Annotated in this window: 43 protein-coding genes and 2 rRNA genes (2 of these 45 only partly in view); 21 read left to right on the forward strand and 24 right to left on the reverse strand. The window is 32.6% G+C overall.

All coding sequences use genetic code 11. From position 1 onward, the window contains the following. The 6 genes from V9L04_RS08840 to V9L04_RS08865 form a co-directional block, all read left to right on the forward strand. Positions 1-1,532: ribosomal RNA gene (locus V9L04_RS08840) — 23S ribosomal RNA — on the forward strand; it begins 1,356 nt to the left of the window's first position. A gap of 146 nt (positions 1,533-1,678) precedes the next feature. Continuing rightward, positions 1,679-1,789 (forward strand): 5S ribosomal RNA (gene rrf / locus V9L04_RS08845). Positions 1,790-2,044: 255 nt separating this feature from the next. Further along, entirely contained in the window at positions 2,045-2,791 is a 747-nt protein-coding gene (locus V9L04_RS08850; RefSeq protein WP_338793730.1) for a porin family protein, read from the forward strand. Between the two features lie 62 nt (positions 2,792-2,853). Continuing rightward, positions 2,854-3,333 carry a nuclear transport factor 2 family protein gene (locus V9L04_RS08855; RefSeq protein ID WP_338793731.1) on the forward strand — a complete coding sequence of 160 codons (480 nt, stop codon included), beginning with the start codon at positions 2,854-2,856 and terminating at the stop codon, positions 3,331-3,333. Positions 3,334-3,359: 26 nt separating this feature from the next. Beyond that, complete coding sequence (locus tag V9L04_RS08860; protein ID WP_338793732.1) at positions 3,360-4,121, forward strand: MbnP family protein; 762 nt, start codon at positions 3,360-3,362, stop codon at positions 4,119-4,121. A 225-nt stretch (positions 4,122-4,346) separates the two neighbouring features. Then, entirely contained in the window at positions 4,347-5,294 is a 948-nt protein-coding gene (locus V9L04_RS08865; protein ID WP_338793733.1) for an NAD-dependent epimerase/dehydratase family protein, read from the forward strand. A 50-nt stretch (positions 5,295-5,344) separates the two neighbouring features. Here the strand turns inward: V9L04_RS08865 and V9L04_RS08870 are convergent, their stop codons facing one another. Then, the gene (locus V9L04_RS08870) at positions 5,345-5,779 is read right to left on the reverse strand and encodes a MaoC family dehydratase (protein WP_338793734.1); all 435 of its coding nucleotides are present in this window, start codon (positions 5,777-5,779) and stop codon (positions 5,345-5,347) included. Between the two features lie 55 nt (positions 5,780-5,834). Next, the gene (locus V9L04_RS08875) at positions 5,835-6,467 is read right to left on the reverse strand and encodes a flavin reductase (protein ID WP_338793735.1); all 633 of its coding nucleotides are present in this window, start codon (positions 6,465-6,467) and stop codon (positions 5,835-5,837) included. 533 nt (positions 6,468-7,000) lie between these two features. Here V9L04_RS08875 and V9L04_RS08880 point away from each other — a divergent pair. Then, positions 7,001-8,725, forward strand: a complete 1,725-nt coding sequence (locus V9L04_RS08880; RefSeq protein WP_338793736.1) for a hypothetical protein — start codon at positions 7,001-7,003, stop codon at positions 8,723-8,725. Between the two features lie 225 nt (positions 8,726-8,950). Here the strand turns inward: V9L04_RS08880 and htpG are convergent, their stop codons facing one another. Further along, positions 8,951-10,783 (reverse strand): molecular chaperone HtpG, encoded by a 1,833-nt coding sequence (htpG, locus tag V9L04_RS08885; protein WP_338793737.1) that lies wholly within the window; start codon positions 10,781-10,783, stop codon positions 8,951-8,953. A 235-nt stretch (positions 10,784-11,018) separates the two neighbouring features. On the opposite strand from htpG, the gene V9L04_RS08890 reads away from it, so the two are divergent. Then, positions 11,019-11,453, forward strand: a complete 435-nt coding sequence (locus V9L04_RS08890) for a lipocalin family protein (protein ID WP_338793738.1) — start codon at positions 11,019-11,021, stop codon at positions 11,451-11,453. A 342-nt stretch (positions 11,454-11,795) separates the two neighbouring features. Here V9L04_RS08890 and V9L04_RS08895 read toward each other — a convergent pair whose 3' ends face one another. From V9L04_RS08895 to V9L04_RS08905, 3 genes are all read right to left on the reverse strand, one after another. After that, a complete protein-coding gene (locus V9L04_RS08895; RefSeq protein WP_338793739.1) occupies positions 11,796-14,099 on the reverse strand; it encodes an NADP-dependent malic enzyme in 2,304 nt (767 codons plus the stop codon). Between the two features lie 206 nt (positions 14,100-14,305). Continuing rightward, positions 14,306-14,929 (reverse strand): LON peptidase substrate-binding domain-containing protein, encoded by a 624-nt coding sequence (locus V9L04_RS08900; protein WP_338793740.1) that lies wholly within the window; start codon positions 14,927-14,929, stop codon positions 14,306-14,308. A gap of 272 nt (positions 14,930-15,201) precedes the next feature. Beyond that, positions 15,202-16,347, reverse strand: a complete 1,146-nt coding sequence (locus V9L04_RS08905; RefSeq protein WP_338793741.1) for a PDZ domain-containing protein — start codon at positions 16,345-16,347, stop codon at positions 15,202-15,204. A gap of 201 nt (positions 16,348-16,548) precedes the next feature. Here V9L04_RS08905 and accD point away from each other — a divergent pair, with 201 nt between their 5' ends. From accD to V9L04_RS08920, 3 genes are all read left to right on the forward strand, one after another. Next, a complete protein-coding gene (gene accD / locus V9L04_RS08910) occupies positions 16,549-17,445 on the forward strand; it encodes an acetyl-CoA carboxylase, carboxyltransferase subunit beta (protein WP_338793742.1) in 897 nt (298 codons plus the stop codon). A 141-nt stretch (positions 17,446-17,586) separates the two neighbouring features. Continuing rightward, positions 17,587-19,401 carry a dTDP-glucose 4,6-dehydratase gene (rfbB, locus tag V9L04_RS08915; protein ID WP_338793743.1) on the forward strand — a complete coding sequence of 605 codons (1,815 nt, stop codon included), beginning with the start codon at positions 17,587-17,589 and terminating at the stop codon, positions 19,399-19,401. A 177-nt stretch (positions 19,402-19,578) separates the two neighbouring features. Continuing rightward, positions 19,579-20,679: a hypothetical protein gene (locus V9L04_RS08920; protein WP_338793744.1), complete on the forward strand. Its 1,101-nt coding sequence runs from the start codon at positions 19,579-19,581 to the stop codon at positions 20,677-20,679. A gap of 181 nt (positions 20,680-20,860) precedes the next feature. On the opposite strand, the gene V9L04_RS08925 is transcribed toward V9L04_RS08920, so the two are convergent. Then, positions 20,861-21,409, reverse strand: coding sequence for a hypothetical protein (locus tag V9L04_RS08925; RefSeq protein ID WP_338793745.1), 549 nt, complete (start codon positions 21,407-21,409; stop codon positions 20,861-20,863). 326 nt (positions 21,410-21,735) lie between these two features. Here V9L04_RS08925 and gltB point away from each other — a divergent pair, with 326 nt between their 5' ends. The 3 genes from gltB to V9L04_RS08940 all read left to right on the forward strand — a co-directional run bounded on the left by gltB (position 21,736) and on the right by V9L04_RS08940 (position 28,439). After that, complete coding sequence (gene gltB / locus V9L04_RS08930; RefSeq protein WP_338793746.1) at positions 21,736-26,325, forward strand: glutamate synthase large subunit; 4,590 nt, start codon at positions 21,736-21,738, stop codon at positions 26,323-26,325. Positions 26,326-26,510: 185 nt separating this feature from the next. Beyond that, positions 26,511-28,016 carry a glutamate synthase subunit beta gene (locus V9L04_RS08935; protein WP_338793747.1) on the forward strand — a complete coding sequence of 502 codons (1,506 nt, stop codon included), beginning with the start codon at positions 26,511-26,513 and terminating at the stop codon, positions 28,014-28,016. Positions 28,017-28,247: 231 nt separating this feature from the next. Further along, entirely contained in the window at positions 28,248-28,439 is a 192-nt protein-coding gene (locus V9L04_RS08940) for a hypothetical protein (protein ID WP_338793748.1), read from the forward strand. 66 nt (positions 28,440-28,505) lie between these two features. On the opposite strand, the gene tsf is transcribed toward V9L04_RS08940, so the two are convergent. From tsf to V9L04_RS08980, 8 genes are all read right to left on the reverse strand, one after another. Next, on the reverse strand, positions 28,506-29,339 hold the full coding sequence (gene tsf, locus V9L04_RS08945; protein ID WP_338793749.1) for a translation elongation factor Ts: 834 nt from the start codon (positions 29,337-29,339) through the stop codon (positions 28,506-28,508). Between the two features lie 210 nt (positions 29,340-29,549). After that, positions 29,550-29,774 carry a hypothetical protein gene (locus V9L04_RS08950; RefSeq protein WP_338793750.1) on the reverse strand — a complete coding sequence of 75 codons (225 nt, stop codon included), beginning with the start codon at positions 29,772-29,774 and terminating at the stop codon, positions 29,550-29,552. Positions 29,775-30,045: 271 nt separating this feature from the next. After that, positions 30,046-30,849 carry a 30S ribosomal protein S2 gene (rpsB, locus tag V9L04_RS08955; protein WP_338793751.1) on the reverse strand — a complete coding sequence of 268 codons (804 nt, stop codon included), beginning with the start codon at positions 30,847-30,849 and terminating at the stop codon, positions 30,046-30,048. A 274-nt stretch (positions 30,850-31,123) separates the two neighbouring features. Continuing rightward, positions 31,124-31,513, reverse strand: coding sequence for a 30S ribosomal protein S9 (gene rpsI / locus V9L04_RS08960; RefSeq protein WP_338793752.1), 390 nt, complete (start codon positions 31,511-31,513; stop codon positions 31,124-31,126). Between the two features lie 28 nt (positions 31,514-31,541). Further along, positions 31,542-31,991, reverse strand: coding sequence for a 50S ribosomal protein L13 (gene rplM, locus V9L04_RS08965; RefSeq protein ID WP_338793753.1), 450 nt, complete (start codon positions 31,989-31,991; stop codon positions 31,542-31,544). Positions 31,992-32,291: 300 nt separating this feature from the next. Further along, positions 32,292-32,798 carry a GNAT family N-acetyltransferase gene (locus V9L04_RS08970; RefSeq protein WP_338793754.1) on the reverse strand — a complete coding sequence of 169 codons (507 nt, stop codon included), beginning with the start codon at positions 32,796-32,798 and terminating at the stop codon, positions 32,292-32,294. 67 nt (positions 32,799-32,865) lie between these two features. After that, positions 32,866-33,963 (reverse strand): glycosyltransferase, encoded by a 1,098-nt coding sequence (locus V9L04_RS08975; RefSeq protein WP_338793755.1) that lies wholly within the window; start codon positions 33,961-33,963, stop codon positions 32,866-32,868. Between the two features lie 162 nt (positions 33,964-34,125). Continuing rightward, entirely contained in the window at positions 34,126-34,629 is a 504-nt protein-coding gene (locus tag V9L04_RS08980) for a histidine phosphatase family protein (RefSeq protein ID WP_338793756.1), read from the reverse strand. A 302-nt stretch (positions 34,630-34,931) separates the two neighbouring features. Between V9L04_RS08980 and V9L04_RS08985 the strand changes: the two genes are divergently transcribed. From V9L04_RS08985 to V9L04_RS08995, 3 genes are all read left to right on the forward strand, one after another. Next, on the forward strand, positions 34,932-35,534 hold the full coding sequence (locus tag V9L04_RS08985) for a sigma-70 family RNA polymerase sigma factor (protein WP_338793757.1): 603 nt from the start codon (positions 34,932-34,934) through the stop codon (positions 35,532-35,534). A 109-nt stretch (positions 35,535-35,643) separates the two neighbouring features. Next, entirely contained in the window at positions 35,644-36,633 is a 990-nt protein-coding gene (locus tag V9L04_RS08990; protein ID WP_338793758.1) for a hypothetical protein, read from the forward strand. Further along, on the forward strand, positions 36,617-37,729 hold the full coding sequence (locus V9L04_RS08995) for a DUF4097 family beta strand repeat-containing protein (protein WP_338793759.1): 1,113 nt from the start codon (positions 36,617-36,619) through the stop codon (positions 37,727-37,729). Before V9L04_RS08990 ends, V9L04_RS08995 begins: the two co-directional genes overlap by 17 nt. A 106-nt stretch (positions 37,730-37,835) precedes the next feature. On the opposite strand, the gene V9L04_RS09000 is transcribed toward V9L04_RS08995, so the two are convergent. The 3 genes from V9L04_RS09000 to V9L04_RS09010 are packed head-to-tail and all read right to left on the reverse strand — an operon-like array spanning position 37,836 to position 43,226. Beyond that, positions 37,836-38,909, reverse strand: coding sequence for a hypothetical protein (locus V9L04_RS09000; protein ID WP_338793760.1), 1,074 nt, complete (start codon positions 38,907-38,909; stop codon positions 37,836-37,838). Between the two features lie 4 nt (positions 38,910-38,913). Beyond that, positions 38,914-40,692, reverse strand: a complete 1,779-nt coding sequence (locus V9L04_RS09005; protein ID WP_338793761.1) for an HSP90 family protein — start codon at positions 40,690-40,692, stop codon at positions 38,914-38,916. A 14-nt stretch (positions 40,693-40,706) separates the two neighbouring features. Then, complete coding sequence (locus V9L04_RS09010) at positions 40,707-43,226, reverse strand: hypothetical protein (RefSeq protein ID WP_338793762.1); 2,520 nt, start codon at positions 43,224-43,226, stop codon at positions 40,707-40,709. A gap of 392 nt (positions 43,227-43,618) precedes the next feature. Here V9L04_RS09010 and dnaE point away from each other — a divergent pair, with 392 nt between their 5' ends. Together dnaE and V9L04_RS09020 are read left to right on the forward strand one after the other, a co-directional pair. Continuing rightward, on the forward strand, positions 43,619-49,048 hold the full coding sequence (gene dnaE / locus V9L04_RS09015) for a DNA polymerase III subunit alpha (protein WP_338793763.1): 5,430 nt from the start codon (positions 43,619-43,621) through the stop codon (positions 49,046-49,048). Positions 49,049-49,075: 27 nt separating this feature from the next. Further along, positions 49,076-49,759 carry a hypothetical protein gene (locus tag V9L04_RS09020; protein WP_338793764.1) on the forward strand — a complete coding sequence of 228 codons (684 nt, stop codon included), beginning with the start codon at positions 49,076-49,078 and terminating at the stop codon, positions 49,757-49,759. Between the two features lie 102 nt (positions 49,760-49,861). Here the strand turns inward: V9L04_RS09020 and V9L04_RS09025 are convergent, their stop codons facing one another. The 6 genes from V9L04_RS09025 to V9L04_RS09050 all read right to left on the reverse strand — a co-directional run bounded on the left by V9L04_RS09025 (position 49,862) and on the right by V9L04_RS09050 (position 55,625). Continuing rightward, a complete protein-coding gene (locus tag V9L04_RS09025; RefSeq protein ID WP_338793765.1) occupies positions 49,862-52,153 on the reverse strand; it encodes a putative porin in 2,292 nt (763 codons plus the stop codon). A 140-nt stretch (positions 52,154-52,293) separates the two neighbouring features. Then, positions 52,294-53,598 carry a hemolysin family protein gene (locus V9L04_RS09030; RefSeq protein WP_338793766.1) on the reverse strand — a complete coding sequence of 435 codons (1,305 nt, stop codon included), beginning with the start codon at positions 53,596-53,598 and terminating at the stop codon, positions 52,294-52,296. Between the two features lie 97 nt (positions 53,599-53,695). Next, positions 53,696-53,983, reverse strand: coding sequence for a hypothetical protein (locus V9L04_RS09035; RefSeq protein ID WP_338793767.1), 288 nt, complete (start codon positions 53,981-53,983; stop codon positions 53,696-53,698). Positions 53,984-54,058: 75 nt separating this feature from the next. Then, on the reverse strand, positions 54,059-54,703 hold the full coding sequence (gene lptC / locus V9L04_RS09040) for an LPS export ABC transporter periplasmic protein LptC (protein ID WP_338793768.1): 645 nt from the start codon (positions 54,701-54,703) through the stop codon (positions 54,059-54,061). A 123-nt stretch (positions 54,704-54,826) separates the two neighbouring features. Beyond that, on the reverse strand, positions 54,827-55,108 hold the full coding sequence (locus V9L04_RS09045; RefSeq protein ID WP_338793769.1) for a hypothetical protein: 282 nt from the start codon (positions 55,106-55,108) through the stop codon (positions 54,827-54,829). A 121-nt stretch (positions 55,109-55,229) separates the two neighbouring features. Then, positions 55,230-55,625 (reverse strand): hypothetical protein, encoded by a 396-nt coding sequence (locus V9L04_RS09050; protein ID WP_338793770.1) that lies wholly within the window; start codon positions 55,623-55,625, stop codon positions 55,230-55,232. 239 nt (positions 55,626-55,864) lie between these two features. Here V9L04_RS09050 and dtd point away from each other — a divergent pair, with 239 nt between their 5' ends. Next, the gene (gene dtd / locus V9L04_RS09055; protein ID WP_338793771.1) at positions 55,865-56,320 is read left to right on the forward strand and encodes a D-aminoacyl-tRNA deacylase; all 456 of its coding nucleotides are present in this window, start codon (positions 55,865-55,867) and stop codon (positions 56,318-56,320) included. Between the two features lie 241 nt (positions 56,321-56,561). Beyond that, on the forward strand, positions 56,562-57,671 hold the 5' portion of the coding sequence (locus tag V9L04_RS09060) for a HAMP domain-containing protein (protein ID WP_338793772.1). 363 nt of this gene lie beyond the right edge of the window; 1,110 of the gene's 1,473 nt are visible here — the first part of the coding sequence; it begins with the start codon at positions 56,562-56,564; its stop codon lies off the right edge, out of view.

Here is a 57,671-nt window from a genome sequence, read left to right on the forward strand (position 1 = left end):
TCAGGTTTAGTCGGGACCTAAGGATAAGCTGAAGAGCGATTCCGATGGGAAACAGATTAATATTTCTGTACCTCGTTTAAATTGTTAGGGGAGACGGAGTAAATAGTGTAGTGCGTTCTGACAGAAATGGACGTTAAAGCCGAAACGCAAAGGTTTTTAGTAGGTAAATCCGCTAGAGATTGGATTAGGCAATAGTACGACAAACCTTCGGGGGCGTTGATAATCTACATAATAGCTTCCAAGAAAATCCTCGTTAACGTTAATTTAAATAGCCCGTACCGCAAACCGACACAGGTAGTCAAGGAGAGAATCCTGAGGCGCTCGGAAGATTCATGGTTAAGGAACTAGGCAAATTTACCCTGTAACTTCGGGAGAAGGGGTGCCGTCTTATAGCGATATAAGCGGCTGCAATAAAAAGGTCCAAGCGACTGTTTAACAAAAACACAGGGCATTGCGAAATCGTAAGATGAAGTATAATGCCTGACACCTGCCCGGTGCTTGAAGGTTAAGAGGGGAGCTTAGGAGTAATCCGAAGGTTTGAATCGAAGCCCAAGTAAACGGCGGCCGTAACTATAACGGTCCTAAGGTAGCGAAATTCCTTGTCGGGTAAGTTCCGACCTGCACGAATGGTGTAACGACTTGGACACTGTCTCAACCATGATTCCGGTGAAATTGAAGTATCGGTGAAGATGCCGATTACCCGCAACGGGACGAAAAGACCCCGTGAACCTTTACTATAGCTTCGCATAGTTGTTGAATACAGAATGTGTAGGATAGGTGGGAGACTTTGAAGCAGCGTCGCTAGGCGTTGTGGAGTCATTGTTGAAATACCACCCTTTCTGTATTTGTCATCTAACCTCGTGAGAGGGACGGTGCGTGGTGGGTAGTTTGACTGGGGTGGTCGCCTCCGAAAGTGTAACGGAGGCTTCCCAAGGTTTCCTCAATACGGTTGGTAATCGTATGTAGCGTGTAATGGCATAAGGAAGCTTGACTGCAAGACAAACAGGTCGAGCAGGTACGAAAGTAGGGCATAGTGATCCGGCGGTTCTGTGTGGAAAGGCCGTCGCTCAAAGGATAAAAGGTACTCCGGGGATAACAGGCTGATCTCCCCCAAGAGCTCATATCGACGGGGAGGTTTGGCACCTCGATGTCGGCTCGTCACATCCTGGGGCTGGAGAAGGTCCCAAGGGTTGGGCTGTTCGCCCATTAAAGTGGCACGCGAGCTGGGTTCAGAACGTCGTGAGACAGTTCGGTCTCTATCTGTTGTGGGCGTAGGAAATTTGCGAAGATCTGACTTTAGTACGAGAGGACCGAGTTGGACAAACCTCTGGTGTATCAGTTGTGGTGCTAACTGCATTGCTGAGTAGCCACGTTTGGAACAGATAAGCACTGAAAGCATCTAAGTGCGAAACTGACTTCAAGATGAGATTTCCCTTAAGAGACGTTAGAGATGATGACGTAGATAGGCAGCAGGTGGAAGTTTAGAAATAAATGGAGCTGAGCTGTACTAATTTCTCAGTAGTCTTTTGTTAGTGTAGGTTTTCCGATATGCAAACGGGAGATCATAATTTTTAAATATACTATACACCTTACTTTGTTAAAGTAACACTTGTTAAAGAACTTTTTAAGAACTTGTGTAAGTTGCATTGGTACTAGCCAGACAATTTACCTAAAGATAAAGGGTGATCATAGCATAGGGGTACACGTCTTTCCATTCCGAACAGAGCCGTTAAGCCCTATTGCGCCGATGGTACTGCGCTATTCGTGGGAGAGTAGGTCATCGCCCGTCTTTATAAGGACAGATACATAAATGTATTTGTGAACGGACAAAGAATTAAGCCTTTTTAATCATAATTGATTAGAAAGGCTTTTTTTGTGGAAAACAGTTTTTATATCATCCTAGTGAAAAAGTTGATGCAATACAAACAAAGAATAAAGACAACTCAAAACTATCCTTCTTACTTTGAGTTATTGGATTAAGTAATAATTATTTTTTACCTTGTATTCTATTTACAATTTATTTTATTTCTTCAATTTTTTTAAAATGAACAAATTTTTTGCTCACCCTATTTTTTTTGTTTTTCTAGTAGTTTTTACATTTTGTAGTTCTGCTACTTTTGCACAAAATATGCGTATTGATAAGGACAAAAATATTATTAATACTCGTGATGAAATTATTCCTGGATATTTTATTCTTGATTTTGGCGTGAGTTCTTTACTTAATGCACCTGACCCTATGGATTTGAAAATTTGGGGTTCATGGTCTGTCAATTTATCTTATATGGGAAATATAAACTTAGGTACGAATGTAAAGTTTTTACCTGGAGTTTCTTTGGCTGTAGATAATTATATGTTTAAAGATGATGTAAGCCTTTTTAGAGGAAATAATGTATTGGGAGAAGAAAAGATACAATTTTATGAGCTTAAGCAAGATGAAATCAAAAAGAGTAAATTTTCAGTGACTTATATAGATATTCCTTTGGAGTTTCATTATATTCCAAATCCTACCAAAAAAGGAGTGCGTTTTGCTTTGGGAGGAAAATTTGGAATTCCTGTTTCGGCAGCTACAAAAGTGAGATATAAAGATGATGGGTCTAATTTTATAGATAAAACTAAAAATAATTTTCTGGTTTCTAAGGTACGTTATGGTGCTTTGGCTCGTATAGGTTATGGCAGTTTTTATTTATTTGGTTATTATGGACTTAATTCATTATTCCAAGAAAATAAGTTAGATTGCGACTGTAATGGAGGAAGCCCAATAACTATTGGTATTACTTTATTTGCATTTTAATACAATTAAACAAATATACATTCGAGTTACCCGAATTTGTATCGTAAATGTTATTACCACCTATGAATTCTAGAGAAGAAAAAGAACAAATTATTACTGATTTTTATACTGCTTTTATGAATAAAGATGCAGAAAAAATGGTAAGTTATTATGATGATGATATAGTTTTTAATGACCCTGTTTTTAAGAATCTGAAAGGAGAAGAAGCTAAAGATATGTGGCGCATGTTACTGGGAAGTGCAACCGATTTAAAGGTTTCCTTTTCAAATGTTGAAGCGAATGGAATTAAAGGTTCTGCTAATTGGGAAGCAATTTATCTGTTTAGTAAAACTGGAAATACAGTTCATAATAAAATAAAAGCTGTTTTTGAGTTTGAAAATGGCAAAATTATCCGTCATACAGACGATTTTGATTTATGGAAATGGTCTGGAATGGCTTTGGGAGTATCTGGAAAGCTGTTGGGGTGGAGTTCTTTTATGCAAGGCAAAATTAAAAATACAGCTCAAAAAGCATTAGATAAATACAGAGCAAGTAAAAAATAATTTATTGACTTAATATCTAAACTACTATGAAAAAACTAAATTATTATCCAATATTCTTTTTATTCTTAGTTTTATTTTCTGCTTGTTCTGAAAATGAATCTAAAAAAGATGATGAAACAGAAAAAATAACTTTAGAATTAGAGTTTTTTGTAAAAGATAAACCTTTGAAGTTATTACAAGAATATCAAAATGACTTAAATCAAAAATACTTATTAGAAAATTTCAAATTCTATTTAAGTAATTTTGAATTTGAATCAGCTTCTACAAGTGAAACTTTCAAAGTAGAAGATTCTTATTTGTTGTTTTCAGCAGATAGAGAAGCAACTACTTTTGAAAGAGAAATTTTGGTAAAAAAAGGAGACTTTAGTAAAATGAATTTTTCTATTGGTGTAGATTCTATCAAAAATACTTCTTTGGATAATACTGGTGATTTGGATATTAGCAATAGTATGGCATGGGACTGGAATACAGGCTATAAGTTTGTTGTTATGGAAGGAAAATATTTGAATGATGTTTCTAATTCAAATGCTTCTATTCCGTTGGTTTTTCATATTGGACTTAATTCAAATTATAAAAAAGTTAGTTTGAGTTTTGATTCTGTCAATGACAAAGGAATTTTCAGTACAGAAAATAAAAAAATTGTTTTGAGAGTAGATTTGAATGATTTTTTCTCTTCTCCTAATCAAATTGATTTTAATGAAGTCAATAACATAATGGGAGGTGGAAAATCAGCTTTACTTTCTCAAAATTATGAAAATGGTTTTGTTACTCTTAAAGAAATTCAATAATACTTCTTTCAAAAAAACTTAAAAAGGCTTTCATATTTATTGTGAAAGCCTTTTTGTTTTGTGATTCACTTTTTTTAGCCTAATTTGTATCAAAATAAACCATACAACATAATTGAATAGCAATTAAAAATTACGAATTAAAAATTATGAATAATCTATTGATAATTTAAAGTTTTTATTTTTATAATTTTTATTCTTTAACCAATAAAAATAAACGAATACACAATGGAAAAAATACTTATTATAGGTGCAAATGGACAACTAGGAACAGAACTTTCGGCTGCTCTACAAGAGAAATACGGACAAGATGCGGTTATTAATTCAGATATAAGAAGTCCACAAGAAGAAAATGGTATTTTTGAAATGCTAAATGTTTTGGATATAGATGCACTTTCTTCGATTGTGAAAAAATATAAGATTACACAGATTTATCATTTGGCAGCTATTCTTTCAGCAAAAGGAGAAGAAAATCCGATTCAGACGTGGAATATAAATATGAATGGTCTTCTGAATGTCTTGGAAATTGCTCGTCATGAGAAATTAAATAAAGTCTATTATCCAAGCTCTATTGCTGTTTTTGGAACTACTACACCTTCGCCTGCACCTCAATATACTTCCATGAATCCTTCAACTATTTATGGAATTAGTAAACGAGCAGGAGAGCAATGGTGTGAATATTATTTCAATAAATATGGAGTAGATGTTCGTTCGTTGCGTTATCCTGGTTTGATTAGCTACAAAACGCCTCCAGGTGGTGGAACTACAGATTATGCTGTTGATATTTTTTATAAAGCCGTAGAAGGAAATGAATTTAGTTGTTTCTTGGACTCAACTACTCGTCTTCCTATGATGTATATGCCTGATGCTGTTCGTGCTACATTAGAGCTTATGGATGCTCCTAAAGAAAGTTTATCTACTCATGAGGGTTATAATCTAAATGCGTTTGATTGTACGCCAAAAGAGCTATATGATGAAATTAAAAAACATACTCCAAATTTAGAGATTAGCTATAAAATAGATGAGTTAAGACAATCTATTGCAGATTCGTGGTCAGATTCTGTAAATGATGATGTTGCTCGTAAAGATTGGAATTGGAAGCATGAATATGACATGGAAAGTACAACAAAAGAAATGCTAATCAATCTAAAAAAGAAATTAGCAGTAGAAAAGTAGAAATAGATTTACACCTATAAGGTTTTCAAAACCTTATAGGTGTGAATATTTTACAATCTATTCGGATTAATAACTGTTGCTTCTCCACTAATGGTAACTTTTCCTGTAGATTTGTCTATAACCTGTGTCTGAACTTTTGCACGATTTTTTTCTCTATTTATTTCTGTGATTGTCATGACAGCTTCATATTCTGTATCGACAAACATGGGGCGCATAAAATTCATAGTCTGATTCATATAAATTGTTCCTTCCCCTGGGAATAGTGTTCCAAAAATTTTAGAAAAAACACTTCCTCCCAAAAATCCATGCATAATCGGACGTTTAAACATAGTTGTTGCTGCGTATTCTTCGTCAAGATGTAAAGGATTGTTATCGCCTGTTACTTCTGCAAAACGATTGACTTGCTCTTGAGAATAGGAAAATGTTAAGCGATATTCGTCTTGTTCGTTGAGTTTTTCTGTGCTTGTTGTTGTGTCAGTGTTCATAAATAAGGTGTTTTTTTGTTTGTGTAAAATTAGTTGAGAATAATAATGTAAATCATTATGGCTTTGCATAAGGAAGTCTTTCTAATCGTTTTGTAGTATGGTAGCTATCCAAACAAGAAGATGTAACTGTTCCTGCTTTTTCAATATCAATATAACCATCTTTTTCAATAATTTCTTCATTCAAAATGACTTCTTGTACGCTGGCTATCAGAAAAATAGTATTGTTGATGACTAAATTGTGTTTTTCTTCTAGTTTTAGTCCGATTCTGAAATGCGATTCTTTTACATAAGGAGCAATAAAATTACTTTCAAAATGAGGAGTTAGCCCTGTCGCTTCAAACTCTGAAGTTTCTTTTGGGTAACGTGCAGCCGTTTGATGTGCTTGTTTGTAAAACTCTTGACTAATATGATTGAAGGTAAAATATTTTGTTTCTTCAATATTTTCTAAGGTATGACGAGGAGAGGCATCAGGACGAATAATAAAACCCATAAGAGCTGGATTTGCTCCCAAATGAAAAACCTGACTAAAAATAGCTAAATTTGTTTGATTATCTTTCGAAATTGTTCCGATAAGTCCGACACTCTTAAAACCTGAAATAGAATTGATAAAATTGGCACGAAAACGAGTTTCCATGTCAATAATTTCATCTTTTGTGATACGTTTGAGAGTGGAATTTTGATGAGACATAATTTTTAGATAAAATATAGAAGAGATTAGAAAATAATTTTTTGTAAGAAAAACAAACTAAATAGCTCTCAGTTAATTATTTTATAAAAAAAATGTTTGAAATACAATAAAAAATTCGTATTCTTCATGATAATTGAATGTTAAATCCGAAATTTTAACGAACTTTGCAAAAATTTTGAAATAGTAATGAGTTGATATTTAATTAAATAAAAGAAAATAAATACTATTTCTGGGTTTTGACAACATTAAATCAATACATATTTAGTAGAATTATAGACTAAGGTAGAAAATTTTGGAAGTAGAATATTGAAAAGTAAACTTTTTATACTAAAACTTCAAGCACAAAATTTTAAAAAGAGAATTGTAATAAAGAATTTTATATCAGAATTCATTAAAAAGTAAATAGAATCTATTCCACAATTATTTTCATGTTTCTATTCTTATTTCTCTATTATTTTCTAAGTACATTTTTAAAACTATTACAACAAAGGAAAGTCAAATTATACTTTCTGATTAAAAAATAACACGTAATTATGATGAATTGGCTACGCAAACTCGTTGGTTTGGGTGGAACAGCGAAAAATCTGACTTCACTAAATGAAGAGGAATGCAAAGAAGAAATAAAATCATTTGCAGAAAAAACAAACCTCAATCTTTTCCAAGGACACGTTCAAAACTTATATAGTACACAACGCATCAAAGAAACATCTGTTTGTCCTAGATGTGAAGCTGCAACAGAGAAAAAAGCAGCTACTTTTGTATGTGCTACCAATACGCTTCCTCAAATTATTATCTCAACAGAAAATCACTTCTGTACAAACTGTAGTTCTGTACTTATAGATGACAAAATTTTACAGAAAACCTGTGAAAAAGGAAAAGTCTATCGTGGAATTATTGGTCTTTATATCAGAGAAAATATCCAAACCTATCAATCACTTAATGAATATATCATTCGTTACCACTATGACCAAAATAGTAAACCAAGTGGTATAAAGATTACAGGGGAAAAAATAGCTGATTATGACCCTAAGATACATGGTTCTAAAGGAACAAAAAGTCAGCATAAAATACCTTCTTCTCCTGTTACTTTGATGGACAGAGTAGAGCGTAGAGATAAAAGAGAAAGTCTTACTGATTCTAAATATAGAAAAAATAGAAGCAATCAGAATGATAATTCTGAAGAAATGACACAAGAGCAGAAAAATAAAGCTGCTCGCTCTGAAAGAGCAAGGTTAGCGATGGAAAATGCTAAGAAAAAAGTGCGTTCGAAACATAAAGCTAAAGAGGATTTTGCAGATTCTGTAAATGAAACTAAACAAGATTTTAAGGATAAAGTAGAGCGTAAAAGTAGCTTTAATCCAAAGAAAAGACAGAAACCTGTTGTAGAAAATCCAAATGAAAAACAAGACGCAAAATTAGAAAAAACAAATAAGCAACAAGAAGCAAAGCAAGAGGAAACTAAAAGTTTGCCTACCAATAAAAAGCAAGCTCCACCTGCTAGAGCTTCTCAACGTAAAAAGCAAACTTCGCCTTCTGATAAAAAAGAAGAAGAAAATATAGCTACTCAGCAAACTGATAAAAATCAGAATGTAGCAGAAGCAAAACAAAGTTCGAAAGTTGAAGCTAATGAAACTACTGAAGAGAATAATACTGCCAAGAAAAATCGTAGATATAAGCAAAGAAGGTCGACTAGAAAAACAAGAAGTAACAAAAGACCTATTCGCAATACAGTAGAAGCAGAGCCAACGACATCTCAAAATGAAGTGAAAAATGATGGAAAAGCTGAACAGAAGGTTGAGCAAAAAATCCAACAAAAAACGGAGCAAAAGAATAAACAACAAGGTGAACAAACCAAAAAACAACAACCTAAGAGGCAGAATGCTCAAAAGCCAAAGGAAGTAGCTCAACAAGGTCAAGAAAAAGCTCAAAACCCAAATCAAGCTCAAAATAAAGAAACTGATAAAGCTGATACCAAAGATAATAAGCAAAATCAGAATCAAGAGCAGCCTAAAAAAGATAATGTAATCGAAAAATTACATCAAAATCTACAAGAGAGTAGCAAAGCATCTGTTGTTCCAAAAGAGGAAAAGCAGAAAGAACAACAAAAAGAAAGTTCTCGTTTGGCTCGTTTGAAAGATGATACAAAAGAGGAAAAAGTTTCTAGACGAAGACCACGTACAAATGTTCGTCCTCCAATAGATTTGGATTTAAAAAATGTAAATCCTCGTCGTCGTTATAATAACACGAAGAAGAAGTAAATTTTCTTAAAAAATAAACCTTATCACGGTTTGTATTAAGGTAGTTCAGACTTCCAGTCTGAACATCAAAAACAGTATTTTATCAAATTCAACAGTCTGGAAGACTGTTATACAAAAATAACCGTGATAACCTTTAATGAAAAAAGCCTTTTCAAAATTAATTGAAAAGGCTTTTTTGATAAACTACTATGTTAAATGTCGATATTTGAAATAGGAATTCTATATTTATTTCATAAAATTCAAACTACGTTCCACAAAATTAGAAAGAGCTTTTCCTTCTAACAAATTTTGAGAAAGAAGAGATAAATCATACGCTTGTTGAGCAATTTGTTTTTGTGCTTCTTCGTCTTTTGTATCTAAGATTTTTTGTACTAACGAATGATTTGCATTTACAATAACATTGTACTGGTCTGGCAGATTCATTCCATACATTCCTCCTCCTCCAGACATCGCCATTTCTTTCATACGGCGCATAAACTCTGAAAGTGTAAGTGTTACAGGCATTTCATCTGTTGGCATTGCTTGTACTTGAACAGTATGATTTTCAGTAACGATTTTCTCAAAAATCTCTTTTACTTTTGTTTGGTCTGCTTCTGATAAAACAGCTTCTAAAACTTCGTCTTTTGCAATAATTTTGTCTGCTGTATCAGAATCAATTCTACGAATAGAAATATTTTCTAATTTGCCTTCTAAACGCTGAATCAAATGCGAATCGATAATCGAATCCATTACCAAAACATCATAACCACGCTTTTGAGCAGAAGAAATAAATGTATGTTGTTTTTGTACATCAGCAGCGTATAACCAAACTTTTTTACCGTCTTTGTCGGTTTGATTGGTTGCAATTTTTTCGTTGTATTCGTCAAATGTAAATGTTTTTCCATCTACATTTTTTACTAATGCAAATTTCTCAGCTTTTTCTAAGAATTTTTCATCTGTTATCATTCCAAATTTTACGAAAAGACCTATATCGTCCCACTTGTTTGCGTAGCCTTCACGGTCATTTTTGAAAAGTTCTTGTAGTTTGTCAGCTACTTTTTTAGTGATGTAACTACTAATACGTTTTACATTTCCATCTGCTTGTAAATAGCTTCTAGAAACGTTCAAAGGAATATCTGGAGAATCAATTACACCATGTAAAAGTGTCAAAAATTCAGGTACAATTTCTTTTACTTCATCTGTAATAAATACTTGACGGCTATAAAGCTGAATCTTATCTTTTGAAGCTGTAAGTTCTTGTTTTACTTTAGGGAAATACAAAATTCCTGTAAGCTCAAAAGGATAATCTACATTCAAATGAATCCAAAATAGTGGGTCTTCACCCATTGGATACAATTTTTTATAGAAAGCTAAATAATCTTCGTCTTTAAGCTCAGAAGGAGATTTTGTCCAAAGTGGATTTGTATCATTGATTTGCTCACCTTCAAATTCGATTGGAATTGGTAAGAACTTAGCATATTTATCCAAAATTCCTTTCAAACGGAAGTTATCTAAAAACTCTTCAGAATCTTCTGCAATGTGAAGAATAATATCTGTTCCTCGTTCTGCTTTAGTAGTTTGTTCTAACTCAAATGAAGTTGAACCTTCACATTCCCAATGCGCTGCTTCGTCTTCTTTAGCTGAAAAAGCACGAGAAATAATTTCTACTTTTGTAGAAACCATAAAAGCAGAATAAAAACCTAAGCCAAAATGTCCGATTATTTGCTTATTGTTTGGAGCATCTTTATATTTTTCTACAAACTCTGCTGCACCTGAAAAAGCAATCTGATTGATATATTTTTTGATATCTTCGGCTGTCATACCGATTCCGTTATCACTTACTGTAATCGTTTTGGCTTCTTTATCAAAAGAAACTTTAACTTTCAAGTCGCCTACTGGGCTAGTTGCTTCTTTATCAAAATCAGCAGAAGAAGACAAGTGTTTTAGCTTTTGAGTAGCATCTACAGCATTGGCTACGAGTTCTCTTAAAAATATTTCGTGGTCAGAATAGAGAAACTTCTTAATGATTGGGAAAATATTTTCCGTATTTACTGATAAATTACCTTGTTCTACGCTCATAATTCTATTAAATTTTATTGTTTGTTCTCTTATTGTTTTGCAAGCACATGCTTACCAAATAGAAAGCACAAGATAGAATCTTGCGCTAGTATTATTTTATATACTAAGAAGTTAGCTAGTTTTATTCCAATCGAATTTTTGAGTTTCTAAATAGATAAAATCGGAAATTTTGTCAGTTTTTTAATCAATAAATGATATTATTAGTACATTAGAGTTTCCTCAAAACCTATTTATTATGCATCACATTATTAAGTTACTTTTCTTTCTAGCTTTTAATATCTTATTTTTTGCTTGTTCTTCTCCCTCTAAAGTTGAGAAAAAAGAACTGACTTTAGAAGAGTTATTAATAAAAAATTGGAAGCTACATCAAGTAGTAGGGACAAATTCAAAAGATGGAACAGACTCTCATATTTTTTATGATGACAAATACATAGAGTTCAGAAAAGACCAAACTTACACTACAAATGCACCAAAATATTTCAAAAAAGAGAAAGGAGTTTGGAGTATTAATGAAACAAGAGATAGCATTTATTTGAATAAAAACACAAACAAACAAATTGTACTTTCTATTTTTCACATTTATGAAAGAGGAATGTCTTTATTGTCTTATGAAGTAGAAAATGAAAAAGATATTCAAGGACAGCTTTATTCATTACAGTTTAGAAGATAGATAATAAAAAAAGTGTATTCAATTCTTAAAAACTGAATACACTTTTTATTTTTTCTCAAAATTCTATTTTTGTACAATCCATTATTCAAACGCTGTTTCTGAAATTCTTTAATTCCATTTTTCAAAAATGCTTGAAACTCTTGTGTGCTTACCCTTCCAACAGGTTTTACTAAAGGCTGATGTATATAAGGATTGATCAAGAAATAATTTTTATTTAAAGAGCCTCATATCAATTAAAAAGGTTGCATAATCAAAAGTTAACATACAAAAAAATGCCTATTTCTGTTTAGAAGTAGGCATTTTTTATTACTGTTATTGATGTTTCACTAAAATATAAATCAGTTACATAAACTTCTCTTTCGCATCTTGCATAGCATATTTGCGTTTAAGTTGTGCATCTACGACAGCAATCGTAACCATATTTACAATTTCACGAACTGAACTTCCAAGCTGTAAAATATGAACTGATTTTTTCATTCCTGTCAGAATAGGTCCAATAGCTTCTGCACCACTAATTTCTTGAATCAGTTTATAAGCAATATTTGCAGAGGCAAGATTTGGGAAAATCAAAATATTAGGTTCTCCTTTAGCAAGGTCAGAGAATGGATAGTTTTCTTTCAAAATATCATTATTGAAAGCAATATTTGCCTGAATTTCTCCGTCAGCAATAATATGAGGATATTGTTCTTTCATCATATCCACAGCCTTTCTTACTTTTCTTGGCTCTTCATCATCAGACGAACCAAAGTTAGAATACGACAAAAATGCTACTCGTGGTTCTAATCCAAATTCTTTTACCGTGTTGGCTGTCATGGCTGCAATTCCTACCAAATCTTCTGCTGTTGGATTTGGAATCATGGTTGTATCAGCAAAGAAAATTGGTCCTTTACGAGTAATCATCAAATAAATTCCTGCTACTTTTCTATGACTTTTATATGTTCCTACAACCTCCAAAGCTGGACGGATAGTATCTGAATATTTCCTAGAAAGTCCTGAAATAAGTGCATCTGCATCACCTTCTTCTAACATCATTGCTCCAAAATAATTGCGTTCACGCATTGCTTTTTGAGCTTCATAATTATTGAAACCTCTACGTTTACGTTTCTCAAAGAATGTATTTGCATACGTTTCTATAAGCTCATTGGATTCATCACTTCTTGGGTCAATGATAGTAACATCATCTAACTCTAAATTATTTTCTTGTATCAATTTTTGTATTCTTCGCTTATCACCCAAAAGAATAGGTTCTGCAATGCCATCATCTTTAACAATCTGGGCAGCCATTAAAATTTTGGCATTATCAGCTTCTGCAAAAACAACACGTTGAGGGTCTTGTTTTGCCATGCTTACCAAACGACGAATGATACTTTGATCTCTTCCCATTCTTTCTATTAGTTCGGCTTCGTACCTTTCCCAATCAGTAATCGGATTTTTAGCCACTCCACTTTCCATAGCTGCACGAGCTACAGCAGGCGCAACTGTTGTGAGAAGACGAGGATCTAATGGTTTAGGAATGATGTAGTCTTTGCTAAAAGAAATAGTTTGCTGATTATAAGCAATCTTTACAATATCTGGAACAGGTTCTTTAGCTAATTGAGCAAGAGCTTTTACGGCTGCAAGTTTCATTTGTTCGTTGATTTCTGTAGCACGAACATCTAAAGCACCTCTAAAGATAAATGGAAAACCAAGTACATTATTTACTTGATTATTGTAGTCTGAACGTCCTGTTGCCATAATAATATCTTGACGAGTTTTCATGGCAAGCTCATAATTAATCTCTGGATCTGGATTGGCAAGCGCAAAAACAATTGCATTTTCAGCCATTGATAAGAGCATTTCTGGACTCATTACATTTGCCATCGAAAGTCCCATAAAAACATCAGCACCTTTCAAAGCATCTTCTAATGTATGTGCATCAGTATCTGTTGCAAATATTTCTTTACTTTTAGTTAGATTTTCTCTGTCTTTACGAATAACCCCTTTGCTATCACAAACAATGATATTTTCACGAGTTACACCCAAATCAACAAAAATATTCATACACGAAGTAGCCGAAGCACCTGCACCCGAAACTACAATTTTTACTTTATCAATATCTTTTTCGACAAGTTCCAACGAGTTTAACAGGGCAGCTCCTGTAATAATTGCTGTTCCATGTTGGTCATCGTGCATAATCGGAATGTTAAGTTCTTCCTTCAAACGCTGTTCAATTTCAAAACATTCAGGAGCTTTTATGTCTTCCAAGTTTATTCCTCCAAAAGTAGGCTCTAATGCTTTCACGACAGCAATAAATTCTTCTACCGTTTTTGTATTCAATTCTAAATCAAAAACATCTATTCCTGCAAATATTTTGAATAAAACGCCTTTTCCTTCCATTACAGGTTTGGAAGCTTCAGGACCTAAATTTCCTAATCCTAAAACGGCTGTTCCATCTGAAATAACGGCTACTAAATTTCCTTTTGCTGTATATTTATAGACATTTTCAACGTCTTCTGCAATTTCTTTACACGGTTCTGCAACCCCTGGAGAATAGGCTAAAGCCAAATCTCGTTGTGTCTTGGTAGCAGTTGTCGGAATGACTTCTATTTTTCCAGGTTTGCCTTCCGAATGGTATCGCAGAGCTTCTTCTCTTCTTATTTTACTCATAAAAAATGTATTTGTGTGTGAATGTTTATCAATTTTGGTTTTATGGCTGAAAGTTAATCAATTTATATCAATGTACTAAAAATGGATTAGAAATTAGAATAGAAGCCTAGTATTTTTCATAAAAAAAATCCTAAATGACAAAAATGTAATTTAGGATTTTGAGAAAATGAAACTTTCATTTTTTATTAAAAAACTTTATAGTTAAGCTAAAAATTCAGTTCATCAAAGTTTTTAAAGTGTCCATTCATTTTGATTCTTTCTTTTGTCCTTTCTACCTCTCTGATTATTGGAATGATATGGTCTAAATGTGTCGTAATGAGTTCTAAACGTTCTGTTTCATCACTCATAGCTAACAAATCATATTCTTGTTCTAAAGAAAGTCCGATTTTGTGAGCTATTTTGAAAGATAGAAAATCTGTTTCTGTTGGCAAATCTGTATTTGCTTTTACAAGTTGCCAAAGTTCTGTAATCTGATTTATAACTTTTTCTTTATCTAAAAAAGTAGAATTGTCTGTATGAACAATTCGTTCAATTTCCCCTGCTGCATAGAGTTTATTGGGAGCAGGATTAGAATACGAAACAACTTTAAAAGCACCTACACATTTTGTTTTGATGTCCATTCTTCCATCTGGATGTCGGCGTGCAATTTCTATCAATTCGACTTCTGCTCCATAATCTTGTAGTTTTTCATTCAAAAAGGGAGGAATTCCAAAGGTTTGTTTATTTTCTATACAATCCAAAACGAGCTGTCTGTAACGAGGTTCGAAGACATGCAAATTAAGAGGTTCGTTTGGAAATACAATTAAATTAAGAGGAAAAAGAGGTAACATTATTTTTTCTATCTAGTGAATATAAAACTTTTACTGCATTAGTATTGATACGTAATTTTTGTTCAATCATTTTTATTAAATCAACAATGAGGTTCATATATATATGCACCAATTCAAAAAAATAATCATTATTAACTAAGCTGTTTTTACGGTTTTTTGTTTAGAAAAAAAGTAAATTCTCAATCAATAGTTTTTTTGTTTACCTAAGTTAATAACTTAAATAAAAGTTGTCTTTTTCTTTTGTTTTGTTGTATAGTTTAGTTTTTTTGTGTCTATTGCATTTCTTTTTTTAGCCTTGAGATTACTCTCAGAATATCATCTTGAGATTCTATCCAAAATATTTTTTCATTATCCATTATTAAATTATACTCATTCAAATTCAGAATGGCTTTCTGAGGATAAGTTGTATCAAAAAAAGCAAGTTGTGGAAAGTATAACAATAAGCTATCTGTATTCTGATTTTTGGTTTTCTGCAACTGTGCAGGTAATTTTTCTATAAAGACCTTTTGAAAATTAGCTTTTAAATTTGTTACTGAATCTGATTTATTTTGAATGAAATTTTCCAAAGCTACAAAAGAAGAAGAACCTAAAGCAATTAAATAAATTTTTTGTTGATTAATAGAACCTTGTTTTTTTATTTTCTCAAAAGCTGCATCAATACTCTTTTGTTCGTCTTCAAATGTCCATTCATTTAGCTTTCCATTGCTATCTCCTACTCCTTTTTTTTCTATTCTCAGAGTAGCAAATCCATTTTTTGTGAGATTTTCTATCCAATCATAAAATTGATATTCACTTTTTGAGTTTTTATTCTTTGTGTATAACTCTCGTTCAACTGATTCATTGGAAGCCGAATTTAATATAATTACTAATGGAAATTGAGTAATTTCTTGATTAGTTTCGTTTTCTGTTTTTCTAGGAAAAGTAAAAATGGTTCGAAGGCTTGTTGGATTATTATTTTGACTTGAGTCATTGACTTCTAGTTGGTCATACATCGTTTCGAAATAAAAATTACTCTCTCTAGGCAAAAAATGCAAAACTAAATATGTGTTACGAATGGTATCATTTCTAACAAAAAAAAGATTGAGAGTGTCATTTCCATTTTTGGTTTTTACAAAATCTTGAAGCTCTTTTAGACTATTTAGATGCGTAGAATCAACAGCAACAATTACATCTTTTTCTATTAGTCCTGCTTTATCTGCTGCCGAATTAGGAAAAACTTTATAAATAATAATTCCTTTTTCTGCTTTCATTTTGTATGCCACACGAACAGGATTTGTAAGTGTACCAAGTTCTGCTCCTATAAAAGGACTTCTATTTAGCGTTTGGATTTGAGAGGTACTAACGTTGGTCTGAGCTAAGCAAGAAAAAGAAAATAGAGAAAAGACTATAAAAAACAGAAAGTAAATTTGAAAACGCATATCTATAAAGTAAAATTTTTGATTAAAACTATTCTTATTATTTATTAAACTACCTATCAATAACTAGGACAAAAGTAAAAAGGAGACCAAAAGCAAAAGTAAATTTAATATATATTTTGGAAGGATTCATTTTTGAAATAGAATTGCTTAACTTTGCCCTTCGATTCCTTGTAATCTTCAACTAAAAAAATACTCCCTATTATGTCTTGGTTTCATCGAAAAGATAAAAATATTACCACGCCTACAAATGAAAAGCGTGATTCTCCAAATATGTGGTTCAAAACTCCAAGTGGTACAATTATTCTCAAAAAAGAATTGAGAGACAATAATTGGGTATGTCCAGATGATAATCATCACCTTACCATCACACCACAACAATATTTTGAGATTTTGTTTGATGAAGGAAAGTACACAGAGATAAATGCAAATCTTACTCCTCTTAATCCTTTAAATTTTAAGGATACAAAAACGTATGAACAGCGTATAAATGAAGCCAATGCAAAATCTGGTGTCAATGAAGCTGCTCAAAGTGCTTACGGAAAAATGAATGGAATAGACTTTATGGTCACTGCCATGAATTTTAAATACATTGGTGGTTCGATGGGTGCAGTTGTGGGAGAAAAAATTTCTCGTGCTGCTGACTATTGTCTTGAAAATAACATTCCTTTGATGGTTATTTCGCAATCAGGTGGCGCACGTATGATGGAAGCAGGTTTTTCACTTATGCAAATGGCAAAAACTTCAGCTAAGTTAGCTCTACTTTCAGAAGCCAAAATTCCTTATATTTCCCTTTTGACAAACCCAACCACAGGAGGCGTAACGGCAAGTTTTGCGATGTTAGGAGACTTTAATATTGCTGAACCAAATGCACTTATTGGTTTTGCAGGACCTAGAGTAATTCGTGAAACTATCGGAAAAGACCTTCCAAAAGGCTTCCAAACAGCCGAATTTGTGAAAGAACACGGTTTTCTAGATTTCATTGTTGATAGAAGAGAGTTAAAAGCAAAACTGACTTCTCTTTTGAAAATGGTTTGGATAAATACAAAACAAAAAAATCTAAATTCAACTCAAAAAACAACAAAAAAGGCTAAGAAATAATTGATAAATTGGCTTTACTTTGAACAAACTAGATACTCTTTCTGTAAATAATTTACAAAAACTTCCTTATCTTAGCTTTCACAAATCATTTTTGAAAAATTCGTTTTTGATAAATAATCAAAAATTCAAAATATACATTCTATGAAAGCAATTTTGGTAACTGGTGGAGCTGGTTTTATTGGTTCTAATTTTATTCCTTATTTTTTAGAAACTCACAAAGACTGTAAAGTCATTAATTTGGATTTACTGACTTATGCAGGAAATTTGGATAATTTGAGTGAGGTAGAAAGCAATCCTCGTTATGAGTTTGTGAAAGGAGATATTGTCAATAGGCAATTAGTAGAACATATTTTTGACAAACACGATATAAAAGGAGTAATTCATTTTGCTGCCGAATCTCATGTCGATAACTCTATTACAGACCCAGAGGCTTTTGTCAGAACGAATGTTCATGGAACTTTTACGCTTGTTGATGTAGCTCGTAAATATTGGATGAATGCACCGTTTTCATACAAAGAAGGCTATGAAGATACTCGTTTTCTTCACGTTTCGACAGATGAAGTATATGGAACTTTAGGAGAAACAGGCTTTTTTACAGAAACGACACCTTATGCTCCAAACAGTCCATATAGTGCATCAAAAGCAGGAAGTGATTTGATTGTCAGAAGTTATTTTCATACGTATGGATTTGATGTTGTGATTACAAACTGTTCTAATAATTTTGGCGAAAAACAGCATCACGAAAAACTTATTCCTACCATTATTAGAAAAGCTCTTTCAAATGAGCCTATTCCGATTTATGGAAATGGACAAAATATTAGAGATTGGCTCTATGTTTTAGACCACTGTAAAGGAATTGATAAAGCATTCCAAAAAGGAAAAAAAGGAGAATCGTATAATATTGGTTCAAACAACGAATGGAATAATTTGGATTTAGCCAAAAAAATCTGTTCACTTTTAGATACAATTAAGCCAAAAGAAAGTGGAAAATATGAAGATTTATTGACCTTCGTAAAAGACCGTCCAGGGCATGATTTGCGTTATGCCATTGATTCTTCCAAAATGGAAAATGAATTAAACTGGAAAGCAAATACTGATTTTGATACGGCTCTTACAAAAACTATCAATTGGTATATTGATTTGTATAATTCTGAAAAATTTAAGGCAAATTCTACTGATTCAAAAAAAAAGGATGAACAAAAAAAAGTAGAAACAGAGGCAAAACAAGAACCTAAGTCAGAAGAAAAACACAAACAGTCAGAAAATAAGCAAGAAAACAAACAAGAGCAAAAAGAAGAACCTGTCATAGAACTAAAAACTAGACCTGTTTCAGAACCAAAAATAGAATCTAAAAAGGAGGAAAAGCAGATTTATAATTCTACTTTTTCCTCTAGTAGTTACGATAAAATTTTTGACACTGCTAATTTGAATGAATCTTTAGAAGCTCTTGCAGAAGTAAAAGCTGCTGTCATTCGTACACGAAAAGACTTCGAATTCTATCAAGAAAAAGAGAAAGATGCTGAAAATAAAGCAAAACGCATCATTGCAAAAGCACAAGAAGGAAATTTGGATTGGAATGAAGCAAATAACCTTGCTATGGAACTTCTAAAAGAACAAGAACGCTCAAAACAAATGGCTGATGGTGCTTTGAATCAACTTGCAGAATTAGGAAAGTTACAAGACAAAATTGAAAAACATTCTCAAACTGTAAAGTCTATCAAAGAAAAACAGCGTGTCAAAATGCCTGATTCGTCTGAAACAATTTCAATGATAGAACGAATGAAAGCCAAAATACAAAAAGATGAAATTTTGGGAGATTTGTACGAAGATTTTGGAAAAGATGCTGCTAAAAATGACCCTTTATTAAATGATAAAGTAAATAAAGCACTAGGAATTGACCCTGACAAAGATGCTCTAAATGCTCTTAAAAGCAAATTAGGAATGGATAAGAAATAAATCCCTATCTTTCTAGTAATCAATAGTTTATATCTTTAATTAACTGCATTTTATTTTAAAATAAAGTGCAGTTTTTTTATATTCAAATAAACTTTCTGATTCTTTCTAACGTTACTGTTATATGTTATGCGTGCATACTATTTTTACTTTATTCTCTATTTCTAATTCCCTGTTTTTATGTCTGACCAAACTCCATCCAAAGACCCAAATAATTCAACTAATAAAGACAAATCTAATTCAGATTTTGTACCTACACCACCCAAAAGTATAACAAAAACAGTTTGGAAAGTATTTAGAAAAGCAAAAAAAGTAACTTCTCAAGCAAATAGTATTATCAATGGTTCTGTTGGGGATAAGTTTCAAGAGTATTCTGTTTTGAAGCCTTTGGATATAAAAATGAATTTTTATCATCGCCAAAGTCCTATCAAATTACATAAAGAAAGCCTAAGAAAACGTTCCAATTATTCATACAATGATAAGCCAGTTTCAAACAAACTTTGTATTCTTATTCACGGACTTGTCTTCAATGAAACATGTTGGCAATTTAAGGATAGAAGTGATTATGGAAAAAAATTAGAAGAAGATTATGGTTTTACTCCTTTCTACTTGCGTTATAATACAGGTTTGCATATTTCAGATAATGGACAAGAATTAGCCATTCTCTTGGAAGAATTATATCAAAACTATCCTGTAAAAATTGAAGAAATATGTTTCATTTGTCACAGCATGGGAGGACTTTTAATGCACAGTGCAGCTTATTATGCACAAGAAGAAGGTTTTGATTGGGTAACCAAAACAAAGAAAGTATTTTTGCTTGGAACGCCTCATTTGGGTTCTTTTTTTGAGCGTTTTGCCAATGTTACAACTAATATTTTACAGCGTGTTCCCAACTGGCATACTCGTTTGGTAGGAAAAGTAATCAATCTAAGAAGCGCAGGAATAAAAGATTTGCGTTATGGTTATTTGAGAGAAGAAGATTGGAAAGACAAAAATCCAGATTCATTTTTAGAAAATACCAAAAATGAAGTTCCAAAGTTAGATGGAGTAGAATATTTTATTATTTCGGGCAGACTTACAAAAGAAGAAACACATTGGGTAAACTGCTTTTTTGGAGATATTTTGGTTAGCAAAAAAAGTGCAAATGCTCATTTTATTGATACAGAAGAAATAAATTCAGAAAGCGATAATTCTATTCAATTTGCAGCAACACATCATTTTAAGCTCTTGACAATGGATGAAGTGTATGAAAAAATCAAATTTTGGATAGAGAGGAAGTAATAAACTTTTGTTGGTTTTTTTAGCTGCTAATATTTTTAAATAACTCAAGTTGTGTATAAATTTAGTGCATTCACTTTACCTTTTTCTTAAGAGAATTATGGTTGTAGAGTATTGAGTTTGGTTAATAATCCGATTCTAATTTTTCTATAAAGTAGTTTAAATGAAATAGGAATATATGTATTTACATTTTCTCTTTTATTAATTCTTTTCCAAATGAATCAGTATTGAATATTTTATTTACTAAACTATTCATCTTATACGTATAATCAGTAATTTCATTTGGAATATCTTCTGATTTACGAAAATCCATTGTGAATTTATATGTCTGATTTTCTATTGTGGTAAATTCAAAATAAATACCACATCCATCAGTATAATCTGGATAACCATACATTTTTTCTTTATTCTCATATAGAATAGATGGAAACGAATGAAGTACAGCATAAATATTCTGTTTGTTTTGCTTACTTTTTACTTCATTTAAAAATTTTAAATTACCTGTAAAATAACTATTGCTATAATCAGAATACATCAAAGTATCATTCTCAGACAATGTAAATTTATACATCAGAGTGCAAATGCCTCTACATTCTCCACAAAACCTGCCAAATACATATTCTTTTATGATTTGATTATTTGCTGTTTCTAATTTATCAGCTTTTTTAGCTTCCCTACAAGACAATGATAGTAGTATTAGAAATAGATAGATTAAGACAATTTTGTATCTCATATTTTATTCCTATTAGCATTGCAAAAAATAGGTTTTCAGATAAATATCTTTGTAAGTAGTTTGTCTAACCAAACTATTGACAAAGTTTAAAATAACTTCAAAAATAGCTTTCCTACAAATCTAAGAAACCAAAACTACAAGAGAAAATAAAAAGTAATCAAGAGACACTAAAAAGACAATCCTTGATTAATTCAAAATAATTCACTAACTTCATAAGAATTTTCAATGGAAAATTTTGACTTTTATTAAAAATGCAATAACAAATACACACAAATTATACACACACCAAAATAACATACAATAGAATGAACTAAAAATATACAAAATTGAAAACTGAAGGATTATACGACCCTAGTTTTGAACACGATGCTTGTGGAATTGGATTTGTAGCTCATATAAAAGGACGCAAATCGCACCAAATTATAGAAGATGCCATCAAAATGCTCACACGCATGGAACACCGAGGAGCGTGTGGATGCGAAGAAAATACAGGAGATGGAGCAGGTATTTTGATACAAATGCCTCACAAGTTTTTTTTAGATGAATGTACAAAATTAGGTTTTACTTTGCCTCCTTATGGCGAATATGGCGTAGGAATGGTGTTTTTCCCACAAGATGCCGAACTAAAAGAAGAGTGCCGAACTATTCTTGACAGAAAAATAAGACAACTTGGTCTTGAGCTTATCGGCTACCGAAAAATACCCACCAACAACGAACAAATAGGAGAAAGTGCCTTAGCAGAAGAGCCTGTCATGGAGCAAGTTTTTATAAAACTGTCTCCCACTATTTCAGAACCTTCCTATGCTTCCGATGATAATAGTGCTATTTTTTTTGAGAGAAAACTCTTTGTCTTACGCAATTATGTCACTAGAGTTATCAACGAGAGCGTACAGGGAGTAGATAATAATTTTTATTTTGCGTCCCTTTCTTACAAAACTATTATTTATAAAGGTCAGCTCACAACTGGACAAGTTCGTCCTTATTTTCCTGATTTGCACAATGAAAATGTCGTTTCTGCCCTTGCCGTCATTCATTCTCGTTTTTCTACCAATACTTTTCCTTCTTGGAAACTAGCGCAGCCCTTTAGATATATTGCTCACAATGGTGAAATAAATACAGTTAGAGGAAATGTAAATTGGTTTCAAGCCTCTGAAACAGAGTTTGAATCTGAATATTTTACAAAAGAAGAATTAGACATGCTTCGTCCGATTTGTGGTCTGTCGCAGTCCGATTCTGCCAACTTAGATAATGTTATCGAAATGTTGGTTTTGAGTGGTCGTTCCCTTCCTCATGTCATGATGATGCTTATTCCAGAAGCGTGGGACGGAAATGAACAAATGGAAAAAATGCGTAAGAAGTTTTATGAATATCACGCTTCATTAATAGCACCTTGGGATGGTCCAGCTTCTATTACATTTACAGATGGAAAAATTATAGGTGCAACTTTAGACCGAAATGGTTTGCGTCCGTCAAGATATTGGGTAACCAATGATGACAGAGTAATTATGGCATCAGAAGCAGGTGTATTAGACATTGACCAATCTACCATTATCTCAAAAGGACGGTTACAACCTGGGAGAATGTTTATTGTAGATATGGAACAAGGCAAAATTTTGAGTGATGAAGAAGTAAAAGCCAAAATTTGCTCTCAACAACCGTATGGCGATTGGCTCAAAGAAAATAAAATTAAAATAAAGGAAATTGTAAAACCTGCCAGTAGATTTGTGCCTTTGACAAACAAAAATCTTATAAAAAGACAGATAGAAGCAGGTTATACGTCGGAAGATTTGAAATATATTATTGGAGCAATGGCAACTTCTGCCAAACCGTCTTTGGGTTCGATGGGTTTGGATACTCCTTTGGCGATTTTATCCGAACAAAGTCAGCACCTCACAAATTATTTCAAACAATTATTTGCTCAAGTAACCAATCCACCAATTGATTCTATTAGAGAGCGAAGTGTAATGTCATTGATTTCGTATGTCGGAACTAAGCAAAATTTGCTTACCGAAACGGCAAAACATTGTCATACGCTAGAACTTCCTCAACCAATATTGAACAATGATGATTTAGAGAAAATTAGACATATCGACAACAAAGGTTTTCAGACCAAAACTATTTTCACCTATTTCAAAGCAGATGCAAAAGCTGGAATGTTGGAAAGAGGTTTGGACAGGATTTGTAAGTATGCCGAAGATGCCGTAGAAGATGGTTTTTCGATTATTATTCTGTCCGACAGAACTTCCGATTCTAGTCATGCACAAATTCCGTCGCTACTTGCTATGTCGGCAGTTCATCATCATTTAATTAAAAAAGGACTTCGTGATAATATTGGATTGATTACTGAAACAGGCGACGCTTGGGAATCGCATCATTTTGCTACTTTGATTGGTTATGGTGCTTCTGGTGTGAATCCTTATTTAGCTTTGGAAACAATTTCCTATCAAAAACGAAAAGGAATGTTAGATACAGACCTTTCAGAAAAAGAATTACAGAAAAATTATATCAAAGCAGTAGGAAAAGAATTACTAAAGATTTTTGCCAAAATGGGAATTTCTACGCTGCAATCGTACCAAGGAGCGCAAATATTCGAAGCTCTAGGAATTGATAAAGAAGTGATTGATAAATATTTTACAGGAACAGTTTCACGTATTGGAGGATTAAAATTAGATGATATTGCAAGAGAAGTTTTGGTTCGTCATCAAATGGCTTATCCTTTTCAACCTGCACCAAAATTGCGTTTGGAAGTAGGAGGAATTTATCAATGGAAACAACGAGGCGAAGAACATATTTTTAATCCTCAAACCATTCATTTACTTCAAGAATCAACCAAAAGAGAAGATTATCAATTATTCAAAAAATATACTCGTTTAATAGACAACCAAACTGAAAAAGCACTGACATTGCGTGGAATGCTCAAATTTAAGGTAGCAAAATCGTCTCCACCAATTCCGATTGAAGAAGTAGAACCTGCTGAAAATATCTTTAAACGATTTGCAACAGGTGCAATGTCTTTTGGTTCGATTTCTTGGGAAGCACACACTACACTTGCCATTGCCATGAACCGAATAGGAGGAAAAAGTAATAGTGGAGAAGGTGGAGAAGACTCAAAACGCTATGAAAATTTAGAAAATGGCGATTCTATGAATTCGTCTATCAAACAGGTTGCTTCTGGTCGTTTTGGCGTAAATAGTTATTATTTGAGTAATGCTACCGAAATTCAAATCAAAATGGCGCAAGGCGCAAAACCGGGGGAAGGAGGACAGTTACCAGGGCATAAAGTGGATGATTGGATTGCAAAAGTTCGCTACTCAACACCAGGAGTAGGTCTGATTTCTCCTCCTCCTCACCACGATATTTATTCGATTGAAGATTTGGCACAACTTATTTTTGACTTGAAAAATGCAAATCGTCATGCTAGAATTAATGTAAAATTAGTTTCAGAAGCAGGTGTCGGAACTATCGCAGCAGGAGTGGCAAAAGCTCATGCTGATGTTGTTCTTATTTCTGGTCATGATGGTGGAACAGGTGCTTCTCCACTTAGTTCGATTCGTCATGCAGGACTTCCTTGGGAATTAGGAGTAGCCGAAACGCATCAAACATTAGTCAAAAATAAATTGCGTAGCCGAATAACTGTACAAGCAGACGGACAAATCCGAACAGGAAAAGATTTAGCTGTTGCAGCCTTACTTGGTGCAGAAGAATGGGGAGTAGCAACGGCAGCACTTGTAAGTACAGGGTGTATTATGATGCGAAAATGCCATCTCAATACGTGTCCTGTTGGAGTAGCTACACAAAGAAAAGAATTACGAGCTTTATTTACTGGAAAGCCAGAATATGTAGTCAATCTTTTTAAATTTTTGGCAGAAGAACTTAGAGAAATTATGGCAGAAATGGGTTTCAGAACTGTCGACGAAATGATAGGACAAAGCGATCGTTTGGCTATCCGAGATAACATCACACATTGGAAACACCAAAATCTTGATTTATCAAAAATTTTATATCGTACACCTCAAAATTCAGAAGTAGGTTTGTTCAAACAAGAAGAACAAGACCACGGAATAGACAATGTATTGGATTGGAAAATGCTGAAAAAAGTAAAATCTTCTATTGAGAGTTTAGAAGCTATAAAAATAGATTTCAAAATTCAGAATACAGACCGTGCCGTTGGTGCGTTATTGTCCCACGAAATTTCCAAAAAATACGGTTTACAAGGACTTCCAAAAAACACATTGCACCTAAAATTCAAAGGAACAGCAGGACAAAGTTTTGCAGCTTTTGCAGTAAAAGGAATTATGATGGAAATAGAAGGAGATGCAAATGATTATGTCGGAAAAGGACTTTCAGGTGCAAAACTCATTTTTTATCCAGACCGTAAATCGACGTTTGTTCCAGCCGAAAATAGCATTATCGGAAATGTAGCTTTTTATGGGGCAACTTCTGGAGAAGCCTATATTAGAGGAATGGCAGGAGAACGTTTTGCTGTCCGTAACTCAGGTGTAAAAGCCGTCGTAGAAGGAATTGGCGACCACGGCTGCGAATACATGACAGGTGGTTTGGTTATTAATTTGGGCGATACAGGACAAAATTTTGCAGCAGGAATGAGTGGAGGAGTAGCTTATGTTTGGAATGAAAAAGGCAACTTCAAAGAAAAACTCAATTCCGAAATGGTAGAAATAGAAAAGCTCACTAGCGAAGACGAGAATATTATTAGAATGTACGTAGAAAATCATCTTCGTTATACAGAATCTTTACTTGCTAAAGAAATACTCAATAATTGGGAAAGTTCTATTGCTCACTTTATCAAAATAATGCCAGTTGATTTCAAACGAGCTTTGTTAGATAGAAATATTACTTTACTGCAAAAACTTGATGATAAAGATGATAAAGTAGCCGACAGTTTCCAACTGTCGTAAATATTGTGTGTTCAGTTCCTCCGAACTGAACAAAACGCTTCCTCAGAAGCGTGATTTATAAAAGCATTACGCTTCTGAGGAAGCGTAAAAGTTCGTTTTTGAGAAAACGAACACACATTCCTAAAAAAACGAGCCATTGTCGGTGTCCCCACCGACGACCTTTACAATAAAAAATTAAGACTAAAATGGGAAAACCAACAGGATTTATAGAATTTACAAGAGATATACCCACCAAAAGAAATGTACATGAAAGGGTAAAAGATTATTTAGAAGTAGAAGAAACACTTTCTAAAGAAAAAGCAGTAGAACAGTCTTCACGCTGTATGGATTGTGGCGTTCCTTTTTGCCATAGTGGTTGTCCGTTGGGCAATATTATTCCAGATTTTAATGATGCAGTCTATCAAAAAAATTGGGAATTAGCGTATGATATTCTTATTTCTACCAATAACTTTCCAGAGTTTACAGGAAGGATTTGTCCTGCGCCTTGTGAATCGTCTTGTGTTTTGGCAATCAATAAACCTGCTGTAGCCATAGAGGCGATTGAGCGATTTATTATAGAAAAAGCATTTGAAAAAGGTTATGTAAAACCAAGAATTCCACAAGTAAGGACAGGAAAAAAGATTGCTATTATAGGTTCAGGACCAGCAGGACTTGCAGCAGCTTCACAACTCAACAAAGCAGGACATACCATAACAGTCTTCGAACGTGCCGATGCTATTGGTGGATTGCTTCGCTATGGAATTCCTGATTTTAAATTAGAAAAAAATGTCATAGACCGTCGCTTGAAAACAATGAAAGAAGAAGGGATTATTTTCAAAACAAATGCAAATGTAGGTGTAAATGTGCGTGTAAAAGATTTGATGGAAGAATTTGATTCTATTTTGCTTTGTGGTGGTTCGACTGTTCCTAGAGATTTGGATATTAAGGGACGAGAACTAAAAGGAGTACATTTTGCAATGGATTTTTTGAGTCAGCAAAACAAACGAAACGCAAAAAAGACCATCAAATACGACCACGCAGGAAATACCTATCAACAAGGCGAAATTTTAGCAACCAATAAAAAAGTCGTTGTCATTGGAGGAGGAGATACAGGTTCGGATTGTGTAGGAACTTCTAATAGACAAAAAGCAGCATCTATCACTCAAATAGAAATTATGCCAATGCCTCCTCAAAAAAGAGCCAAAAATGTTTCTTGGTTAGATGTACCTATGATGCTCAGAACATCTTCTTCTCATGAAGAAGGCTGTGAACGTACTTGGTCTATTCTTACTAAAGAATTTATAGGTAATGAAAAAGGCGAACTAATTGGAATAAAACTGGTGGATATAGAATGGAAAGAAAAAGATGGAAAAATGGGTTTTGATGAAAATTTAAGTACAGAAAGAATCATTCCTTGTGATTTGGTGCTTTTGGCGATGGGTTTTCTACATCCAGAACGTGCCGAAATGCTAGAAGAATTAGGTGTTTTATTAGACGAAAAAGGAAATATTCAAGCACAAAATTACCAAACTCAAAACCCTAAAGTATTTGCAGCAGGAGATATGAGAAGAGGTCAATCGCTTGTTGTTTGGGCAATTTCAGAAGGGCGTGAAGCTGCTCGTCAGATTGATTTACACTTAATGGGACATACTGAGTTAGAAGCAAAAGCAGTTTCTAGGTTGGATACTCAACACAAGGTAGTTGTTGGGTAGGTTATAATCTGTATTTGTGTAGACATTGACAACGAATAAGATTTAGTTAATCAATTTTTTTGCGACAATTAATAATAAAGGTTATCACAGTTATTTTTGTATAACAGTCTTCCAGACTGTTGAATTTGATAAAATACTGTTTCTGATGTTCAGACTGGAAGTTTGAACTACCTTAATATAAATCAGGTTTAATAATCTAACGTATGGATGGAAATAACAATAATATACCTTATGAAAAATATAACTTTATTCTTCTTTCTCCTTCTATTATCCATTCAATTCTCTTTGGCACAATCTGAAAGTAATTCTAAAATAAAAATAGACATACTTACCAAAGAAGAAAATCTACCTTGGTTAGAAGACTTCAAAACATTGGAAAACAAAGCAAAAAAAACACTAAACTTTAAAAGTCTAGTGTTTTAATTATATAGAATTTGTATCTAAAAGATAATTTGTGGTTGTTGGTGTCTCCACCAATGACTTTAGAAATTATTCACCAACAGATACACGTTCGAATGCTTTAATTTCCATTCCTTTTCCTTCATTTTTTACATACTGAGCAATTGTAACTTTAGGGTCTTTTACAAATGCTTGGTTCATAAGAGTATTTTCTTGAAGATATTTCTTAACATAACCTTGAGCGATTCTGTCTAAGATATTTTCTGGTTTGCCTTCTTCTCTTGCACGTTCTACGCCAATAGCCATTTCACGTTCAGTAACTTTAGGATCAACACCATCTTCATTAAGAGCAACAGGGTTCATAGCTGCAATTTGCATACCCAAATCTTTTCCGATAGCATCATAATCAGCACTTCCTGCATTATCCATTGCTACCAAAACACCAACTTTACCGTTTGAGTGAATATAAGCAGCTAATTTATCAGCCGAAAGATGACTATAACCTACAATAGAAATTTTTTCGCCCATTTTACCAACAAAGTCAGTAATTTTAGACTCAAGTTTTTGTCCGTCTATTTCTAAAGCTAAAAGCTCTTCTGAAGTAGTAGGTTTCTTACTAGCTGCAAGTTGAGCGATTTCAGTTCCTAATTTTACGAATTCTTCATTACGAGCTACAAAGTCAGTTTCACAACCTAATCCTACGATTACGCCTTCTGAATCATTGTTAAAAATTTCGATAAAAACTGCCCCTTCTGAAGTATCTCTATCAGCACGTTTTGCAGATACTTTTTGTCCTTGTTTACGTAAAATATCTACTGCACCATCAAAATCACCATTAGATTCTGTAAGAGCTTTTTTGCAGTCCATCATTCCTGCACCTGTCATTTCACGAAGTTTTTTTACATCACTTGCCGTAATTGCCATAACTATTGTATGTTTTGTGTTCTTAGTAGAACGGAATTAAAAACGAATTAATAAAAAAAGAGCGATTAGTAGCTACAAAGTTACGAATCACTCTCTTATTTATGAATTAGTAGCACCAAAATTTAAGAAAATAAAAGAGGTAAGTTACTAATTATATGAATTTGTAATCTGATATATCAAATTACCACTCTTTATGAGTAATAGATACAATTAAGCAAATGTAGAATTTACAAAATCAGTATCTTCTTGTGAATTCTCACGACCACGGTAAGAATTAGCAAGAATAGTTTTGAGGCGATTGAGTTCTTCACGAGCTGCATCTAATCCTTCAGAAGGACGTTCAGATTTTTTCGTTTTGAAAAAGTCTGACTGCATAGTTTTTAGCTCACTGATACGCTTCTCAATCTTTAGTTTGGTCTTTGTTTCGAAAGCCATAGTGATATAAGAATTAACGACTTCAATTATAAATGATAAGTGGTAAATTATAAGTTAAAATACTCACTATTTCATTTCTTGAAATCTGTTTTGATAAAATCAATTTATATTTTAAAGTAATTTTAACCAAACCTATAAGGTTTTCATAAACCTTATAGGTTTAACTAATCTACTTTTCTTTGTCTAGTTTATAGTAGAATAACAATGAAGAATAGAAAACAAAATGAGAAGTTAATTCATCATTCATAATTTACCATTCACAATTCAAAAATTATTCTTCTTCGTCAGCATTTGCTTTCGAAGCTACAGCTTTAGCAGGTTTTTTACCTTCATCAACTGCACGTTTTTTGTTTTCTTCTTCTTGTAATTTAGCTTGGTCACGCTCTTCTTTGCGTTCAGCCAAACCTTCTTCTATTGCTTTACCAATGATAGAAGTAAGAAGTAAGATAGATTTGTAAGCATCATCATTTGCAGGAACTGCATAATCAACGATGTTTGGATCTGCATTCGTATCTACGATTGCAAAAACAGGAATGTTAAGGCGTTTTGCTTCTTTGATAGCAATGTGTTCACGAACAACATCAACAACAAAAAGAGCAGAAGGCAAACGATTAAGGTCTGCAATACCACCTAATACACGCTCCAATTTCTCTTGCTCACGTGAAATCATTAGTCTTTCACGTTTTGCTAAGTTTTTGTACATATCACTCTTAATCATGCGCTCTGTTGATTGCATTTTCTTGATAGACTTACGTACAGTAGCAAAGTTAGTGAGCATTCCACCCAACCAACGATCTGTAACATAAGGCATATTAAGGCGTTGTGCCTCTTGTGATACTACTTCTTGTGCTTGTTTCTTAGTAGCAACAAACATAATTTTTTGTCCTTTACGAGCCAATTCTTTGATGGCTTCGGTAGTACGTTCTAGACTGGCGAGAGTCTTATTAAGGTCAATGATGTGGATACCATTGCGCTCCATAAAGATGTAAGGAGCCATTTTTGGATTCCACTTGCGTTTCAAGTGACCGAAATGCACGCCTGCGTCCAAAAGGTCTTTATATTCTATTTTGTCCATAGTAATTTTTTACTCTGTGAGGAGAATGTAAATCAATTTCGAAACTTTGGTTCTTTTTTCTGTACAATTTGTAAATTTTTATCAGACGCTTCAAAGTGTCTGACAAGTACAAATATTTTGTAGAGGCGAGAACCACGCATTCGGGATTATTATTTTTAATAAAAAAAGGAAGGTTAAGAATTCTATTTATTTCAAAAATGCCTTTTGAGAAATTTGAAAAAATAGTTTTTTCGAATAAATCTGTAAATACAGAGTTGTCCAAAAAAGATAATTCTTAACGCTTGCTGAATTGGAATCTACGACGTGCTTTTCTACGACCGTATTTTTTACGCTCAACCATACGAGGGTCACGTGTCATGAATCCTTCAGCTTTAAGTGCAGGACGAAGCTCTGCATCATATTCTACTAATGCACGAGAAATACCAAGACGAACAGCACCTGCTTGTCCTGTAATTCCACCACTAGCTACATTAACGTTTACATCAAAAACACCTACTTTGTCAGCTATAACAAAAGGTTGGTTGATGATAATACGTAAGATTTCTGTTGGGAAGTAGTCTTCTATAGTACGACCATTAACAGTAATTTTACCTGTTCCTGGTTGCATATATACACGAGCTACTGCCTTCTTACGTCTTCCGAGGGTGTGAAGAGTTGTACTCATTTATAAATTAAATGGTTTAGATTGACCTTTAGAATTTTACTTCTTTAGGTTGTTGTGCTTCGTGAGGATGCTCACTTCCTGCATGCACAAACAAATTACGGAATAACTCACGTCCTAAACGGTTGTGAGGCAACATACCTTTTACTGCATCTTCTACAAGTTGTGTAGGCTTACGCTGTAAAATTTGGCGTGCTGAATAAATTTTCTGACCACCTGGATAACCAGAGTGAGTAATGATCTTTTTGTCGTTCCACTTCTTACCTGTAAGGTGGATTTTGTCGGCATTAATAACGATTACACTATCGCCACAGTCATTGTGAGGAGTGTAAGATGGCTTGTGTTTTCCACGCAAACGTTTCGCTATTTCACTTGCCATACGACCCAAAGTTTGTCCTTCAGCATCAACAATGAGCCATTCACGGTTCTCTTTGCCTTGTTCTGCTGTAACAAACTCAGTTTTGTAACTAAGTGAATCCATTTTTTTGGAAATTTATTGAAAAGAAATTTAAGTTACGAATTACGAATTATGAATTACGAAACAACTATTCTGATTATAATTTATTTGTAATACCAATAATACTTTATTCAATAAAAAATATCTATTCAAATTGCTGTAAAAATTTAACTAATTTCTGTCAAAATCATTCAGTATCAAGGCAATACATTTTCTTAAAGTAAGAATACGTAAAAACTTATTACTGCTATTTTAATAGGTCTGCAAAATTAGAGGTTTTCTTGTTGATTTCCAAATAGTTGTAGAAATTTATTGATTATTAATTTATAAACTGTAATTCTTCAAGTCTAATTGCATCTTTATATTTGCACGCTGATAAAGTCCTTCTTCTAATGGAATTTCTTCGAAACCTATTTTTTTATACAAATGAATAGCTGATTGAAGCTGAGTATTGGAATACAGGATAATTGTAGAAATAGAATTGTTTTTTGCAAAATCTAGACAATGTTTTACTAATAATTTACCTATTCCATTGCCTTGTTCTTTGCTGGTAACAGCCATTTTACCCAGTTCAAAAATAGTATCAGTCTTTTTTAATAATGAAGCAGTTGCTATAATATTTTCACTTTTCTCATTTTTAATTTTTACAAAAAAGATATAACCTCCTTTGTCAATAATTTCTTTTTTAGGATTTGAAAGTGAAATTATATCCCCTTTTTCTAATTTGAAATACTTTTCAAGCCATTCATAGTTTAGTTTTTTGACCCACTCACTCAAATTATCATCATAATCAATAATCTCAATTGTTTTTTTATTGCTTTCTAATGTCATAGCTAATAGAACTTAAAGTGATATTTTATTCAAAAATTCTTTCTAAAACTAAAAATAATATTTTCAATCAGCTAAATAAGTCTAAAAAATTCTCCTTATTAGATTGTACAGAATATTCATTTTGGATAGTTTGTAATGCTAAAATTCCCATTTCTTGTCTTTTTTGTGGATTTTCTAAAAGAAAAGATAGATATTCTTTCCATTCAGTTTCTGTATCAGCTAAAAAACCATTTTCATTAGTTGCCTCTTGATTAATGATTTTTTTATTGACACCAATCGGAGAAATCACAGCAGGAACGCCCAAAGCCATATATTGCAAGGCTTTAAAACCACATTTCCCTTCTGCCCACGCATCAGCTGTAAGTGGCATTACTCCAATATCTAATTCTGATAAATCTTTTATTTCTGTTTCTTTATTCCATTTTACAAACTCAAAACTTTTCAAATTATTCTCTGTGTCCAGATTTGGGTTTTGATTGCAGATAACACGAAACACAAAATCATGTTTCTTTTCTAATTCCTTTAAGATAGGAATAATCATTTCTAAATAAATCAGTGTAGAGTGCGAACCTGTCCAGCCAATAATCGGTTTTTTGTTTGGATTGTGTTGGTGTAAAATATTGTGTTTTTTTTCTAAATCAATCGTGGTTGGGTTTAAAATAGCTTTTATCGTAGAATTTGCGAAGGCATTAGCATTCTTTTGTAAATATTCATTTCCGACACTTATTTTATAAGCCCACTTACAAATTGTTTTTACTTTATCAGGAGATTTGAAAAAAGCAGCTAATTTGTTTTGAGAAGATGTAGCATGAATCCATATTGCATCATCAAAATCATAGATAATTTTTCTATTAAAAACTTTTGTCAAAATCCATTCTACAAACGGAAAACCAACAGGCGTAGCTTCACGATACACAAAAACAAAATCTGCATTTCTAGCTTTCCAAATATGAATAAAGCGTCTTAAAAAACCTTTCAAAACACCTATTATTTTCTTGAATGTATGTCCTTTTTTATATAGAATTTTGTTTGTTTCTTCATCTAAAAAAGACAATAATTCATATTCAAAATTATTTTCTTCAAGAATATCCAAATACTGTTCGTAACGAAATCGCTGACCAGGGGCAATGTCGTAAGGATAAGGAACAAGAAATTTGATTGTCATTTTTTTCATTGATTTTTGGAATGCAATTTTAAACACAGAGTTCACAGAGAACATGGAGAATGAGAATACAAATTTAAATACTAAACTTACCAATGCCATTGAAAACTATGGTACAACCAAATAACTATGCCGTTGTTGGTGTCTCACCAACGACATACAAACCTAGCTCATTTTATACTTTTTAGGATATTCAAAAAAACGAACTCTTCCAGAATGTCTTGTTACTTCACTCCACGAATTTACATCAAAATCCAAACAATATACTCCACTTGTAGGCATTTCTTGTACAGGTTCTTCTGCCAAAAAATCTACCAAACCACTAAAATCAGGATTATGTCCGACTAAAGCCACTGTATTTTTTGTATCTAAAAGTGTGTTTATAATTCTCATGTGGAAAGGAACGCCTGTAAAATAAAGGTCGTCTGTCAAATGAACTTGACTTTCCATAAATCCATAGACATCAAAAAAAATCTTTTGGGCTGTTTTCTTTGCTCGTTTGGCAGAACTAGACAAAACTAAATCTGGAATAATATTTTTTTCAAATAAAATTTGCCCCATCAAAGGAGCATCATTTTTTCCTCTTGTATTTAATGGTCGTTCACGGTCTGGCAAAGTTTCATCTTTCCACGAAGATTTGGCGTGTCTTATAAGTATAAGTGTCTTCATTAACTTCTGATTCTATTATTATTGCTTTTATTTTTTGAAAAACTGAATTCAATAAATTTTTTACAAAGATAAGAGTTTTTTGTAGCAACGATTGCTACTGGTAGGATTACCTGACTATTATCAATGTATTTATTTTTTGATTTATTTCTCTTTTTTTTCAGATTATTGCAACCTTTATTTTTTTGTCTTGTCTTTCATAGCATAAGAGATAACAAAAACGATTTGAATATCTCTACAACAACAACTAACGAAAAATAGTATTTTTGAATAAAAATACTATTAGAATAATCGCAATTACTTAAATGTCTAACCCAACTGTTGATACTAATTACGAAGAACCTAATGCCGAACTTATTGAGAAAGTTCGATTAGGAAGTCAGAAGGCGCAATACCAACTCTACGAAAAATATGTACGAGCAATGTATCATGTCTGTGTCAGGATTGTGGGCAAAGGACACGAAGCAGAAGAAGTATTGCAAGATGCTTTTGTGAGAGCATTTATGCGTATTGAAGAATATCGTGGTGATGCAGCTTTTGGAGCTTGGCTCAAGCGCATTGTTATAAATACTTCAATTAATTTTCTTCAAAAAAAGAAGATTGATTTGGTTTCTTTGGATGAAATACTTGTCGAACCAGCCATTGAAGAAGATGAAAATTCTGAAAATGACTTTGCAGAAATGAATATTCAAACAGGAATTTCTGAAAAAATCACCAAGCATAATTCGGAAGTCAGCCGAGTAAAAGAAGCTATCAATAAGCTATCCGACGGTTATAGAATCGTCTTGAGTTTATATCTTTTTGAAGGATACGACCATGAAGAAATTGGAGAAATATTAGGAATTTCTAGTTCTACTTCAAAATCACAATATAGTAGAGCAAAAAAGAGATTAAGAACAATGTTATAAAAAGTTGTCAGTGGGAATACTGACAATGACTTAAAAATTTTATAAAAATACTTGCCGTTGCTTGGTGTCCCCACCAACGACAGAAACAATACTAAAACAGCATGTAAAAATGGCAACTAATAAAAAAAATACAGAAGAAAGACAGCTTGATGAGCTTGAAAAATTCTTACTTACTCATCGTAGCAAACTTCAGAAAGAAGAACAAAAATCAATCGACGAACAGTTTGATGCTTCTTTCTCTATGGAAAAAAACTTTTTAGCTATTCAAGCCAAACTCAAAAACGAACAAGCAAGTCGTTTAGAGCCTAGAAATATCATAGAAGAGAAAGCTAAAAAATTGATGCAAATCAATACAGAAGAATCAGAGGAAGACAAAGCCAAAAACTGGGTCAAACCTTCTCCTATTTCTTCTGAAATAACTAAAAGTGTCAAAATAGGGCAGACAGAGATAAAGAGAGACATAAATAATTGGGTTAAACCTTCGCCAGTTACTTCTCAATATTCTTCTCATGCTTCATCTGCTTTAGAAACAAGAAATCAAGGGAATAGTCCAGCAACAAAAACAGTTTCTCTTCGAAAATTTTGGACAGTTGCAGCTTCTCTAACAGCTCTTTTGGTTACTACTTTTATGTATAATATGGATACTATAAGTATGCTGACAGAAGAAAATGAACAGTTGATTTCTATGTACGAAGAAAACGGAATGAGAGGTTTTGAAGAAAACTTTGATGAAGATTTTGAGGGGAATAATGGACAAAATTATGCTCAAAGCGTTTCTTTACCTGCTGAACTCCTAGAAGCTGAAAATTATTATACTTCTATTATTGCAAAGGAAAAGAAAGAACTCAAGAAAAAAGATACTGAAAACTGGGTAACTCCCGAAACTATCCAAACTTTAGATGAATTGGATGAAGCCTATAAAGTAATGAAAAGTGACCTTTTGGAAGAGCAAAATTCAAAAAAACTTGTTGATGAAATGCTTAATAACCTAAAACTACGCAAGCAGATTTTAGATGAAAGCATACAAATCTTGGAAAATTCAAACTCATCTGATTCAGAAACCAATAAAAATAATAAAACAAATGAAAAATCTATATAATAATTCTTTAGCTATTGTCTTTTCTATTTTACTGATTTTTTCAGGAATTTTAATTTCTGTTTCAAATGCAAAAGCAGAAGGCAAAACTCCTACCCAAAGTCCAAAAGAAGAAAAGCAAAAGGTTGTAAAAGCTACTTTTAAAGTCAATCCAAAAGACTTGCTTAATATTTCTAATAAGTATGGAAATATAAACTTTACTAATCATGACAAAAGTGAAGTTTCTGTTCAAGTTACCATTTTAGCTTGGGCAAGAAGTGACAAAGAAGCTCAAAAGATTTTGGATAGAATTAGTATTGAGCAAGATAATGACTCTGAGAGTATTCATTTTGAAACTCAAATTGAAGAGTCAAGAGGAGGATATAGTTCATCAAATAGAGAAGGTTTTGAAATAAACTATGAAGTTAAAATTCCTAAAAATTTGAATATAGATGTAGAAAACAAATTTGGCTCAGTAACAATTGGCGATCTGAATGGCAAATTAAATCTTGATTTAAAACATGGAAACTTTAATGCTCATAATCTTTCAGGAATGCGTCATGCAATCAGTGTTAGTTTTGGAAACCTATCAATCAATGAAGTAGGTTCAGCAGATGTAGAAGTGGCTCATGGAAGTCTCAACATTGATAAAAGCAACACAGATTTGAAGATTGAAAGTAAGCATTCCAATGTCAGAATCGATGAAGCCAATAGTTTGGAAATAGAGGCAAAACACGGAAATATGAGAATAGGAACAGTTTCAAAAATTACAGGAGAAAATAGTTTTGGAGGAATAGAAATCAGAAAAGTATTGAAATCTGCTGTTCTACAACTCAAACATGGAAATTGTGAGTTAGAGCAAATAGCAAAAGGATTTGATAAAATAGAAGTAGAAAATGCTCACGGTTCAATAGAATTACGTTTTGATTCGGATGCTAAATTCCAATTTGAAGCTAGAACAGAACACGGAAGTATCCGAAACTCAATGCGAAATACTACCATTCAAAGACATGAAGAAGACACACACGATAAAATATTAGAAGGAAAAACAAACGGAGGTGGAAGTGGAAAAGTTCGTGTAACTAACCAACACGGAAGCATTCGTTTAGAAGAGCGTTAGTTTGAAGTAAGAAAAAAATAAACTGAAATAGTTTTATTTTCTCTTCATTGAGATTCAAATTCGGTAGGCATTTTATGCTTACCGAATTTTTTTTCTTTATATTTTTCTAAAATTCTTTTAGATTATTATCTAAATGTAAAAGAATTTTTTCATCATTTTCTACACTGGCAAACTTTTCTAAAAGTGCTTTTGCTTCATTGTAGTAATAATTATACAAATCTTCTTTTGAATAAATATTATCCGAATTATAAAAAGACAGCCATTCGGGAAGTTTAATACTAATAGTTTCTTTATCAGTATTTTTCAAAATACCTAACATATTCAAGAAAATGTTATAGCTTGAAAACTCATTTGTTGCCTGACTAGGATAAAACTTTTCTAATAAGCTCCACGCTTCATCATTATCAACTTTGCTATAATAATAAGCGAAAAGTATTAAGTATTCAAAATTACGTGGAATGTATTCATGTTCTTTGAAAAGTTGGTGCATTCCTTTTTCTACATACTGTTTGGCTTCCTCCAAACGATTTTCTTTAGTCAGTTCTTGAACCAAATTGCCATAACTGACAATTGGAACACGAGCGCAAGTTTCTTTTTCAGTCAGAATATCATTTCCATCTGCTTTCGCTTTATCTATCGAACCAAAAGTAAGATTGTAATCAAAATCTGAATTGAGTTCGCAGGCTTTGCAATCACTCATATCATCAGAAGGCGTTGAATCTCTTATTGCTTTATATTTCTTTGCTTTTTCCTCCAACTCAAAATAAGTATAAAAACGATAATAATCTTCATATACAGGACGTAAAGAATAATTATTTCTTTCCATTCTCATCGAATAATCTTCTATAATTTTATCTTTTTGTGCTTTAGAAATACTCGGGTTTTTAATAACATAATTAATCATCCATTTGTATTGCCACAAAAAGCTAGACTCATCAACAATAGCTGGGTCTTCTTCATACGCTCCAATAATCCAACTTATTGCTTCATAGGAAACCATTTTACTAGGCAAATAATCTAACTCTTCTTGCATCATTTCTAGTCGCAAATGTATTGACCATTCGGTGTCGTGATTGCTATCTGAAATAGTAATGGCTTGTTGTAATAATTTTACTTTATCTTGTGGAAGCGTAAGTTCTTCCTTTTTGATGAGTAGTTTCTGAATTTCTAATCCGTACATAATTTTATTTTAAAGTGTTTTTAGTAATCGTTAAGAGAGACAGATTCAATACTTCCATTTCGTGTTTATTGATAGGAAACTGACCCAAAAATAAAGATTGTATATAGAGTGTTTTGAGAAGTGGCGCAAACAGCTCTTTGTCGTGAGCTTGCAATAAAGTAGCTACCATTGTATTATTGAGATTCAAACAAAGTGTAGGTTTTGCCTTTTTCTCCGACATATCCAAAATAGAAGCAAATGGATTTTTACTATCTTTTGCTAATTTTTGAGTTTGATAATTTGCCATACTTTCTTCATCAGAAACAAACAAAACAGGCAAATCAGCAGGGAAAAATTTCTTCAAAGCTACCTCACAAAAATAAGGTTGCATAATCTCAGTAGCTTTATTTAAAAATACTTGATGCTCTTTAATCTCTTCTTCAGATAATTCTTCAAAATCATTCAATACATCAGATGGCGAAATGGTTTTGATGTCTAATTTTGGATACTTTTTAATGATGCTTTTCATTAAGTTTTCTTCAAAACTATAAGCTGCATTAATCACAAAAATATCTTTAGAGTTAGCCAGACGACGAATTTGCTTAAAATCTTCTAGTGAAGTGGTATAAGTAATCGCCTTGATATTTTTCTTTATCCATTCAAAATTCTTTCTGCCTTTATTGGTTTCAAAAATCAAATAATTGATAAATAAATCTAATAAAGTTTCATCTTCATTTGCCAACATCTTGATAGATTGGTAATGAGGCTCAAGAATTTTGACAAACTCATTTGGATTGTTTTGAGAGAGTTCTTTAAAATAATTCTTTAAAGAATCATTCAATAAATCTTTACAAATCTTGAAGGTTGTATCATGAACAAAATCTTCCCTTGATGCTGTCGGAGTTAGCTCATTAATATTTACAATAACCTTGATAAAAAATCCCCATTTTGGCAATAAATCTTCAATTTTTTCAGAAAGCAGCATTCTCTTTACAAAAACTTTACTTTCTGTTTTAGAATTGAGATGCAACTTCTGAGAGCTAATAAACGCACTTCCTTGAAGTCCTAATTCATCAATTTTGATAGGAAAAGCAGTTAAAAAATCTTGATTAAATTCCGTTTTTCCATATTCTAATAATTGCTCTTGCGTAGCTCCCTCTTGCAACCAAATAGGCGTTTGAGGATTGACAATAGTATGTTGCTGCTCACCATTTTTTTCATTCGTTGTATAAAAATGAATTGGATAAGGCAATGCTTCTCCATAATGTTTCAACAATTCTAAGAGCGTATTTTTTAGAAAATAATAGCGCATTTCTGGCTTTGCTTCCAAAATAACGGCTGTTCCTGTTGGTCTTGATTCGGATAAAATATTGATTTTGTAAGTTCCATCAGCTTTAGCAGTCCATTGATAGGCATTTTCATCAGCTTCTGATTTTGTCTGAACAATAACTTCATTACTGACCACAAACGCAGAAAGCAAACCTACCCCAAACTTTCCAATAAAATTTTCTTTGACATGAGAATGCCTTTTGGAACTCTCTCCGATGATTGCCAAAAAATTATGAATTTCATCTTCTGTTAGTCCGATTCCATTGTCTTCTACAATCAGTTTTGCTGGGTTTTGATTGAGCAAACGAACTGTTATTTTGCCTTCTGCCTTTGCATCATACACTTTTTTTGCTTCAATAGCATCGACAGAGTTTTGTAATAACTCACGCAAAAAAACATTAGGCGTAGTATAAATATGTTCAGATAAAAGGTCAATAATTCCTCTTAAATCTACTTTGAATTTCAAATTTTCCATATAATAAAATTAGATTATTTTCTTTTGTTTCTAGCAGGATTAATAATGCGTGCAGCTCCTTTGTGTCCATTTTCGGCTGCTTTTGTAAACCATTCAACAGCTAATTCAGTATTTTCTTCTACACCATTTCCAACTAAATACAGATTTCCTAAATCATATTGAGCAGGTGCATAATCTTCTTGGGCAACTTCTTGAAGATATTTTGCTCCTGTTTCTACGTTTTTGTCTGTTCCTTTTCCATCTAGGTAGGCTTTGGCTAGTTGATATTTTGCAGCATTGTTATATTCTGCAATACTTTCAAAAAGTTCGAAGGATTGAGTTTCATTCTTTGATGTTCCATCTCCTTCTAAATAACACATTCCTAAATGATATTTTGCTAAAATATCGCCTTGTTCATGTCCTTGTTTGAGAGCTTGGTAGGCTTTATCCAAATTTCTTTCTGTGCCAATTCCATATTTGTAACACATTCCCAAACCATAATTGTAATAGCCAAATTCAGCAGCTTTTACATAATATTCAAATCCATTTTCTTCTTTACTACCTTCTGTCTCCTGCCAAAATTCCATATTTCCCAATGGAATATTAGCATATTGATAATTATTATTAACAGCCAACTGATAGTATTTTTTTGCTTCTTCATTATTTTCTTCTACTCCAAAACCACTGTAATAATAAAGTCCTAATTTATACATTGCATAAGGAGCATTTGCATCTTCTACAGCCTTTTTCATATATTCAAAAGCCTTTTCAGGATTTCGCTCATCTGTGTTGGCTTCATAATAAAGAGCAATATCGACAGCAGCATCAAAAATTTCATTTTCTAAATCTTGATGCAACATTTCAAGACCTTTTTGTGTATCTATTTCTATTCCATTTCCATACAAAGTTGCCTTTGAAAGTTCGTAATGAGCAACTGGATAATCAAGGTTGGCAGCAACTGTAAAATGATGTATTGCTTTTTCAAAATCAGGCTCTTCATTCTCTGACAAAACACCATCTCTATAGTAAAGTCCCATTCTGTAATGTGCATACGGATTATTATTTTCAGCTACACTTTGATAGGCTTCAAATGCTTTCTGATAATTTCGTTCTACTCCAAAGCCTGTTTCATAACAAAGTGCCAATTCTATTTTTGAAAAATCAGAATTAAAAATTTCTATTCCTTTATTGATATAAGCAAGTGTTTTTTCAGGATTTGGTTCTACTCCCACTCCCAAACGATAATATTTACCAGCTATTTCAATTGCTTCCACAGAATCTAACTCTGCACCTCTTTCATACCAATACAAAGCCTTTTGATAATTAGGAGAATTGTCGTCACTAAAAATACCATTTTGATATTCTCTGCCTAAATAAAATGCTGCATATCCATATCCTTTTTCTGCGCCTTGTTCTAAATAGTTTAGTGATTTTTGAGCATCTTTTGCTATATTTTCTCCTATCATCAACTGATAAGCTAGTTCTACGTATGCAGGAGGATGGTTTTCTTTGATGTTTTCTAAAATAGAAATTCCTTTTTGCTTGTATTCCTTATTAGATTCTGTATTGAACTTTTCATTGAATAAATACAGTTTAGCCAACTCATAAGATGCGCTAAAATTGTTAAAAGAAGATGTCTTTTCTAAAATTGCTTGTCCTTTATCTATATCTCTAAATTCATCATTATAAATTAGAAAAGTTCCCAAAGTCAGTCCTGCATAAGAAGCTCCTTTTTTAAATGATTTTTCTAAAAGCGAAATACTTTTCTCAAAATCTGGTTGTATTTCTTCATTACCATACAGATAAAATCTACCCAATAAATAATAAGGATGAGAAGATTGGTTTAATTGAACAGCTTTTTCTAGAAATTCAATAGCTTCTTTTGTTTGATTTTTCTGTAAAGCTAACTCGGCTTTTAGCGTATAGATAGAAGAAGCTAGATAATTATTTTCAAAATCTTGAATTTCATTTACTATGCTTTCAGCAACTTCAGCATTACCATCATAAAACAATAAAAATGCTTTTGTAAAAGCTCCATTTATAGGATTTTTGAGTATTGCTTTATCAGCATAATCAAAGCCTTTTTCTTTATCTTGTTCGACTCCTTTTGATTGAGAACCAAAATAATATTGATATGCCAAAATACTCATTCCCAAATCATTTCCTTTTTCGGCTGCTTCTGTTGCGTAGTTGATTACTTTTTCAAAATCACTTAACCCGAAACGAGCATCTCTATAAAAATGAGCTGCAATAGCACGAAATTCAATATCATCTTCAAAAAATGAAGTTAAAGCTGCTGTAATTTTTGAAAAAATAATTTCATATTCTTCTTTATCCAAAACAAACATGGCTTCATCTTCTCTGCTCTCCCTAAACATCAGTTTAAAAGTATCTTTTACAGCTTTTCTGTAAGCTACGTCTTTAGTATTTTGGGTAATATTTCCCATAAGAGTATGCCAAGATTCAATATTTTTATTCTTGATTTCTGTTTGTAAAGTATCTAAATCAGAAGCAGAAAATGGTAACAAAGAATCTGTGTACTTTGAAAGAATCATATTTTTTTTATTTGGTGATTAATTAAGTTGTAGGAATTATAAGCTCAGTTTTTTTATTACGTTTTATTGGAATAGATAACTGATTTCAACGTTTGTCTTTTAGAAAAAGTTCTAAATTTACTTATTTTTGTAAATGTAATTATTTTCAGATAATTAGCAATTAGTTTTAACAAAGTATATCCTATAAACATCTCCTTTTTTATGTTTCTAGTCTATAAGACTCAAATAAAAAAGCAGAATTTTCATTTTTTCACTAGAAATAAAAACTATTTCTGCGCATATTTTGAGCATTTTTTTGTAAATTCGTAGTGTGAAAATAAGCATCAACTCTTCTTTGTTATTGATATTCATATCTTGCCGTTGTCCCCACCAACAACAAAACACTACCATATATGTATTTAGTATTCGACACCGAAACCACAGGACTTCCAAAAAACTTTAATGCACCTGTTACAGATTCTGAAAACTGGCCTCGTCTTGTCCAAATTGCTTGGCAGTTGCACGACAAAACAGGAAATTTATTGTCTGCTCAAAATCATATTGTTTATCCAGATGGATTTACGATTCCTTTCAATGCCGAAAAAGTTCATGGAATTTCTACCAAAAGAGCAGAAGAAAATGGAAAGCCTTTGTCTGATGTTTTGAATGCTTTCGCTGATGATTATCAAAAAGCTGATATTCTCATCGGACACAATGTAGAATTTGATGTCGCTATCATGGGAGCAGAATTTCATAGAACCAGTATTGAGCGTGGTTTTATGGAAAAAGAAACGCTTTGTACAAAACTTACCTCGGTAGATTTTGTGGCTATTCAAGGTGGACGTGGTGGACGTTTCAAATGGCCTACACTTACTGAGCTTCACACCAAACTTTTCGGAGTTCCCTTTGCAGATGCTCACGATGCAGCCTATGATGTAGATGCAACAGCAAAATGTTTTTTCGGACTTTTACAAAATAAAGTAGTTCCGACAGTAGAAGATATTACACCTGAAATGGTTGTTTATCAAGCACCAGAATTGGATAAGGCTAATTTTGGGCAAGTACAAAAGAAAAGTAAGGCAAGTGATAGATTAAAAAAAGATAGAAAACTAGATGAAATTTTGCCTTTTGTGCATCTTCATACTCATTCTCAATTTTCCATTTTACAGAGTACAGCAAACGTCAAAAAACTGGTCAGTAAAGCCCATGAAATGGGAATGCCTGCCATTGCCATTACTGATATTGGAAATATGCATGGTGCTTTTTATGCTGTTGGGGAAGGCGAAAAATTAGGTATAAAAGTAATTATTGGTGCAGAGCTACATTTGACAGAAGATAGACACAAACATAAATTTACCAAAGACAATCCAGACCGTCGTACCAAACAAGTTTTTTTAGCTAAAAATCAAGCAGGGTATCATAATCTTGCCAAAATGTGTTCTTATGGATATGTAGATGGATATTATGCAGGTGTTCCACGTATCGATAGAGAGCTTATTGTAAAATATAAAGAAAATGTAATTGCCACCACAGGAGGAATTGGATCAGAAATTCCTCAACTAATTTTGAATGTGGGAGAGCTACAAGCAGAAGAGGCTTTCCAATGGTGGTTAGAAGAATTTAGAGATGATTTTTATATTCAATTACAGCGTCATGGATTAGAAGAAGAAGAGCGAGTAAATGAAATTCTTTTGAGTTGGGCTGACAAATACGATGTAAAATATTTTGCTTCCAACGATTGTTTTTATCTCAAAAAAGAAGATGCAGATGCTCATGATACACTTTTGTGTGTGAAAGATGGCATTCCGAAAAGTACGCCTGTGGGTCGTGGTCGTGGTTATCGTTTTGGTTTTCCGAATCACGAATTTTATTTTAAGTCTGCCGAAGAAATGAATCAGCTTTTTGCAGACCTTCCAGAATCCATTGAAACGACAATGGAAATTGTAAATAAAACGGAAGTCATAAAGCTAAAGCGTGATATTTTATTACCAAAATATGAAATTCCAGCAGAGTTTCCAGATGAAGATGCGTATTTGGCTCATTTGGCTTATGAAGGAGCAGCCAAACGCTATAAAGAAATTACACCTGCCATCAGAGAACGTATAGATTTAGAACTCAAAATCATGAAGGACATGGGTTTTCCTGGTTACTTTTTGATTGTACAAGATTTCATCAATGAAGCTAGAAGAATTGGTGTTGCCGTGGGTCCAGGTCGTGGTTGTTTGACGGCTGATGCCAAGGTGGTTTTGCATGACGGAACAACAAAAAATATTTGTGATATTGAGAAAGGAGATAAAGTAATTACAGAAAGTGGAACAATTAGAAAAGTAAAAAATACATTCGTTTATCCGACCAACAACAAAGAAGAATTATTAAAAATAAAAACCTATTACGGAGAAACAGAAGGAATTACACTAACCAAAGACCATAAAATTCTGACAGAAAAACAGCTTTTTCCAAAGAATTATGAAAACTGGGCAGAAAGCACAAAGAAAAATAGAGCAAAACCACGTCCAATAGGGAATTTGGAATGGAAACAAGCACAAGAAATTTCAGAAGGTGATTGGGTTTTTGTTCCAAAGCCAAAAGTTGAAATAAAAGAAATAAAAGAATTTGATTTGGCTGATTTGAGTGAATATTCTGCGTTGAATGATTTGCGTTTTGATGAAGAAACAATTTATCATGACGTTCAAAATACACTTTGCAATACCATTCAACGAACAAAAACACAAGAGAGAAAAATAATATTAGATAAAGATTGGTATAAAATATTTGGAATTTTTACTGGTGATGGTTGGATTCGTAAAAATGAACGTCCTCTTGTTGGTTTTGCTTTTCATGAAAGTGAAAAAGAAAATCTAAACTTTGTAAAAAATAAATTTGAGCAAATTGGTTGTGAGGTAAGCGAAAATCATTCAAAAACTAGAAAACTGATACAACTGGCAGTAAATAGCAAACCTATTTATTTACTTTTCAAAAAATTGTATGATGAGTATGAATTTAGTTCAGCAACTAAATACGTTCCAGATTTTGTTCTTTCTGCATCAGAAGAAAATGTAGCTTCGTTTTTAGAAGGATATTGTGCAGCAGATGGATATGAGGGAGAAGGCAAATTTAGATTTACAACAGTTTCAAGAAAATTAGCTGACCAAGTTCGTTTTCTTTGTTGGAGAATTAATATTCCAGCTTCTTTAGGAATTGATAATCGAATAGACAAAAGAGAAGCATTCAAAAATACACAAACAGCTTATTATGTAACCATTCCAAAAGACAAGCGAATTGGAAAGACAGCAGCAAAGGCAAATTATATTTATGAGCCAATCAAAAATGAAAAACAAGACGGTTTTTTACTCAAAATAAGAAGTGTAGAAACCGTTCCTAATCAAACTCTAGTTTACGATTTTGAAGTAGAAGAAGAACATAATTATTTGACTTCTTCGTTTTTGGTTCATAATTCGGCAGCAGGATCTGTAGTTGCATATTGTATCGGAATTACCAACATTGACCCTATTCTTTACAATCTACTTTTTGAACGTTTCTTGAATCCTGAACGTGTATCTATGCCAGATATTGACGTGGATTTTGACGATGTAGGAAGGCAATCTGTAATCGATTATGTAGTAAAAAAATATGGTCGTAATCAAGTAGCACAAATTGTAACGTACGGAACAATGGCAGCCAAAATGTCTATTAAAGATGTTGCTCGTGTGATGGAATTGCCTTTAGATGAATCAAATAGAATTGCCAAACTTGTTCCTGAAAAACCTGGGACAACACTAGACAAAGCCTTTGACGAAGTAGAAGAATTACGACAAATCTTTAGAGCAAAAGACTTGCAAGGAAAAGTTTTGCAAAATGCTAAAGTTTTGGAAGGTTCTGTTCGTAATACAGGAACGCACGCAGCAGGTGTAATCATTGCGCCTGATGATATTACCGAATATATTCCAGTCTGTACAGCCAAAGATGCTGACCTTTTTATTACTCAATTTGATGGAAAAGTAGTTGAAGATGCAGGAATGCTAAAAATGGACTTTTTGGGTCTGAAAACTTTAACTATTATAAAAGATGCCATTGATTTAATTGAAAAAAATCATGGAATTAGAATTGACCCAGACGAAATTCCAATTGATGATGTAAAGGCGTATGAACTCTACCAACGAGGCGATACCGTCGGAACATTTCAGTTTGAGTCGGATGGAATGCGTAAATATTTGAAGGAATTAAAACCTACAAATATTGAAGATTTGATTGCCATGAATGCCTTGTATCGTCCAGGGCCAATGGATTTTATTCCGTCTTATATTGACCGAAAACATGGAAGAGAAACTGTCGAATATCCTCATGAACTCTTAAAACCTATTCTTGAGCCTACTTTTGGAATTATGATTTACCAAGAGCAGATTATGCAAGCAGCCCAAATCATGGGAGGTTACTCGCTCGGTGGTGCAGATATTTTGCGTCGTGCGATGGGTAAGAAAAAAGCTGAAGAAATGGCAAAACAAAAGTCCATTTTTGTAGAAGGAGCAAAGAAAACACACGGAATTGATAAGAAAAAAGCCGAAGAAGTTTTTGAGGTAATGGAAAAATTTGCTGCCTACGGTTTCAACCGTTCTCACTCGGCAGCTTATTCGGTTGTTGCTTTCCAAACGGGTTATTTGAAGGCGCATTATCCAGCCGAATATATGGCAGCCGTTATGACCAACAATATGAGTAGCATTGATAAAATTACGTTTTTTATTGATGAAGCGCAGCGTATTGGTGTGCCTGTTTTAGGACCTGATGTCAATGAGAGTATTGAGCGTTTTGGTGTGAATGATAAAGGACAAATTCGTTTTGGACTTGCAGCCATAAAAGGAGCAGGAGAAACAGCCGTTTCGCATATCATCACAGAACGAGAAGAGAAAGGAAAATACGAAGATATTTTCAATTTTGTAGAGCGAATGGATTTGTCAGTTATCAATAAAAGAACTTTTGAAGCCTTAACTTTTGCAGGTGGATTGGACTGTTTTGAAGAGGTGCATAGAGCGCAAATTTTTGCACCCACTGACACAGGAAAGACCAATTTAGAATTACTTTTAGCGTACTCAAAGGCACAGAAAGAAGAAGCAGCCTCAGCACAAGTTTCTATGTTTGGAGGAGCAGATGGAAAAGTAGAAGTTATGCGTCCACGCCTTGCCGAAATAGAACCATGGACAGAAATAGACAAGCTCAATAAGGAAAAAGAAGTGGTCGGTTTTTTCATTTCTGGACACCCACTAGACCAGTACAAAATTGAGATGAAAACAAACTGTTCTTCCACACTTTTAAATCTTGCTAATGCACGAAAAGGCACAGAAGTAAAAGTAGGAGGAATGATAATCGAAGTAGCACACAGAAAGACAGCCTCTGGAAGAGATTTTGGTTTATTTACGTTAGAAGATTATTCTGGAAGTTATAAGTTTGCACTCTTTGGAAAGGAATATGACCATTTTAAAGGCTTTTTGATAATGGGAGAATTTCTTTTGATTACTGGAAGAATGGAAGAGCGATATAATAATCCTGACCAAGTAGAACTCAAAATAAAAAATATTTCGCTGCTTAGTGATGTCAAACAAAAGCCGATTTCAAGTATCAATATTGCCATTAATTTACTGAATCTCAACGAAACATTGATAATGGATTTAGAGAATTTATTTAATGACTGTCAAGGTGGAGATTGTAAAATAAAAATGGAATTTTTCCACCAAGCACCACAATCAGGACGTACTTTTATAAAAACCGTTTCGCATCATTTACAAATAAATCCGACTAGCGATTTGGTTAGGGATATTGAGCAGTTGGGAGTGGTTTGTCAGGTGGGGTAAATTTATCATCATAAAAAATTAAATCAAATGAATACACAAGAAAAATTAGTTAAAAGAGTAGATAGTCTTATAGAATTGGCTGATAGAACATTAGCTTCTAGAATAATTACTGGTGATGGTATGTGGTCACAACATAGTGTAAACGAAGAGTTATTCTCTCAGTTACAATCATCTTGTTTATCTTTCATAGAGAAACTTTTTGGGAAAAATCATTCCTATTATAATAAGTTCATAGAAATTAACATGCCAATTAATCCCAAATTTGTAATCGATTCTTATAAAGGTATTTTGTTGGGAGTCAAAGAAGAAATTGAGCAAGGTTGGCTAACTTCTGTAAAAGGATTAGTTTCAGCAGAAATATTTACTGATTTCCTTGAAATGGCAGAACATTTATTGAATGAAGGTTACAAAGACCCTGCTGCTGTTATGATAGGAAGTACATTAGAGGAGCATCTTAGGCAACTCTGTGATGCAAATGAAATAGATACTTTTATCATAAGAAATGAAAAAGAAGTTCCTAAAAGAGCTAATTCAATTAATGATGATTTAGCAAAAGAAGGTGTATATAATATGCTAGACCAAAAACAAGTTACTGCTTGGTTAGATTTGAGAAATAAAGCTGCTCATGGAAAATATGATGAATACACGAAGGAGCAAGTAGAACAAATGCTTCAAGGAGTATTAAATTTTATTAGTCGAAATAGTATTTGAAAGAAATAATTTTTATGCAAAAAGAACAATTTATAAATGCACTTAGAGATTTTGTAAAATCTTTGCCGTTGTTGGTATCTCACTGACGACAAAAAATCGTTTCTAATTAAAAAATAACCAATTAATCACTACTTCAACTGCACGAGGTTGAGCAATATAGAGAGGAGTATCATAATAACCTTGTCCTGCTGCATCTAACAAAACATTATTGACCTTTAAAGTAATTTTGGCTCTACTGACTTTAAAATTGAAAAATAAATCCATTTGAGGAAAACCACCTACATTATATTTTTCTTGTAAGTGAAACTGCTGAATAAGTGGATTGTAGGCATCTGCTTTATATTTGCTATGATAATGAATATCTGTTCCTATTTCGGCTTCCATTGCATTATCGAATAATCTATCTTTATAGAAGAGCATAAAATTGACAAAAACTGGAGGCATTCTGACCAAATCTTCACCTAAATTTCGGTTATAACGAAAATCTAAAAGCGCATGTAGTTTTTTATATGAACCATTAATGGCTAATCCTGCCGAAATGGGTTGTGTTGCTTTTGAGTTTTGTTGAGCTACTGAGTTAGAATCATTATACACCAAATTCTGAATATTACTTGCCGAAACATAGGGACGAAGGGAAATTTTATAGGCAGAATCTACCTTACTCAGAAAAGGAAGTTTTAATGGATTAAACTCAATAGAAGCATACACTTTATCACTTGTTGTTCTTTCAAAGTTATCGTTTTGCCAGCGTAGTTGTGGCTGAAAAGAATATTGCTGAATTAAAGACGGAGAATAAACCGTTCTATTTAATCCAACAGTTAAGTTATTTCGAATCCATTCTGCTGAAACTCTATAATCTCCCACTAGCTCCGAAACAAGTTGATATTCTGCCGAAGCATCGATATAAGAAACCACAGAAATCGTATTATCTTTTATAGAAATAGAAGGCTTAAAATTGATGTCGGTAGAGTCTTTTTTGGAAAGTGAATCCAAAACTTGACGCTCTTTTTTATAATCGTTCAATTCATTTATTTCTTTCTCTAGTTTATCATTTGCTTTTGTATTGAGAAAATAACGCAATCCACCTCCTACAAAAAGCTCTGGTTCAATATCTATCTTTTGGCTAGTCTGTATTTCTCCTTGTACAAAAGGAAAATCATAACGCACTTCATAATTTCGGAGTTTGGCAAAGGTTCGATATTGAAAATTATTTATCCGTCCTTTTATTCCTGCTTTATTTTCTAGTTGTGAAAAAGCTGTTCGATATGTAAATCCATTTGCAGCCACAACAGAAGGGAAGTCTGAAAACTGATTATAAAAAGCTACATTTGCTCCATAAGCAGTTCCATCATTACTATATCTATTTGTGTTTCTAGAATAATCTGTCAATTGAAAAATCTCAAACTGTCCTCCTTTAGTAATACTGTATTGTTGATAAATATGAAATGTACGTCCATATTGTACGACATCACCAAAACTAGGTAAGTTATAATCTAGTTCTGAGTTATCTAATTGAACAAGTGTATCAATAACATTTTGATTTGTAAAACCATCCAAGGAAATAGTTGATTTTACACCTCCAGTTTCTAATATATTGTGGTCGTACCAAGAAAAATGAGCCAACATTTTATAACGATGATTTTTGGAAAAGAAGCGATTTGTAAAACTAAAAGTTTGATGTTCTACTTGTTCGTCATTCCTCCTAAAGGCACGATTAATAACTTTATTTGCACTTATACGCCTATAAAAAATACTGACATTCCAATCAGGATTTACATTTCTACTTAAATCTACATCTAGCCACGACTTGCCTTGTCCTCCTTGCACTAAATAAATGTCTACATAAGGAGCAAGTGTATTGAAATAAGGAACTTCAGAAGGTCTTCGAATATAGGGTTCGTAAGCTGTAACTCCCCAACGTGAGCCAATTTGATTGGGTTCTTGATAAAAAATAGATTGAGCAGCCGTTCCTAGATTTCCCAAATCTTGATAGGTATAATCATTCCTTTGAATAATGCCGTACCTATGAAAATTATGGACAGATGTATCTGGATGAATCTCTCTTTTCGTGTTGAGATATAAATCTTCTTCATAAAGCTTCCATACTGAGTTAGCTGCATATTCTATACTATCCGTATTTATTTTAGGTGTTGTTTCGCCCTGTAATAATGCTGCTGTTGTGGCTGTGCTATCTGTACTAGCTGTTTTTGTAGTATCTGCTGGATTATTTATTTTCTTTTGAACAGAATCTTTTTTGGTAGAATCAGTAGGAAAAGGAGCTATCATTACTGTCGAATCACTTGTTTTTTGCATCAATGAATCTGCTAAAGGTAATTCATTAGCAGGAATAGAATCATTTTGAGCAAAAATAGTTTGAGTAAAAAAACTACTCAAAAAAACAAATAAAATGAATAGAGTCGTTCTTTGAAATGTCAAAAACGTTGAATGAAAAAATGATAAAAATGTTTTTTTCGTGTTATAATTTTCCAAAATATTTTCTTTAGCTGATTTTTCAAATAAAAATAAAACTCAAATTAATTTATATCTTCTTCTTCCTCTGAGTAAGGAGTTTCATAAAAACGAATTGCTATAATTTCGATGCGTGCGCCCTGCATTTCTTTGACAAGAATTGTAAAGTTTTCATCTTTAATTTGTGTTCCTGCTTCTGGCATTGTTCCTAGTTTTTCTAAAATATATCCTCCTAGTGTATCATACTCTCCTTCTGGAATATTCCAGTTATGTTTTTCATTGAGTTCTTGAATATCATAACGAGCATGAAGCAAAAAGTTTTTCTCATCAATTTTTTCAAAAAACAAACCTTCTTCATCGTGTTCGTCTTCTATCTCTCCCAAAATTTCTTCTACAATATCTTCAATTGTAACAATTCCTGCTGTTCCTCCAAACTCATCTGTAACAAGTGCCATACTTTTACGAGTAGCAATAAAGCGCATCATAAGTTCGTTGGTGTGCATGGTTTCAGGAACAAAAAAGATACTGTCTGTGACACTTTTTATGGTTGTGGGATTGTCAAAAAGTCGCAAAGCGTGACTATAACCAATTACATCATCAATAGTTTCTCTATAAATAATAATTTTGGAATGTCCACTTTCTACAAAAAGTTGTTGTAGTTTTTCGATGCTTTCCTCAATAGAAATCGAAACTATATCAGTACGAGGAATCATACAATCTCTAACTTTTAGTGTTCTGAATTCTACTGCATTTTGAAACAAATCAGCATCTACATTTGACTTTTCTCCCTGCGAACCACTCAATTTTTGAATATAATGATTGAGGTCAGAAATGCCCAAAAGTGGAAGTTCTCTATCTTCTTCTATCTTAAAAACTTTTCTAGTAAACCATTTAGCCGACTTTATAATTATCCACACAAAAGGATAAAAAACAAAATACACAGCTCTCATAAAATGGACTAATATTTCAATAATTCGATTCGGACTGGCAAGAGCAATACTTTTTGGTAAAAATTCAGCAACTGCCAAAACTAGCATTGTTGATAAAATAGTCTGACTTCCCAAAACAGCCGTTTCGATAAGCGCATCATTATTAATAAGCCATTTTGTAAAAAGATTTTTTAGAGGTGGGTCTAAAACCTGTGCCATAAAAATTCCATACAAAACAAGTGAAATTGTATTTCCTGTAAGTGTTGTACAGATAAAGTAATCTTCTAATTTGTAAAATCTATATAAAAGTTTTGCTGTTCGTCCCCCTTCGTTTTGTTTTAAGGCAAGTTGCAAACGGTCAGCCGAAATAAAAGCAATTTCGATAGCCGAGAAAAAAGCCGAAAATAAAAGTGATATAAATATGGGGATCCAAGGGTTCATTTCTTTAGTTATTAGTCATAAGTTATTAGTGATAAGTCAAATTATTGATTTTACATTCATTAATTGACTCTAGTTTAATCACTAATTACTGTCTGTTTTAGTTTCTTTTTTTACGTTTCTTTTTGGGTGGTGTAAGGTTAGAGTTCTCTTTATCCACATATTGCTTTTTAGAGTTACTTTTATTTTCCTGTTTTTTAGTTTCTTGATTTTCAGCTTTTTCTTTTTCAGCGTTTTTTGACTTTATCCAAGTATATACCAAAAACAATAAGACAGAAAGGCTCAATATCCAATATACTTCCTGCACTTCATAATAATAAAGTTGATGTACACCAATTGCTAAAGAAGCAACACAAAAAGCTAATAAAATATTTTCAAGTAATTTCATTGAACGGATTTATAAAATAAAAATTTTGGCAAAGGTACTGTTAATTTTGTATTTTTTCGTATTCTAAAATGGATGTTATTGGGTTGGTAAGGATTGTTGAAGATTAGAATAGGAAGTGTTTTTTTGATTTTGCATATCTGTACTATCAGGTTTTTCAAATCCTTGAGTTCTTTCTTTATAAATGAAACTTCCAGTTGGTTGCCAGACTTTATATTTACTAAATGTCTCATTCGAAGTCATTCCAATTCCATAAAGGGTCTCAGTTGGTGTTTTGACAGCAATTTCTTTTTCTGTATAAATTTCTCTTTTAAACTCGTTCCAATGGAGTTCAGGAGTATTTACTTTCTGTTCTTGCTCATAATTAACTACTTCTACATTTCCATAGGCATGGTATAATTTACTAATTCTCTCATAGCGACCTGAGTCTGCTGTTAGTGTAGTAGTAATTTTGCCTTTGGTATCATACATACTCACTCTAAAATTGCTTGGGTAATAAAGGTCTTCATTTTGATAAATATATTCTAAAGGAGCTTCAATTTTTATTTTGAGTAATCCTTCTTCACTATAAATACGTCGAATGTTCTCAAAAGTAGCAATAATAGTATTTTTTGCTTTTTCTTCTTCGCTCATCTCATCTTCTCCACAACTTTGGAAGATAAAAGCAAATGTTACCAAGCTCAAAATTGCAAAAAAAGGGTAGTGATATAATTTATATTTCATTACTAATAAATATCTATTCAATTCTATTAAAATCCTAATCCACAAAATTACTACTTTCTACAAACAGTACGCACTTTAATCATCTTAATTTTTGGCAAAATTGATTATTGTTATGTAAATGTTCTATAAAAAATACTGTTTTTTAAAGTCTTCACTAACTTCCAAAATTTTTCCAGTAAAAAATAACTTTCCTCCATATCCTCCTTCAAATTCATTTCCGACATATAAGGAATCCTTTATTTGTTCAGGAACAAGAAATTGCATAATTACTTCATACTCTTGATATTCATACATCATATCTTCAGTGCATGTAGTCAAAACACTAAACCAACTTGTATGTTCTTTGAACTTTATGTGTAGCCAACCTTCACTTTCTTTCCGTTTATGTTTTGCTCTTAAAAACAATTGCTGAAAAAACTATTTTTGCTAGAATATCCATAAAAATATATCTTTTAGATAAAAACAGAAAAACATCATAAACTAAAAAAATAATCTATGATGTTTTTATATGTATTAGATACAAGAACTATCTCCATTTATTATTGTCTTTACAAACTTCTTCTAATGTTCTTTTATGTACAGTCAAAAGTTCATCTGGATGTTTGATGTCTAAAAAGTCTACTCGTATATCATCTTCGTTTTTCTCTAAAAATGCAAATCCTTTTCTGCATACTTTTCGAAGCACTTTCTGTACATTTTTAGCACTTGGCAGAGTCAGAAGAGCTGAATAATAGAGTTCGTCTACACGAATATAAAAACGGATTTGAGTTCCATATTCTCCATTTCCCATAATACTAGGCTGCATATAACTGATTTCGCCACCCTCATCATCTATTTTCATAAAATGAGCTAGTTTTTCTTCATGCGAACGCAGCGTTTTTAGCTCCGTTTTGATAGATTCTAATTGATTGAGTTTTGCCATGATAATTATTAATTTTTAATCAGATGAGTAATAGTTTTAAAAAGTGGTCATAAGTTGTTGTATAAATCTGATTGTTTTCCTGATATATTTTATACAAAAAATACATTATCAATAATAAATATTAGTTTACCTACAAGTAAAGTGCTAATAAATTATTTTTACAAAAATAAAATTATATTTATATTAGTCCAAAATGAGGTAAATTTAATTCATATCAAAAAAAATAGTTCTTTAAAAATATGATAGCACTTATTCAGCGAGTTACACAAGCATCTGTTAAGGTAGAAGGTAAAGTAATTGGAGAAATAAAGAATGGACTACTTGTATTTTTAGGTGTTTCAGCCACTGACACTTCAAAAACAATTGACTGGCTTAGTAAAAAAATAGTTGGACTACGCATTTTTTCAGACCAAGACGATAAAATGAATTTTTCTGTAAAGGATATAGAAGCAGATATTTTATTAGTTAGTCAATTTACTTTATATGCCAATGTAAAAAAAGGAAATCGTCCTTCTTTTTCTGATTCTGCTCCCCCTTCTTTGGCTATTCCTCTTTATGAACAAATGATAAACGCATTAGAAGAAAAATTAGAAAAACCTATACAAACAGGACAATTTGGAGCAGATATGAAAATAGAACTACTCAATGATGGTCCTGTAACTATTTGTATAGATACACATCAATATGGTTTGTAATCCTCAATCTTAACAAACGTAGATATAATATATATTAGTTTTGTTTAACAAAGGTAGTTAAAATATTGTGCATTACTGATTTGTAGTAGTTTTTTATTGACCTTGACTGAACAAAAAAAAATTTTTTCCCAAAATGAAAATATAGTTTTTCATTTTGAAAAAAAATAGAAGTTTTGTTGTTGTTATATTCTTTTTAAAAAAGTCTGTAAAGACCTTGTTAAGCCCTTTATAAGCCTTATTTATGGCATTTTTATATAAAAAGGCAACTTTCGGCATAAGACATGATTATAATATAGTTACTTATCAAAACTATATTACCAAAATTTTAAATTACTTTTTTATCATGCGTTTGCGTACCAAACTTTTTTCTGGACTAATATTGTTGTTTGTAGTGATTTCACTATTGGCAACTGTTGGTGGGTATGCTGTATATAAATTAGATAAAAATTCGAAAGGAATTTTAGTAGATAATTTTACTTCAATAGATTATAGTATTGAGATGCTTAATTCTCTTGATGATATTAGAAAAGCTCAGCAATTTATGTTAGAGAACCCTGACTATTCATCACAAGTAACGACTAATTATAAAAAGGCAAAATCAAAGTTTGAGGAAAATTTTGAATTACAAGCTGCCAATATTACAGAACCAAATGAAGCAGAATTAGTAGCACAACTATATGATAAATATAAAATCTACATCTCTAATTTTGAAACAGTAAAAGCTAAAAATGATTTACCTACACTTTCTTATATACCTAAAATTGAAGATGATTATCAGGATGCTAAAAGCCAAATTTTAGTTATTTATGCTATTAATAAAAAATCATTTTTGAATCGTAGTGCCTATGCTAAAGAACTTGCAAATAATAACTCAATATTTATTATTACATTAGGAGTTCTTAGTGTTGGACTTACTTTTATCTTTATTTTGTATTTCCCAATTTATATAACAAAACCTCTTGTTCGATTAAAACAAAAGTTGCAAGCTGTTGCTAACTATGATTATTCTCAACAACTACAAATCAAGTCAACAGATGAGTTGGGTTTGATTGCTTCTACCTTTAATACAATGGTAAATCGTCTTAAAGAACACGAAGAGTCTGCAGTAGCCAAATTAATGTATAGAAATCAACATACACAAGCTGTCATGAACCAGTTGCAAGAAGGTGTGTTAGTATTAGATGAAAATCTAAAAGTAGTTGCTATTAATGAATTATTGGCAAATCTAATGCAAGTAGGACAACCAAAAAATTGGATGGGAAAATACGCCCCTGATATGGCTTTGAAAAGTAATTTGATGAGAAAGTTGATTGCACCTACTCTAAAGCCTCGTTTTATTGATAATGATGAA

Origin of the sequence: Bernardetia sp. MNP-M8 (assembly GCF_037126285.1) — a bacterium.
Taxonomy (GTDB): Bacteria; Bacteroidota; Bacteroidia; order Cytophagales; family Bernardetiaceae; genus Bernardetia.

What these genes read in the sequence shown, in the direction of transcription:
- V9L04_RS08850 (WP_338793730.1), top strand. Translation starts at nt 2,045, where the DNA reads ATGAACAAATTTTTTGCTCACCCTATTTTTTTTGTTTTTCTAGTAGTT.
- V9L04_RS08855 (WP_338793731.1), top strand. Translation starts at nt 2,854, where the DNA reads ATGAATTCTAGAGAAGAAAAAGAACAAATTATTACTGATTTTTATACT.
- V9L04_RS08860 (WP_338793732.1), top strand. Translation starts at nt 3,360, where the DNA reads ATGAAAAAACTAAATTATTATCCAATATTCTTTTTATTCTTAGTTTTA.
- V9L04_RS08865 (WP_338793733.1), top strand. Translation starts at nt 4,347, where the DNA reads ATGGAAAAAATACTTATTATAGGTGCAAATGGACAACTAGGAACAGAA.
- V9L04_RS08870 (WP_338793734.1), bottom strand. Translation starts at nt 5,779, where the DNA reads ATGAACACTGACACAACAACAAGCACAGAAAAACTCAACGAACAAGAC.
- V9L04_RS08875 (WP_338793735.1), bottom strand. Translation starts at nt 6,467, where the DNA reads ATGTCTCATCAAAATTCCACTCTCAAACGTATCACAAAAGATGAAATT.
- V9L04_RS08880 (WP_338793736.1), top strand. Translation starts at nt 7,001, where the DNA reads ATGATGAATTGGCTACGCAAACTCGTTGGTTTGGGTGGAACAGCGAAA.
- htpG (WP_338793737.1), bottom strand. Translation starts at nt 10,783, where the DNA reads ATGAGCGTAGAACAAGGTAATTTATCAGTAAATACGGAAAATATTTTC.
- V9L04_RS08890 (WP_338793738.1), top strand. Translation starts at nt 11,019, where the DNA reads ATGCATCACATTATTAAGTTACTTTTCTTTCTAGCTTTTAATATCTTA.
- V9L04_RS08895 (WP_338793739.1), bottom strand. Translation starts at nt 14,099, where the DNA reads ATGAGTAAAATAAGAAGAGAAGAAGCTCTGCGATACCATTCGGAAGGC.
- V9L04_RS08900 (WP_338793740.1), bottom strand. Translation starts at nt 14,929, where the DNA reads ATGTTACCTCTTTTTCCTCTTAATTTAATTGTATTTCCAAACGAACCT.
- V9L04_RS08905 (WP_338793741.1), bottom strand. Translation starts at nt 16,347, where the DNA reads ATGCGTTTTCAAATTTACTTTCTGTTTTTTATAGTCTTTTCTCTATTT.
- accD (WP_338793742.1), top strand. Translation starts at nt 16,549, where the DNA reads ATGTCTTGGTTTCATCGAAAAGATAAAAATATTACCACGCCTACAAAT.
- rfbB (WP_338793743.1), top strand. Translation starts at nt 17,587, where the DNA reads ATGAAAGCAATTTTGGTAACTGGTGGAGCTGGTTTTATTGGTTCTAAT.
- V9L04_RS08920 (WP_338793744.1), top strand. Translation starts at nt 19,579, where the DNA reads ATGTCTGACCAAACTCCATCCAAAGACCCAAATAATTCAACTAATAAA.
- V9L04_RS08925 (WP_338793745.1), bottom strand. Translation starts at nt 21,409, where the DNA reads ATGAGATACAAAATTGTCTTAATCTATCTATTTCTAATACTACTATCA.
- V9L04_RS08935 (WP_338793747.1), top strand. Translation starts at nt 26,511, where the DNA reads ATGGGAAAACCAACAGGATTTATAGAATTTACAAGAGATATACCCACC.
- V9L04_RS08940 (WP_338793748.1), top strand. Translation starts at nt 28,248, where the DNA reads ATGAAAAATATAACTTTATTCTTCTTTCTCCTTCTATTATCCATTCAA.
- tsf (WP_338793749.1), bottom strand. Translation starts at nt 29,339, where the DNA reads ATGGCAATTACGGCAAGTGATGTAAAAAAACTTCGTGAAATGACAGGT.
- V9L04_RS08950 (WP_338793750.1), bottom strand. Translation starts at nt 29,774, where the DNA reads ATGGCTTTCGAAACAAAGACCAAACTAAAGATTGAGAAGCGTATCAGT.
- rpsB (WP_338793751.1), bottom strand. Translation starts at nt 30,849, where the DNA reads ATGGACAAAATAGAATATAAAGACCTTTTGGACGCAGGCGTGCATTTC.
- rpsI (WP_338793752.1), bottom strand. Translation starts at nt 31,513, where the DNA reads ATGAGTACAACTCTTCACACCCTCGGAAGACGTAAGAAGGCAGTAGCT.
- rplM (WP_338793753.1), bottom strand. Translation starts at nt 31,991, where the DNA reads ATGGATTCACTTAGTTACAAAACTGAGTTTGTTACAGCAGAACAAGGC.
- V9L04_RS08970 (WP_338793754.1), bottom strand. Translation starts at nt 32,798, where the DNA reads ATGACATTAGAAAGCAATAAAAAAACAATTGAGATTATTGATTATGAT.
- V9L04_RS08975 (WP_338793755.1), bottom strand. Translation starts at nt 33,963, where the DNA reads ATGACAATCAAATTTCTTGTTCCTTATCCTTACGACATTGCCCCTGGT.
- V9L04_RS08980 (WP_338793756.1), bottom strand. Translation starts at nt 34,629, where the DNA reads ATGAAGACACTTATACTTATAAGACACGCCAAATCTTCGTGGAAAGAT.
- V9L04_RS08985 (WP_338793757.1), top strand. Translation starts at nt 34,932, where the DNA reads ATGTCTAACCCAACTGTTGATACTAATTACGAAGAACCTAATGCCGAA.
- V9L04_RS08990 (WP_338793758.1), top strand. Translation starts at nt 35,644, where the DNA reads ATGGCAACTAATAAAAAAAATACAGAAGAAAGACAGCTTGATGAGCTT.
- V9L04_RS08995 (WP_338793759.1), top strand. Translation starts at nt 36,617, where the DNA reads ATGAAAAATCTATATAATAATTCTTTAGCTATTGTCTTTTCTATTTTA.
- V9L04_RS09000 (WP_338793760.1), bottom strand. Translation starts at nt 38,909, where the DNA reads ATGTACGGATTAGAAATTCAGAAACTACTCATCAAAAAGGAAGAACTT.
- V9L04_RS09005 (WP_338793761.1), bottom strand. Translation starts at nt 40,692, where the DNA reads ATGGAAAATTTGAAATTCAAAGTAGATTTAAGAGGAATTATTGACCTT.
- V9L04_RS09010 (WP_338793762.1), bottom strand. Translation starts at nt 43,226, where the DNA reads ATGATTCTTTCAAAGTACACAGATTCTTTGTTACCATTTTCTGCTTCT.
- dnaE (WP_338793763.1), top strand. Translation starts at nt 43,619, where the DNA reads ATGTATTTAGTATTCGACACCGAAACCACAGGACTTCCAAAAAACTTT.
- V9L04_RS09020 (WP_338793764.1), top strand. Translation starts at nt 49,076, where the DNA reads ATGAATACACAAGAAAAATTAGTTAAAAGAGTAGATAGTCTTATAGAA.
- V9L04_RS09030 (WP_338793766.1), bottom strand. Translation starts at nt 53,598, where the DNA reads ATGAACCCTTGGATCCCCATATTTATATCACTTTTATTTTCGGCTTTT.
- V9L04_RS09035 (WP_338793767.1), bottom strand. Translation starts at nt 53,983, where the DNA reads ATGAAATTACTTGAAAATATTTTATTAGCTTTTTGTGTTGCTTCTTTA.
- lptC (WP_338793768.1), bottom strand. Translation starts at nt 54,703, where the DNA reads ATGAAATATAAATTATATCACTACCCTTTTTTTGCAATTTTGAGCTTG.
- V9L04_RS09050 (WP_338793770.1), bottom strand. Translation starts at nt 55,625, where the DNA reads ATGGCAAAACTCAATCAATTAGAATCTATCAAAACGGAGCTAAAAACG.
- dtd (WP_338793771.1), top strand. Translation starts at nt 55,865, where the DNA reads ATGATAGCACTTATTCAGCGAGTTACACAAGCATCTGTTAAGGTAGAA.